This window comes from Vibrio sp. Vb1166 (assembly GCF_033338695.1).
GTDB classification, from domain to species: domain Bacteria; phylum Pseudomonadota; class Gammaproteobacteria; order Enterobacterales; family Vibrionaceae; genus Vibrio; species Vibrio alginolyticus.
In genome coordinates, this window is the sequence record NZ_JAWOTE010000016.1 from 1 (window position 1) to 57,671 (window position 57,671).

A 57,671-nucleotide genomic window follows, 5' to 3' on the forward strand; every position below is an offset into this window, starting at 1 on the left:
GTCGTGTCGGTAATAATAATGGTCGTGGTCATTACTACTAGGCTGTTAGATGGCATAAATAAATATTCAACGTTAATTGTGTTTGCTTAACTCTACGTTTACCGAGTTTCTGATACATAGTCAACAAAAAATTGTTTGTTTTTCCATCTTTCAGAGAATTCTGCTAAGCAATGTCATTGATATTTATAGTTAATTACACATTATTGATCATTTAAAAATCTACAGTTAGTTTTTGTAAAGGACTTAACCATCATCACCAGTTCGGTTTTTTATCTAATAACTAGTCTGATCTTTGCCATAAAACGTACGATCAAATAATTCGAGAGGGTTGTGACACATAACAACAACTTAACTGTGACTTATGTTCATAGGATCGAATTATTTAGAAAATAGGTGAGCTAGCTTTCATATTCTATGCTTTAATAGTGAGAAGCTTTGGGCGCATACTAATAAAAAAGTTGACACAAGGAGTGGTGAACATGAAAAGAGGGCTTTTTCTGTTGCTGTTTTTTGTGCCTGGTGTTTGTCTAGCAAACGAGCTTCCGCCGCTTCCAGGTAAAACATCCCCTTCTCCTCATAAACTATTCATTTCCAGCGACAGTTATCAGTCTGACAGTTTTGATGTTTGGAATATCGATACGGGTTACGCTTACGAACTTTTTGATTCGGTAGACGTTTATGTCGGTGCGCGAGTCAATAACTCTCCTACCAAAAATCAAAGTGGTTTTTTGAGTGGGATCAGCTATCACTTTAATGATCGTGTCACGCTGAAAAGTACAGTTCGCTCTTACAAGAACGAAACAGCGGAAGGTATTCGCCAAGACGACAGTAGCCTCGCGGCTGAAGTATCAAGTCGCGTAAAAATTACCGATAAACTGGATCTTCACGCGACTCTTGATTACCAAGATTGGCAACAAGGCTTTGAGGTTGGTTTAGGCTTTCGTTTTTAGAAGTCCAGCTTTTGCTTAGAAATCAACACACCGTTCCAGTCCGCGTAAACGTAGTGCTTAGGTTGAACGATTTGGTTTTGCATCGTTAAGGTTACGTTTACCTCTCCTATCCCGCGTTTCTCTGTTTTAAACGGGTTAGTTCCAAGAGCTTGAACGCCAATGTCCATTTGAGATATTTGTGCTACGTCGCGTATTGCACCATAGACAATGATACCTTCCCACCCATTTTCTATTCCGAGTATCGCTAATTGATCGCCGAGTAATGCTCTCTGACACGATCCATGTCCGTCAACAATCAATACTTTACCCGTTCCATCTTCGCCCAGTACTTCACGCACTTTCGAGTTATCGTGATAGCAGCGCACCGTAACGATTTCACCGTAAAAAGCGCTACGTTGACCAAAGTTCTGCAATGGTAAAGTAAGCAAGCTCACTTGGTCTTCAAATTGGTCACAAATATCGGGTGTAATGTCTCTCATATTTCCTCCGTGAATTTTCTCACCCAAGCGGTGCTTCAGTGAGCAGTATCCTTTTCTATACCTTCTATACGAGCCGAGGTTTAATGGAGCCTAACGTATGAAAAACTTTCGGCTGCGAGCACGCAATAAGATAAAGTTGGTCATTAATGACGTAATAAATCGCGTTTTGTTGAAAGTCACTCGCCAATTCAACGGCTACCTCTGGCGACAACTCGACGGCAAAGCTTTCCTCATACCATGTAAAAGCGCTATCACCTACCGTTACAGGCGCGTAATTAACGTGCTGTAGCTGTTTTTCTAACGCGTGATTGTTTATGCTGTTCTCTTCTTTGGACCTCAAGTTACTGTATGGGTTCCAAGCGGTTATCACAGCATAGTTTGAAACACGCCACTCGGCTTCGAATCTGAAAAAAGATTCTGAATAAGCATTCCATAACGATGCGTCTATGTTCTTATTACTTTTTTCTATCATAAGTCTTAAACGATTAATAACAGTTACATTTCATCAATTGATATAAATCAACAAACTGAATGGAATTAACATTTGAGCATTGTTAGCATGCTGTTAACAATATAAAATCCGCTCAATATCTTAGGGTGTTTACGTTTCAGGCCCCACTGAAAGCAGGAAATGAAAGGTAAACAAGCCCTTTAGAATAAACGTCGCCATTGGATACTGGTGAGTTGGCAAAATTCCATGGAGGGCGGATAACTGAAAGAAGTGTTTTTTTGATCAACTTGATTTATTATCAAAATCACATTACCTGTATGTTATATTTTTGCCTAGAATTTATTCTATTAGCACAATTTTGTCACAAATTTAGGTACCGCCAATGCAAACCCCGCAGATTCTTATCGTTGAAGATGAGCAAGTAACTCGTAACACTCTTAAGAGTATTTTTGAAGCAGAGGGATACGCTGTTTTTGAAGCCAGTGACGGTGAAGAGATGCACCAAGTGTTGTCTGATAACTCAGTCAACTTGGTTATTATGGACATTAATCTTCCAGGCAAGAATGGCCTTCTACTAGCGCGTGAATTACGCGAGCAAGCGAACATTGCTTTAATGTTCCTGACAGGCCGTGACAATGAAGTAGACAAGATCCTAGGTCTTGAGATTGGTGCAGATGACTACATCACTAAACCATTCAACCCACGTGAACTAACTATTCGTGCACGTAACCTACTTAGTCGCTCAATGAGCTCTAACGCGGTGCAAGAAGAGAAGCGCTCGGTAGAAAAGTATGAATTCAACGGTTGGGTACTAGACATCAACAGCCGCTCTCTAGTAAGCCCTGCTGGTGATAGCTACAAGCTACCTCGCTCTGAGTTCCGCGCATTACTGCACTTCTGTGAGAACCCGGGTAAGATTCAAACTCGTGCAGATCTTCTTAAGAAGATGACTGGTCGTGAACTTAAGCCACACGACCGTACTGTAGACGTAACGATTCGTCGTATCCGTAAGCACTTTGAGTCTGTTTCAGGTACGCCAGAAATCATCGCCACTATCCACGGCGAAGGTTACCGCTTCTGTGGCGATCTAGAAGACTAGATTTAACCGCTAATATGCAAAGGGCTTGCTCATTGAGCAAGCCCTTTTTGTTTTAGGTCTAACGACTAATGCAACATCATTGCGGTTAATAAACCTTGTTAATCTTCACGTACTTTTCGACTAACCAACGCTGTTTACCCGCATCGTCTAGAAGCACTGCGATATCAACCGATTTTTCTGTGTTCACATCAATGTGAGACGAGAACGCCACCTCCCATCGGCTTTCACTGTGCGTTCGAGTATCTAAAGACGCACTGTCCACCAACCACTCTTTTTGCCCCTGTTTAATAATAAGAGCTTCTGCCGTTAGATTTGCAGGAAGTAACTGATCTCCTTCGAGGTAAAGTGCACCTTGAATACTTTGCTCTTCCACGTCCCCAATATTCGGCATGAGGTTCACCCATAAATTACTTTTGAGCTCAACATTAACCTCATTAATCGTAATCTGACTGTTTTGTTGCCAATTCACATTTGGAACGGAACTACAGCCTGCCATCAATGCCATGGCTAATGCCAATGGTGCGATTCTTTTCATGTTATTTCCTTTGTTCCAACCAACTTTTGAGGACTTGAATATCGTTTTGGTATTCATTTTTGATCTCTTCAACCCAGTCTGAAATGTTTTCCCACCATGCTGGCATATCGGGCGATTGCGCTTTTTGCGCCACACTTTGGATACGTTTCAGGCCAATTGAACCTGCAGCACCTTTGATTTTATGCGCTTCAGAAACAATCCCATCTTGATCTTTCGCTGTCATGTTCGAATCTAAGACATCGATATAGTCTGGCATCATATCTTCAAACATTTTTATGCTGTCGTAGACAGGTTTTGCACCAACAATGTCGACGTAAGACTCTAACATATCCATATCGAGCAAATGTGTCTCAATCACAGGAGAAGGCACTGGCTCTTCCACTGTTTCGGGACCGCTCACCACTTCCTTAGGTTGTTCTAACTGGTGAGCGAAGAATTTATCAATCACTGACTGAATAGCATTCACTGCCAGCGGCTTACTGATCGCATCATCCATGCCGTTATCTAAGTATTCACGACGATCTTTCATTACATTAGCAGTTAAGGCGACCAATGGAGGAAGATTGTTATAATGCTTGCGGTAATAATTGGCGACATCAAAGCCCGTCATATCAGGCAGTTGGATATCCAACAACGCTAAGTCGTATTTTTCTGGCACAAAGTTCACTAACGCTTCTTGGCCCGTCATTGCCACGGTGACAGAGTGCCCTAGGCTCTCTAGTAACGATTTAGCCACAGTTACGTTAAGCTCGATGTCTTCGACCATAAATATGTTGAGGCGCACATTGTCGCGCTTCGCATCAATGACTGGCTCAGCTAGTTCAACAATCGGAACGTGGATCGATACAGTAAAAGTGCTACCAAAGCCTTCCTCACTGGTAACCGTAATGTCACCATCCATCATATTGATCAGTTGCTTAGATACCGCCAAACCAATACCTGTACCGACCGCATGCAGGTTGTCCTTGCCTGATTTCACTTGGTAGTACATCGCAAAGATCTTATCTAGCTCTTCGTCTGGGATACCAATACCTGTGTCTTCCACTTCCATAATAATGGTCGCAAAATCGTCTTCGACATCCGCGCTCACTGTCATCACAACGCCACCTTCCTTGGTGAACTTCATTGCGTTGCTGACCAAGTTCCAAATCACCTGACGTAGACGGGTTGCATCCACTTCAATTGCTTTTGGCAAGTCGCTTAAACGTTCTAAGTCAAAGCGTAACCCTTTTTGTTCCGCCATCAGAGCTGAGATACTCTCAATCTCTGCGACGAAGTCTTCGAAGTTAAGTGGCGCAGGTAATAGTTCTAACTTACGGCGATCAAATTTATCCATATCGATAATATCGTTGAAGATGTTACCTAGAGTAATCGCACTCACATTGATGGTCTGCATGTGTTTACGCTGCTCTTCTGTCAACGGACTATCTAGAAGCATACGACTTAAGCCTACAATGCCATTCAGCGGCGTTCGCAGCTCATGACTGATGGTTGAGATGAAGGTAGTTTTGTCGCGGCTTGCTTTCTCTAACGACTCTTCATGGCGCTTACGTTCAGTGATATCACGACCGAACCCAACGAGACCAAGGTGGCGGCCATCTTTGCTGTAAAATGGCACTTTACGCAGCTCAAAGTAATGCTTGCGACCATCTGGGTATTCGAGCCATTGCTCGTAAGTAATCGCTTGATTATCGGCAAAAACCTTTTGGTCAGTATCAACGATATGCTCGGCGATTTCTTTGCTATACACATCCCAAGGGCTTAATCCGACTAACTGGTGCTCTTTCTTGCCCGTTAGCTCTTCCATCGCGCGGTTACAGCCAGAGAAAACACCATCCGCATTGCGGTAGTAAATTAAGTCTGGTGAGGCATCAATAAATGAACGCAGTAATGCGGTACGTTCTGCCAACTCTAATTGAGTACGTTCGCGTTGGAACACCTCGTTTTCGAGGTCTTGCATCGCCTCTTCACGTGCTTCTTCCGCTTTAATACGCTCTTCAATTTCTTGGTTAAGCTTTTCAATGTTTTGTTGAAGTTGGTAATTCAACTCTTGATCTCGCGAACGCATGTCCTTCAGTTTGGACACCAGCTTAGTTAAACGCTGGCGAGACTCTTCTAGTTGATCGACAACCACAGAGAGGAAGTAAACCGCCCAAGGGGTGATCAATAGACCAAAAAACACCGAACGGACAATGTCGATATCATCTACTCGCCCTTTGAGAGCTAAAGTAATCCCTACCTGCACCACAACAGCTAATGCCACCAGCGCAAGGGCTAGCAAAATAGAGAAGCGAACAATCCCCAGTTTGACTAGCAAGTCGACATAATACTGGGCGAGATTTTTCATGGGTTTCATTAACTACTCCATGGTGGTGGCTAGATAGCGCCATTCGATGATGAAAAACAGGTAAATGCACTCGACCTAACGCAATTTAGGTCTGTTTGATTAGTGAAAAACACACGGTGCGATCTACGCTTGTGACACGAGATAGAAAGATAAACCAACGAGCGCACAGGCTTGTGTAAGTTTAACGTGTTTAATACGGTGATTTAAACAATCAGCTATCAACTTAGAGCAAGCGGTCACAAAGCGTTAGCAAGAACTGGGGTGAATACAGGTGCGATTACGTCCATCAGCTTTAGCTTGGTATAACGCACTGTCAGCCATAGCGATGCCCATTTCGGGTTCATCACCATGCTGAGGAATGTAAGAGACCAGACCGATACTGACGGTAAGGCGTTCAGATGCTTCTGAACTGTCGTGTTCCATATCAAGCTGTAGAATTTTCTCATGAATACGCTGCGCTACGTTGCGCGCACCTTCCGTGGTGGTATTCGGCAATATAAAACCAAACTCCTCGCCACCATAACGCGCAACACAATCCGAAGAACGATTGATGACTTGTGTAAACACGGTAGCGACACTGACTAACGCTTCATCACCTTGTTGGTGACCGTAACAGTCGTTGTAATCTTTGAAAAAGTCGATGTCACATAACATGATGGTGAGCGGCAGCTTTTCTCGAGCGTGGTGGTACCACAATACCTGCAGCTGTTCGTCGAAACGGCGTCGGTTCGATACTTGAGTTAAGCTATCCATAAAGCTCAATTTTTCTAACTCTAGGTTGGCTTTTTCCAACTTTTGTTCTGCAAGATAACGCTCAGAAATATCACGCGCCATAATCAGCACACCATTCGTTCCTGATGCTTTATCTTTAAAAGGCGATTTCACCACATCAAACCACGTACTTTTACCATCACTACTCACGACTTTATCTATGTATCGAACTGGCTCTAACTGGCGTAATGCTTCTAAGTCACTGTCTGCTAAGCGCGCGTACATCTCTTTAGGAATCACGTCTTGGAGGCGCTTACCTATCAAATCAGAAATTTTTGAAATGCCTAACGCCTTAACAAAAGGCTGATTACACGCTTGATAGACCATGTTCTCATTGAAAATACCAATAGAGTCCGGACTGGCATCCAGAATCGTTTGTAAGATAGTATCTCTTTGCGCTAGCGCCACCTCTGTATCTTTGCGACGCTCCATTTCATCTCGCAGATTCTGTTGCATCTTGTGCCATTCAGTCACGTCATGACTAATAGACAGCGTACCGATAAGCTCACCACTCGGCGAAACAAGAGAGTTTTGATTGACTTCCAATAAGCAACTTCGACCTTGTGGATCCGTTGTCCATTTACGTTCGCTTTTTCTGGTCATCTCACCCAAGGTCTTGGATGCGCAAGCTTCTTCCCTTCGCCCTTGCCAGAATTGATCAAATGCTCGATTGGTCGTTAACAGATTGCCTTGGCGGTCTTGGGTACAAATCAGCTCTGAAAGTGAGTCTAATGCCGAACGTGCGATGATTAATTGTGCAAGTTCTTGTTGCTGCTCTTGGTGAGTGGCTTGATATGGCTGAGCATAAAGAATCCAAACTCGATGATTGCGCAATAAACTCTTTCTGCCTGACAGCTCCACTTTAATAGATTCACTATCAGATAGTCGCCAGTCAAAAGCCTGCTGACGAAAATGACGACTAGAGAAGCGATCGAGAAACTGCTCAAGCTCATGAATATCGAATAAAGCAGGATACAAATACCCCGTTCCCAAAGAGCGAATGCCTAATAACTGCATCGCAGCCTGGTTAGATAGCAAGAGCTGAGCATGGCTAGTGTCCACCACTATGACTGGATAGGGAGAATCCGTTACTAGTTGCTTAAGTGACGTCTGAAAGTGCAAATAGATCAGTGCTAACGCGCACACGCCTGCGATTAACAACAAGACGACATAGCCATAACCGCCTTGACCACCCCAAAGCCAATTGAGTAACTGATCCATCGTTTAAACCTTCAAAGAACACTGGTTAAAATATATCAGTTATTTATTGAGCGATCTGCTATTAATTCCGGTTTAGTATAGATAAAGGTATTCCCCGTAAGACTCCCTTGAGCACCATGAGCACTGAGATCTCGACCAATTTCCGTCATCGCTAGCCAACGGTTTTCACACCACAGAGGCGATAATAACGTGGGCCTCCTAGCTGCTGATGAAACGCGATGATAAATCACATCTGGTGGTGTCATACGAATCATTTCACTGGCGATCGCAACATATTCTTCTAATTCAGGGGCTTCTAGCTTTCCAGCACGCCAAGCTTTCGCCATGGTGCTACCTTCGACAATATGCAAGCCATGTAACTTGATGCCATCCGTTCCCACGGTCAACACTTTTTGCAGCGTTTCAATATTTTCGGCGCGGGTTTCTTTGGGTAAACCCACAATTAAGTGAGTACAAACCTTGATTCCAAGTGTTCGCGCACGCTTAGTGATTTCGGCATAACACTCAAAGTCATGACCACGATTGATACGTTTTAGGGTGTCATTGTTGGCGGTTTGAAGACCTAGTTCTAGCCAAATTTCATAACCTTGCTGTACATAGCCCGACAGTAAATCCAATACCGCATCAGGGACGCAATCAGGACGCGTCCCCACACAAAGACCAACCATGTCTGCAGCCTTTAGTGCTTCCTCATACATGTTTTTGAGAACTTGTACTTCTGCATAGGTACTGGTGTAGGCCTGAAAATAAGCGAGATACTTCTTCGCTCTGTGAATTTCACCTGCGCGATCTTTTAACTGTTCGTGAATGCTTTTTATCTGGACTTCTTCATCTGCAAACGAAGCCACATTGCAAAATGTACATCCTCCCCGCCCAATCGTGCCATCGCGGTTAGGGCAACTAAATCCACCGTGCAATGTTAACTTATGAACCTTTTCACCGTATCGACGCTGAAGATCTTGGCCGATTGTATTGACCAACTCATGTAACTGCATAAATTCTCACCAACAATAAATCGTAATCAATCTCACTACGATCTGTGTAAATAAATTACATCCCTGCAAGAAAAAACACACAATATTAATCAATTCAAACACCCATCATGCGGGTCAAAATCAATAAACTTGCATAATTAAAGGCAAAAATCGTTCATGTTGCGTAAATGTTAAACTAAAAATGCATAATTAAACGAAAAAATTGGGTCACAACGCCGAGTTTTTCATTGCATTCTGAAGTGACAAAATTGTAGGATACTTACACAACCCCGTTATTTTTGTGACTTTTATTACAAAGCACACTGCGGGATTTGTCGGTGTTATCCCACTCCTACCTATATAAATCACTAGATAGTGATAATAAATAAAGGGATACCACCAAGGATTGTTTTTCTCGCAAAACTTTTCCTGCGAGATACGGAAAGGAATCAAGACCGGTCAACCTAGATCGGTGGCGATAATAAATATAAAGGACAAGACGTAATCAATAGTCTAGGTAGTATTTGCTGCCCGGTACTTTTGCGTCGACATTGAACTGGAAGGATGTATCTATGGTAGATAGAGAGCAAAATCCACAGGGTCTGTACACTCCGGAACTGGAGCATGACGCTTGTGGTATCGGTTTTGTTGCTCACCTTAAAAACCGTAAATCTCATGAAGTAGTGACTCAAGCATTGGATATGCTGGCTCGCATGGAACACCGTGGTGGTCAAGGTTGTGACCCATGCAGCGGTGACGGTGCGGGTATCTTGTTGCAAAAACCTCATGAATTCCTATTAGAAGAGGCCGTTAAACTAGGCATTAAACTGCCTTCGTTTGAAAAGTATGGCGTTGGTGTCGTTCTTTTCCCAAAAGACGAATACAAACGCGAACAATGCCGTGACATTTTAGAGCGTAATGCCAAACGCTTAGATCTCGAAGTCATCGGCTACCGCGTATTACCAACCGACAACTCCATGATTGGTGCCGATCCTCTAAGCACAGAGCCTCAATTTGAGCACGTGTTTATCTCCGGCGGCCCTGGCATCACGCCTGAAGAGCTAGAACGCAAACTTTACGTACTTCGTAATTACACCGTACGCGTTTGCCTAGAAAGCGTTTCGAACATTGGTGACGACTTCTACATTAACTCCATGTCTTACAAGACATTAGTGTACAAAGGTCAGTTAACGACTGAGCAAGTACCTCAGTACTTCCTCGATCTGCAAAACCCGACCATGGTGACTGCACTGGCACTGGTACACTCTCGTTTCTCTACCAACACCTTCCCGAAATGGCGTCTTGCACAGCCTTTCCGTTACATTGCCCACAACGGCGAAATCAATACAGTTCGCGGTAACTTGAACTGGATGAAAGCCCGTGAAGCAATCCTAGAATCAGACCTGTTCACTCAGGCTGAAATCGACATGCTTCTTCCAATCTGTCAGGAAGGCAGCTCGGATTCATCTAACTTTGACATGGCACTTGAGCTCCTAGTTCTGTCTGGTCGCAGCCTGCCACACGCATTGATGATGATGATTCCTGAAGCATGGCAAGAAAACAAAAACATGGATCCTAAACGTCGCGCGTTCTATCAGTACCATGCGAACATCATGGAACCATGGGATGGCCCGGCTTCCGTATGTTTTACTGATGGTGTTCAAGTTGGTGCGACACTAGACCGTAACGGTTTGCGCCCTTCTCGCTACACAGTGACCAAAGATAACTTCCTAGTGATGGCATCTGAATCTGGTGTTGTGGATATTGAACCAGAGAACGTAGAGTTCCGTGGTCGTCTACAACCGGGTCGTATCTTCGTTGCAGACCTAGAGCAAGGTCGCATCATCTCCGATGAAGAAGTGAAAGACACCATCGCAACGGCACAGCCTTACGAGAAATGGGTAGAAGAAAACCTACTGAGCTTGAAGAAGCTGCCAGATGCGAGCAACCAGTTCAGCCAACCTAAGCCAGAACACCTTCTACACCGCCAACAAGCGTTTGGCGTAAGCACTGAAGAAGTGAACGAAATCATCGTTCCAATGGCGAATGACGCGAAAGAGCCATTATCAGCAATGGGTGCCGACTGGCCTCTTGCGGTTCTATCTCATCAGTCTCAACATCTTTCTAACTACTTCAAGCAGCTGTTCGCACAGGTAACCAACCCACCGATCGACCCGATCCGTGAGCGTATGGTTATGTCGCTGAACACTTACTTGGGTAAAGACCAAAACCTTCTGACTGAAACACCACTTCACTGTCAGAAAGTCGAATTAGAATCGCCGGTTCTGGCGAACTCAGAGCTTGAAAAACTGCGTGCGATCGATAACGAGCACCTACAAGCGAAAACGTTGGATATCGTATTCCAAGCTAGTGAAGATCAAGGCAAACTTGAGCGTGCATTAAAACGTATCTGCCAATACGCAGAAGACGCGGTTATCGATGGTTACTCAATCATCCTACTCACTGACCGCGCAGTGAATTCAAACCACGCGGCGATCCCAGCAATGCTGGCAGTTGGCGCAGTGCACCACCACTTGATCCGTAAAGGTCTACGTGCGAAGTGTGACATCGTGGTTGAAACTGGTGACGCGCGTGAAACGCACCACTTTGCAACGCTACTTGGTTACGGTGCGAATGCGGTTAACCCTTACCTAGTGATTGAAACCATCATTGAACTTCAACGTACGAAGAAGTTGGATCCAGAAGCGAACCCTCGTGATCTGTTCAACAACTACCGTAAAGCGATCAATGGCGGTCTTCTGAAGATCTTCTCGAAGATGGGTATCTCAACGCTACAGTCGTACCATGGTGCGCAAATCTTCGAAGCCTTGGGCATCCATAAATCCGTGGTAGACAAATACTTCACAGGTACAGTTTCTCGTATCCAAGGTCTAACCCTTGATGATATCGCCAAAGAAGTGCTGATCCGTCACCGCATCGGTTACCCACAACGCGAAATCCCAATTCAAATGCTGGATGTTGGTGGTGTTTACCAATGGAAACAGCGTGGTGAGAAGCACCTATTCAACCCAGAAACCATTTCTCTACTGCAAGAGTCTACGCGCAACAAGAACTACGATCAGTTCAAGCAGTACGCGACAGCCGTAGATAAACAAGGTGACAACGCAGTAACTCTGCGTAGCCAGCTAGAATTCATTAAGAACCCAGCAGGTTCTATCTCTATCGACGAAGTCGAACCAATTGAAAGCATCGTGAAACGCTTCGCGACGGGCGCTATGTCATTCGGTTCTATTTCTTACGAAGCACACTCCACACTGGCAGTTGCGATGAACCGTCTTGGCGCGAAATCGAACTCTGGTGAAGGTGGTGAAGACCCAATGCGTTTCGAGCGCAAAGAGAACGGCGATTGGGAACGCTCTGCAATCAAGCAGGTGGCTTCAGGTCGTTTCGGCGTAACCTCTTACTACCTAACTAACGCTGAAGAGCTACAAATCAAAATGGCTCAAGGTGCGAAGCCAGGTGAAGGTGGTCAGCTACCAGGCGATAAAGTAGATGACTGGATCGGTGCAACGCGTCACTCGACTCCGGGCGTTGGCCTTATCTCTCCACCACCACACCACGATATCTACTCAATCGAAGATTTGGCTCAGCTTATCTACGACTTGAAGAACGCGAACCGCGCAGGCCGTGTAAACGTGAAGCTGGTATCAGAAGCAGGCGTAGGTACGATCGCTTCTGGTGTCGCGAAAGCGAAAGCGGACGTTGTACTAATCGCAGGTTTCGACGGCGGTACAGGTGCATCCCCAATGTCTTCAATCCGCCATACAGGTCTTCCTTGGGAACTTGGCTTGGCAGAAACGCACCAAACGCTACTGAAGAACGGTCTACGTAACCGTATCGTGGTTCAAGCGGATGGTCAGATGAAGACACCTCGCGACCTTGCAGTGGCAACACTACTTGGTGCAGAAGAATGGGGCGTAGCAACCGCAGCATTAGTGGTTGAAGGTTGTATCATGATGCGTAAGTGTCATAAGAACACTTGTCCTGTTGGTATCGCGACTCAGAACAAGACGCTTCGCGAGCGCTTTGATGGTCGCGTTGAAGACGTCGTAACCTTCTTCCAATACATGGCACAAGGTCTACGTGAAATCATGGCTGAACTTGGCTTCCGCACTATCGATGAAATGGTCGGTCAAGGTCAGAAGCTGAAGATTCGCCAAGACATTTCTCACTGGAAATACAAGAACCTAGATCTGTCTCCTGTTCTCCACGTTGAGCAACCACGTGAAGCTGATGGTGTATTCAACCAAGCTCAGCAGAATCACAACCTAGAAGAAGTGCTAGACCGTAAGCTGATTAAAGCGGCAATTCCTTCACTAGAGAAAGGCGAAGCGGTGAATGCCGAGTTCCCTATCGTTAACACGGACCGCTCTGCAGGTACCATGCTGTCGAACGAAATCTCGAAAGTGTACAAAGATGCAGGTCTACCTAAGCCAATGAACGTGAAGTTCAAAGGTTCTGCGGGTCAGTCATTCGGTGCATTCCTAGCTAAGGGCGTGAAGTTCGAAGTGGAAGGCGACGCGAACGACTACTGGGGTAAAGGCTTATCTGGCGGTACCTTAGTACTTTATCCAGATGCGAAATCAAGCATTGTCGCGGAAGACAACATCGTGGTTGGTAACGTGTGTTTCTACGGTGCAACTTCGGGTGAGTCTTTCATTCGCGGTATGGCTGGTGAACGTTTCTGTGTTCGTAACTCAGGTGCGAAAGTAGTAGTAGAAGGCGTCGGTGACCACGGTTGTGAATACATGACTGGCGGTGCAGCAATTATCCTTGGTTCAACAGGTCGTAACTTTGCCGCTGGTATGAGTGGCGGCGTGGCTTACGTATGGGATAAATCAGGTGACTTTGAGTCAAAACTGAACCCAGAGCTAGTAGACCTAGACCCAATCGAGCAAGAAGACAGAGATCTATTACTCGACATGCTAACTAAGCATGTTCAATTCACAGGAAGTGAAGTCGCTCAGTCTTTCCTAGACAACTTTGAAGCAAGCCTAGCCTCTATGGTTAAGGTAATGCCGCGTGACTACAAAGCGGTTCTTCAAAAGCGTAAAGCTGAAGCACAGTCTCAAGGAAACGAAACTCAAGTGGAGGCCGTATAATGGGTAAGCCTACTGGATTTTTAGAGCATGGTCGTGAACTACCACAGAAGATCGACCCAGCTGAACGCATCAAGAACAACAAAGAGTTCGTTCTGAACGAGGAGTTTGGTGACAAGATCAATACTCAGGCTTCTCGTTGTATGGATTGTGGTGTGCCGTTTTGTCATAACGGCTGCCCTATCGGTAACATCATCCCAGAGTTTAACGATGCGGTTTATCGTGATAGCTGGGAAGAAGCATGGAACATTCTAAGCTCAACCAATAACTTCCCAGAGTTTACTGGTCGTGTTTGCCCTGCTCCATGTGAAAGTGCTTGTGTTCTTGGTATCAACCAAGACCCAATCACTATCTGTAATATCGAAAAAACTATCGTAGAAACGGCGTATCGTGAAGGGTACGCCAAACCAAAAACGCCACGTTCTCGCACTGGTAAAACGGTGGCGATCATTGGCTCTGGACCTGCTGGTCTTGCGGCTGCTGAGCAGCTAAACAGCGCAGGCCATACCGTGACAGTATTCGAGCGAGACGAGAAAGTGGGCGGTCTGCTACGTTTTGGTATCCCAGACTTTAAACTGCGCATGGAAGTCATTGATCGCAAGATCAATCTAATGGCAGAAGCTGGCATTGAGTTTAAAGTAAACCAACACGTCGGTGTTGATGTAAATGCTCAACAATTGCGTCAAGAGTTCGATGTGGTTCTACTAACCGGTGGCTCAACGGTTCCACGTGATTTGCCCGTTCCGGGTCGTGAACTAAAAGGCGTTCACTTCGCGATGGAGTTCCTAGGTCAAAACAACCGTCGCGCCAATAACATGGACCTGAAAACGGAAGAAATTCACGCTGCGGGTAAACATGTTGTGGTTATCGGTGGTGGTGATACGGGTTCAGACTGTGTGGGAACATCAAACCGTCACGGCGCAGCAAGTGTAACTCAAGTGGAAATCATGCCGATTCCACCAGAAAAGCGTCCTGCTAATATGCCTTGGCCTCAATATCCAATGATCCTGCGTACTTCGACATCTCATGAGGAAGGTGTCGATCGTCACTGGAACATCCTCACCAAAGAGTTCATCGGCAATGACAAAGGTGAAGTTACTGGTCTTCGTTTGGCTGATATCGTTTGGCAAGATGCGAAACCAGGCGAGCGCCCAAGCTTCAAAGAAGTAGAAGGCAGCGAGCGTGTGATTCCATGTGATATGGCATTTCTAGCGATGGGCTTCCTACACCCTGAACCAACAGGCGTACTTGCTCAACTGGATATCGCACTAGACGATCGCGGTAACGTAGCAACTCAAGATTTTGCTACTAACCAAGAAGGCGTATTTGCTGCTGGTGATATGCGAACAGGCCAATCTTTGGTGGTTCGTTGTATCAATGAAGGCCGCGAATGTGCCCGTGCTATCGATGATTATCTAATGGGTGGCACAAACCTAGAAGCAAAAGCAGATTCACTGATGCTTTCTGCTTAACGAAGCAGTCATGCTTCTCTCTTTCAATTGCCTAATAGCCATCAGCAATATCGATGGCTATCGGTGAAGAAAGAAAACAATTCCTTCCAATCTTTCTATTTTGACCAGCATTTTATGCTGGTCTTTTTTATCTCCCACAGAATCAAATGTTACTTTTTTGTAACAATCAATTTTCTATCTATTTGAAATTATTAAACTATTTTAGCTTATTAAATGGTAAATCGTATATTCACGTGATGATCCACTAATAACTTGACCTTTTTTACAATAAGCTATAGCTTGTGAAGTTGATGAAAATAAAACACTCAAAAAATGTTAAATATTTCACAACTTTTACTGAATAATTATACATAAAGCTATAAAGATGACGCATAGTTAGTCATCGATATCAACGTAAGCAGTGTTGATATATCTGTCGGGATGACGGATAAGCAAAGGGAGAATTGCAATGGCTCTTTATGATCCAAGTCTTGAGAAAGACAACTGTGGATTTGGCTTGATCGCGCATATGGAAGGCGAACAAAGCCACAAGCTGGTACGTACAGCAATTTCTGCACTTGACCGCATGACTCACCGTGGTGGTATCGCCGCCGATGGTAAAACTGGTGATGGTTGTGGTCTTCTATTACAAAAGCCCGATTCCTATTTACGTCTTATTGCCGAAGAAAATGGTTTCAACCTTGGCAAGCAATACGCCGTAGGGATGATTTTCTTCAACCAAGATCCAGTCAAAGCTCAACTCGCTAAAGACATCGTCAACAAAGAACTGGCGCAAGAGACGCTAACTGTGGCTGGTTGGCGTGAAGTACCAACTAATTCAGAAGTACTCGGTCCAATTGCGGCCAACTCGCTTCCAAATATTCAGCAAGTCTTTGTCTCTGCACCGGCAGGTTGGCGCGAACGCGACATTGAACGTCGTCTCTACATCGCACGCCGTCGCATCGAGAAACAAATCACCGAAGATCCGGATTTCTACATCTGTAGCTTATCGACTCAAGTTTTGGTGTACAAAGGCCTATGCATGCCTGCGGACTTACCGCGCTTTTATCTTGATCTTGCCGATCTACGTATGGAATCTGCTATCTGTCTGTTCCACCAGCGTTTTTCTACCAACACTCAACCGCGTTGGCCATTAGCTCAACCGTTCCGCTACCTTGCTCATAATGGTGAGATCAATACCATTGAAGGTAACCGACAATGGGCACGCGCTCGTGCTTATAAGTTCTCGTCACCACTGCTGCCTGACCTACAAACTGCAGCACCGTTTGTGAACGAGACAGGCTCAGACTCGTCTAGCTTAGATAATATGCTAGATCTCTTTTTAGCTGGCGGCATGGATATCTTCCGTGCCATGCGTATGCTCGTACCGCCAGCATGGCAAAACCACCCGGATATGGATCCGGATTTGCGTGCGTTTTACGATTTCAACTCCAAACACATGGAACCATGGGATGGCCCAGCAGGTATCGTACTGTCCGATGGTCGTTATGCTGCTTGTAACCTAGACCGAAACGGTCTACGTCCTGCGCGTTATGTAATTACCAAAGACAAGCTGATCACTCTGGCATCTGAGGTAGGGATTTGGAATTACGCCCCAGATGAAGTTGCCAAAAAAGGTCGTGTAGGTCCGGGGGAATTGCTCGTCATCGACACTCGTAAAGGTAAGCTTTGGCAGTCTAGCGAGATCGATAATGACCTGAAATCTCGTCACCCTTATCGCGAATGGATGGAGAACAACGTTCGCAAACTAACACCGTTCTCTCAGCTGCCTGAAGATCAAGTAGGTGAGCGCAGCTTTGATGAAGACTTGCTTAAGACTTATCAAAAGCAGTTTGCCATGAGCAATGAAGAAGTCGATCAAGTATTGCGTGTCCTCGGTGATATGGGGCAAGAAGCCGTCGGTTCGATGGGTGATGACACCCCGATGGCGGTTCTTTCTTCGAAAGAGCGCTTGGTGACTGATTACTTCCGTCAGAAGTTCGCGCAGGTCACCAACCCACCAATCGATCCGCTGCGTGAGAAACACGTCATGTCGCTGGCGACTAGCATCGGCCAGGAGATGAACGTCTTCTGTGAAACCGATGGCCACGCGTATCGTGTAACCTTTGATTCTCCAGTACTGCTCTATTCAGACATGCAGCAACTACTAGAGCTGAGTGACGATCATTACCGTAATACCATTCTCGATATCAACTACGACCCACAACAAAAAGATCTTAAACAAGCCATTAATGCTCTGTGTGAGCAAGCAGAGCAAGTCGTTCGTGAAGGCACGGTTTTAGTGGTGCTTTCGGACAGAGCCTTGGTCAAAGGTAAGTTGCCAATTCCGGCAGCAATGGCAGTCGGCGCCGTTCAAACTCGTCTGATTGACGCGAACTTGCGTTGCGATGCCAACATTGTTGTCGAAACCGCAACAGCCCGTGATCCACACCAATTTGCCGTCTTGCTTGGTTTTGGTGCCACTGCGGTTTACCCATACCTTGCTTATGAAGCGTTGGGTAAACTGATTGATGATAAAGCGCTAGAGAAAGACTACCGCGATGTGATGCAAAACTACCAATACGGCATCAACAAAGGCCTGTACAAGATCATGTCGAAAATGGGGATCTCAACCATCGCCTCTTACCGCTGCTCACAACTATTTGAAGCAGTTGGCTTGAGCCAAGATGTGGTCGATCTGTGTTTTAAAGGCGTCACAACTCGAATTGAAGGCGCGAATTTTGACGACTTCCAGCAAGATCTTACAAACTTATCTCGTAAAGCATGGGCTAAACGCAAATCGATTGATCATGGCGGCTTGTTAAAGTACGTCCATGGCGGTGAGTATCATGCTTACAACCCGGATGTTGTCGGCACGCTGCAACAGGCCGTTAAATCTGGCGAAAGTAACGACTATCAGAGCTTTGCTAAGCAGGTAAACCAACGCCCTGTTGCCATGCTGCGTGACTTAATGTCGCTGAAAAAATCAGACTCACCGCTGCCACTTGAGCAAATAGAACCACGCACTGAACTGTTCAAACGCTTTGACTCAGCGGCAATGTCCATTGGCGCACTTAGCCCAGAAGCGCATGAAGCACTTGCAACGGCGATGAACCGTCTTGGTGGTTACTCTAACTCGGGTGAAGGCGGTGAAGATCCTCGCCGTTTCGGTACTGAGCGTAACTCACGTATCAAACAGATTGCTTCTGGCCGATTTGGTGTAACGCCGCATTACCTGACTAATGCGGATGTACTGCAAATCAAGGTGGCACAAGGTGCGAAACCGGGTGAAGGTGGACAGCTACCAGGACACAAAGTCACCGCAGAAATCGCAAAACTGCGTTATTCGGTACAAGGCGTGACTCTGATCTCCCCTCCTCCGCATCACGATATCTATTCGATTGAAGATTTGGCCCAGCTGATCTTCGACCTTAAACAAGTCAACCCGAATGCGCTGGTTTCGGTAAAACTCGTCTCCGAGCCAGGTGTCGGCACCATCGCAACGGGTGTAGCCAAGGCTTACGCTGATCTTATTACCATTTCGGGTTACGACGGTGGTACCGCAGCAAGCCCATTAACTTCGGTAAAATACGCTGGTAGCCCTTGGGAGTTGGGGTTGGCAGAGACACAACAAGCTCTGGTTGCTAATGGTCTGCGTCATAAGATCCGCCTACAGGTAGACGGTGGTCTAAAGACTGGTTTAGACGTAGTTAAAGCCGCAATTTTAGGTGCAGAAAGCTTCGGTTTTGGTACTGCGCCAATGGTCGCTATGGGTTGTAAGTTCCTACGAATTTGTCACCTCAACAACTGTGCAACTGGGGTTGCGACTCAAGACGAGACACTGCGTAAAGAATACTTCAAAGGTCTACCAGAAATGGTGATGAATTACTTCATCGGCCTGGCAGACGAAGTGCGCGGATTACTCGCCGAACTTGGCGTTGAAAAGCTGACGGACTTGATTGGTCGTACCGATTTACTTGAGGCAGTAGAGGGATTTACAGCGAAACAGACCAAGCTGGATCTATCCAATATTCTAGAAGCTCCAGTATCACCTGAGGGCCATCCGCTATTTTGGACAGAGCCAAACAAACCGTTTGATAAAGCTGAGCTCAACCAAAAGATCGTTGATGATGCCATGCATGCGGTCGAAAACAGTCAATCGGCAAGTTTCTTCTACAATGTCATCAACACTGATCGTTCTGTTGGTGCACGCTTATCTGGCGAAATAGCAAAACGCTATGGCAACCAAGGGTTGGCGGCTTCCCCTATCAAAATCTATCTTGACGGCACCGCAGGCCAGTCCTTTGGTGTTTGGAACGCAGGTGGTGTAGAGCTTTACCTCACGGGCGATGCGAACGACTACGTGGGCAAAGGCATGGCGGGTGGTAAAGTGGTTATCAAACCTCACCTTGGCACTGCATTTAAGTGTAATGAAGCAACCATCATTGGTAACACCTGTCTGTACGGCGCGACCGGCGGTAAACTATTTGCAGCCGGTAAAGCAGGTGAGCGTTTCGGCGTACGAAACTCAGGTACGATAGCCGTCATTGAAGGTGCTGGCGATAACGCTTGTGAGTACATGACTGGCGGTATTGTTGCCATTCTTGGTGCGACAGGTGTGAACTTTGGCGCGGGTATGACTGGAGGCTTTGCCTATGTTCTGGATGAGAACCAAAGCTTTGAAGGTCGAGTTAATACTGAGTCTGTCGAAGCCATCTCATTGTCCGATCTTTACATCCACCAAGAACATTTGCGTGGCCTAATTGCGGAACACCTTGAAGAAACAGGGTCGAGTCATGCAGAAAATATTTTGGCGAACTTTGATGAATGGATTCCAAAGTTCTATTTGGTGAAACCACAAGCGGCAGATCTTCGCACGCTACTTGGTCACCAGAGCCGCAGTGCCGCAGAGCTGCGTGTTCAAGCACAGTAATCATGGAGGATGTTTGAATCATGAGCCAGAACGTTTATCAATTTATCGATGTGCAGCGTGTAGATCCTGCGAAAAAGCCTATCAAAGTTCGTAAGATCGAGTTCGTTGAAATCTATGAACCGTTCACTAAACAACAGGCGACTGCACAAGCGGATCGCTGCTTAGATTGTGGCAACCCATATTGTGAATGGAAATGCCCAGTCCACAACTACATCCCTCAATGGTTAAAACTTGCCAATGAAGGTCGTATTCTTGAAGCGGTTGAACTATCGCATCAAACCAACAGCCTACCGGAAGTATGTGGGCGCGTTTGTCCTCAAGACCGCCTATGTGAAGGTTCATGCACGCTTAATGATGACTTTGGTGCCGTCACCATCGGTAACATAGAAAAGTACATTACCGACAAAGCGTTTGAAATGGGCTGGAAGCCAGATATGTCCAAGGTGGAGTGGACCGATAAAAAGGTCGCAATCATTGGAGCTGGCCCAGCTGGCTTGGCTGCCGCGGATATCCTAGTGCGCAATGGCGTTAAGCCAGTCGTGTTTGACCGCTACCCTGAAATTGGAGGCCTTCTGACCTTCGGCATTCCTTCATTCAAGCTTGAAAAAGGCGTGATGGAAAACCGCCGCCGTGTGTTCACTGAAATGGGCGTCGAGTTCCGCATGAACATGGAAGTAGGCAAAGATGTCCAAATGCAAGAGCTACTTGATGAATACGATGCTGTTTTCTTGGGCGTTGGCACCTATAAATACATGCGTGCAGGTCTAGATAATGAAGATGCGCCGGGTGTGTATGACGCGCTGCCATTTTTAGTTTCGAACACCTACAAAGTCATGGGTCTTGAGAGTAACCAACCCTTTATCGATATGGCAGGAAAGAAAGTCGTCGTACTGGGTGGTGGTGATACCGCAATGGACTGCGTTCGTACCTCAATTCGCCAAGGAGCCTCCAACGTAGTTTGTGCTTATCGTCGTGATGAGGCCAACATGCCAGGCTCTCGTCGCGAGGTAAAAAACGCAAAGGAAGAAGGCGTGAAGTTCATGTTCAACCTTCAGCCTTTGGGAGTGGAAGTGGATGCGTCAGGCAAAGTCTCGGGGGTCAAAGTGGTGAAAACCGCACTTGGTGAACCTGATGAAGCGGGTCGCCGACGTCCAGAGCCCGTTGAAGGCAGCGAGCACGTTCTACCAGCAGACGTTGTTATCATGGCGTTTGGTTTCCAGCCGCACAAAATGGACTGGTTAGCACCGTTTGATGTCGATTTGGATCAATGGGGTCGTATCAAAGCCCCTGCGAAGCAAGAGTTCCAGTTCCAGACCAGCAACGAAAAGATCTTCGCGGGTGGCGATGCGGTACGAGGTTCTGATCTTGTCGTAACCGCAATTGATGAAGGACGAAAAGCGGCAGAAGGCATTCTCGATTACCTCGAAGTTTAATCACTGTTAACGTCTCAAAAGGGATCCTACTATTGGATCCTTTTTTCTTTTATTACATATAATTAAATTCCTATGATAAGGGATAAAACCAATGAAAAAAGCCGCTCTCCTTTCCATTACTTTGCTCGGCTTAACCGCTTGTAGCCAAGGAGTCAAAACCATGACGGATCGTTCTCAATCACCTTGTGGTGACAAACCAAACTGCGTCTCCACCCAAGACACGCGAGAAAAATACAACCTAACGCCATTCATCTTAGTGGATTCAGCGAACATCGACGCTATTGAGCAAGTTGCGCTTGAACTGCCAGGCGCGAAAACCGCGGTGAAAGAAAGCAACTACCTTCGTATCGAGTGCACATCTAAAATCATGCGCTTCGTGGATGACCTCGAACTAAAAATAGCAGGAGACCAACTGATTGTGCGCTCGGAGTCTCGTGTGGGCTACTCTGACTTTGGCGTAAACAGAAAGCGCGCCGATCAATTACGAGAAAAGCTCACTCAAGCTAAGCTCATCAAATAGAAAACTGCCAACGGGGAGTGCTATACTCTCGGCCAACTAAAATATTTACCCAAAGAGAGTGTTATGAAAGTTGGTATCATCGGTGCGATGGAACAAGAAGTGACCATCCTGAAGCAAGCAATTACAAACTGCAAAACTGTAAATAAAGCAGGTTGTACGTTTTTCTCTGGTCAAATTAACGATGTTGAAGTCGTCGTACTACAATCGGGCATCGGTAAAGTTGCAGCGGCAGTGGGCACGACAATCCTTCTTGATGAATACCAACCAGACGTTGTGATTAACACAGGCTCTGCTGGCGGTTTCGATTCAAGCTTAAACCTTGGCGATGTAGTTATCTCTACAGAAGTTCGTCATCACGATGCAGACGTAACCGCTTTTGGTTATGAGATTGGCCAAATGGCCGGTCAACCAGCTGCATTCAAAGCGGATGACAAGCTAATGGACTTAGCCGAAAAAGCCCTAGCACAAATGGAAAACACTCATGCGGTTCGCGGCCTAATTTGTACTGGCGATGCGTTTGTTTGTACTGCTGAGCGTCAAGAGTTTATTCGTAAACACTTCCCGTCAGTTATCGCTGTAGAAATGGAAGCATCTGCTATCGCTCAAACTTGTCATCAATTCAACACACCGTTTGTTGTTGTGCGTGCAATCTCTGATGTCGCTGATAAAGAATCACCAATGAGCTTTGATGAGTTCCTACCTCTAGCAGCAAAAAGCTCTTCCGAAATGGTATTCAAAATGCTGGAACTCATTAAGTAAACGACTCATTCATGGAAGAAGTTTTTCAGTCATTTTATACCAACGGTGCGCTCCTCATTATGTGGGGTGCACTGATCTTGCACCTTTTAGTGCCAATCCCCCATTCAGCGCACCCCATCACTTTATGGCGAAAGCTAGCAGAGCAGCTAGCTAACAAAGTGAACAATAATCACAATTACTCACAGAGTGTAATCTCAGGCAGTCTTGCACTAGGCTTGATGCTGTTTCCTTGCTTGATATTACTGATTGCAGTAAAGCCATTTGTTTGGCAAATCCCTTTATATGAACTGGTTCTATTGATCATTGCGCTAGACTGGCGCAACAGCGAAACGTTAACGAAACAGCTCGTCACAAGTATCTCTTCGGAAGACAAAGCTCAGTGTCGAGCATTACTGAGACCATATCTTAATCGCGATACTGGTAGCCTCTCGATTGTTGGCATAGGTAAAGCTGGCTCAGAAACCCTGATTATGGGATACAGCCGCAACGTGATCGGCGTGCTATTTTGGTACGCACTAACAGGTGGTATTGGTGCGTTAATGTATCGACTCACAACAGAATTAGCGCGAGTGTGGTCCCCTAGCCGACGCCAATATTTGCCCTTTGGTAAACCTGTGATTCAACTGGTTGCTACTCTGGATATTATTCCACTTCGTCTCTTTGCCATACTTTTAGCTGCCGGAAAGAATACAAGTAATGTGCTCTCTGGAATACAACAGCAAGCGAAGTCTTGGCCCTTACCAGGACCTAGCTGGGTGTTATGTACTATCGGACACAAACTACAACTGTCTTTATGCGGCCCTGCTATCTATCAAGGTGTGCGTGCAGAGCGCGCAAAAATCGGTGGGCGCATTGCGCCATCGGCTATTCACCTTTCACAAATACATACGCTGCTCGTTTGGCGCGTCCTGGCTTGGATCGCAATCCAAAGTTTGCTTTTAGGAATAATTTATCAAGGATTATGATGAATAAATTATGCTTCGCATTAACGCTGTTTGTTTCGACAGCGACCTTCGCTCAACCCGCTCAACGCATTATAAGTTTAGCTCCACATGCCACCGAAATTGCCTTTGCAGCAGGGCTAGGAGAGCAGCTTGTTGCTGTCAGCGAAATGAGCGATTATCCAGAACAGGCAAAGCAGCTAGAAAGAGTCTCAAATTATCAAGGAATTAAATTAGAGCGCATTATTGCTCTTCAGCCGGACTTAGTGATTGCTTGGCCAGCCGGAAACCCCGCTAAAGAGTTGGAGAAAATTAAACAGTTCGGTATTCCTATCTATTACTCCACTACAGGTTCATTAGAAGATATCGCCAATAATATTGAGCAACTCAGCCAATACAGCGAAACTCCACAAGTAGGAAAAAAGGCCGCTGAAGATTTTAGAACGCAGCTGAGTACACTAAAAGAACAGTACAACACGAACGAGAAAGTTAGTTACTTTTATCAGTTGAGTGAAAAGCCTATCATCACTGTCGCTGGAAAGAACTGGCCAAGTGAAGTCTTTACTTTTTGCGGTGGTGAGAACATTTTCGCCGCATCCAGCGCGCCTTATCCTCAAGTTAGCATCGAGCAAGTCATTACTCGCCAGCCAGAGGTTATTTTTACTTCTCGTCACGCAATGAGTAACGATGGTATGTGGGCTGAGTGGAGTAATGAGCTTCTTGCTCTTAAAAACAAACACATCTGGTCCCTAAATTCTGATTGGATTAACCGTCCGACACCACGCACATTGAACGCGATCAAGGAAGTGTGTGAGCACTTTAAAAGCGTTCGTCAAAAACGCTAACGATTTCGTGGCAAATACCGTACAATTTCCGCCCATTTTTTCTCACACTATTTAAAGGTACTAAGTAACATGGACTCCATGCTGCTTTATATGATCGATTTGTTCGGTACCGCTGTTTTCGCTATCTCTGGCGTATTACTGGCGGGCCGTTTAAAAATGGATCCATTCGGCGTTATCGTGCTCGGCAGTGTGACTGCTATAGGTGGCGGAACAATCCGAGACATGGCGCTTGGTGCCACTCCCGTATTTTGGATAACAGATACGACTTACTTATGGGTGATATTTGTTACGTGTCTACTAACCATGCTTGTTATTCGAAGACCCAAGCGACTCTCATGGTGGGTATTACCCGTTTGTGATGCCATCGGTCTCGCTGTATTTGTGGGAATAGGAGTAGAAAAGGCACTCGCCTACAATGCATCTGGGATGGTCGCGGTGATAATGGGGGTTATTACTGGCTGTGGCGGTGGCATTATACGAGACGTGCTGGCTCGCGAAGTTCCTATGGTATTAAGAAGTGAAGTCTATGCTACGGCATGTATTATTGGCGGCATCTTCCATACGATGGCGGTAAACATGGGTTATGACCACTCAACGGCTTTACTCGCTGGTGTAATCTCAACGCTCATTATACGTCTCGGTGCGATTCGTTGGCATCTATCCCTGCCAACTTTCGCCATTAACCGTTAAACACCAACAACATCACTCATCATGGAGTCGACCAAGTGTCGGCTCCTCTCATTTATGCTCATTTGATTCGCCAATTCTTGGGCAATTCGCTAAATTATCTCAACCATTCCTAACTTTCATTAATCATTATGTTGCTTGAAGGTATTGAAACGTTACTTGTCCTCAGTAAAGAAAAAACCATGAGCCGCACGGGCAGTCAACTCTATATTAGTCAATCTGCCGTGAGTAAACGTATTTCAAATCTAGAGAAGAAGTTAGGAAAAAAATTAATAGAGCCAAATGGTCGGCACATAAAGCTGACCTCCGATGGCCTTGCGCTCATCAACACGATCGAGCCAACGTTCAATGAGTTAAGAGGTCAGATCTATGATCAACAACAAATAGAAGATACTTCTTTGATCAAGATAGACTGCTCTGAAACCTTAGTCGCTGGATACCTCAGCATGATCATGGCAGAACACTTTGCCCATGATCAGTACATACGAATATCGACCAATCATACGCCACGCATTATTGAGAATGTGAAATCAGGCAAAGCAACATTGGGATTTTGCGCTGGCTATCTACCACCTCATCATGGATTAATGAGCCTTCACCTCGCCGATGAACCTTTCTCAATTGTCAGTCGACATTCACTTTCACAACTACCTAAAGCTATTTTGACCAATGACCTAACTAACCCTGCCAACACATATCAACAAGCTATTTTATCCAAACACGGAATCGAACCTTTGATGGAAATGGATTCGTATACTGCGGCAGCACAACTGGCTTTGGGAGGTATGGCTCCCGCTTTAATCCCTAAATCTATCCTAACGACACTTAATATCACATCTAAGTTCTGCTATGACTTTGAAGAGCTAGATCAGTTAGTTCGACCAATACATATCTGCTTACGTCACAGCACATATCGTAGCGAACGAGTTAAAGCACTGACAGAATCCATTGCTGATGTTGTTGCCAAAGAAGTTTCGTTGCCATAAGCATCGACATCACTATAACTAGAGGACGAATCCATTTTTGTCCTTTACTTACCACGACCTTCGCTCCTAACTGAGCACCAAGAAAACCGCCAACAGCCATGGTTAAGCCAAGCTTCCACACGGGCAACCCAGCGAAGATAAAAAAGAGTAGTGCCGCAATGTTTGACGTGAAATTGAGAATTTTGGTTCTAGCAGTGGCTTCGACCAAAGAAAAGTGACCTAGTGCAACAAAACAAACAGTAAAAATAGATCCAGTCCCAGGGCCAAAAAAGCCATCATAGAAACCGATTCCGCCACCAATGCATAGCGCAAACATCGCTTCAGATAACTTTGGTTCTCCATCGATTTTTCGCGTACTTGGCGCGAGTAAAAAATAGAGGGAAATGGCTATCAAAAGAACAGGGATCAAACTGGTGAGTACGCTAGCATCAATAAACTGAACAGCCTCGGCACCGATCGCTGCACCAATAAAAGTACAGAGTATCGCGAAACGCATTTCCTTTAGGCTGACAATACCGTTACGCACGAAATACCAGCTAGCAGAGAAACTGCCAAACGAACTTTGTAACTTATTGGTTGCTAGAGCTTGAGTCGGACTTAACCCCGCAGCCAAAAGCGCAGGGAGTGTAATGAGCCCTCCCCCACCAGCCATCGCATCAATAAAGCCTGCGGCAGTCGCAACCAAAAATAAGGCCAACAAAATCTCAACCGTGATTTCCACTACACTTCCTTTTTGAAGAGGTATCAAAGAGGAAGAAACGGTAGCACTTATTCACAAAACTACCAATGGAAAGTCAAGACACCAATCTATTCCTAATTTTCATCAATCAATGAATCTAGAAAATGATACATTAAAAATATCAATTACATCAAAATATAGAGCCTCACCTCAAGAGTATTTCATTTTTTTGATGGCCAAGAAAAACACTGGCTTAATCTGATAAATTCAACCTTATCAAGAGTGAAAATAATGGATGCTTTAAGGACTCGCCCCTCAATAAAAGAGCAACAGCTACGCTCTCGTATAGAACAAACCGTAAATCTAAAACAGCTCTTCAAAGTCATAGACTCTAGACCTGAAACTTCGGGGGCAGGGGTTATTTATATAGCAGGTGATTCAACAGTAATCTCTCTTCGAAAGTTCAACTCCAGTTGTCGCGTCAACCCTATCAGCATTATTTTAAAAGAGCCGACATCTCCTATGTCCGCCGATAGCTACGCCAAAGAACTTAAGTCTTCGAATAGAGAGTCTAAGTTAGCTTCTGAACTTATTGGAGCAGGCTTAAGCTGTGCTTCAGCAGCTTTAGGTTGGATGGTTGTTATTGGTAGTGTTGGTGCGATTCCAATTTCGGGAGGCACGAGTGCTGCCGTTACTTATTTGGGATACAGTGCGGCGGCTGCCTCTACAGTCCAATGTATGGTCGGCATAGGCAGGAGTGGAGCTGAGGGTTTTGCTCCTGATAAGCTAGATGAACTGGACTCGCAAGCTTGGTATCAAAATACGTCTAAAGCCCTCGATTACATATCTCTGGTAGGTGTTGGGGCATCAGGCACAGCCACAATAAAAGCCATAAGTAATCTACAGAAGAGCTCAGGAAAAAGCTTAAGTGAAGTTTTGAAGGGCTTAAATCGACACGAAAGAGCAAGGCTCACTAAAGAAATTTCGAAACAAAACATCCCAAACTTATCTTCAAAAGCCTATAAACAACTAGTACGTTCAGGAAGCGTAAAACGAAGGTTCTCTTCACAAGACATCAGCAATGCCATCCAACTTCAACTAAAAGATGCCATTGGTGCAACTATCAGTTTCGTGGGTAGTGCAACCTCCGGCAACGTCGGTGCTATTGCAGTGGGTGTATACGAGGAGTTTTCCATTGAATGGTAGAGAAAAAGAAGTCTTCGTTCTGTCCGCTAAAAGCATCGCTACAGCTTTAAGTGCAATAATACTGCTAACAATGGGGGGAGGATTAAATATTTTCTTTCTGGATCAACTAACCGACATTTCAAACACTTACGGTCCATTCTACTTGTGGGTAGTAATGATGGGTATTGGTGCACTTTTGGTAACGATTCCATTTGGGATGATCATTATTCATGGTTTAAAGTTTCTAAATCCAATCAATATTTTCAATGCCACGATACAAATTTTCATTGCGATATGTTTTGGGGTTTCAGAAGCGAAATTAGGAGACCTATTCTGGTTGATAGCCCTTGCTCTCCCCATTATTGCTCTTTATTTGATGAATACTCCTTCCTACAAATGCTTCATAACCTTTTACTATGAACTAGCTCAGAGTCGTAGAGAGCATCGAAGGCGAATGAAACATATCAACAAGTAGAACAAGTTGCTTAATAAAACAAAAAAGCCCGCTCAAATGAGCGGGCAATGAGGTTGTCATGTAAGCCCTGATTAATGAGCTTACTGATTTTTATCTGTTACGCGTCTAGACTCGCTTTCACTTTAGCGTGTAACTCTTGAACCGAAGTTACTGACGCTTTTGCGTCTGCAGTATGAGACATACATGTTGCGAACGCTGCATTCAGTGTCGTTGTGTAGTTCACTTTTTCTGCCAGTGCACCACGTCGTAGAACTTTCGAATCTTCAATCGCTTGACGACCAGCAGCCGTGTTTACGATGTAGGTGTATTCGTTGTTCTTGATGCGGTCAAGAATGTGTGGACGACCTTCGTGTACTTTGTTTACCAAACGTGGGTTAATACCCGCTTCGCCCAGAATTACAGCAGTACCGTGTGTCGCATCCAACTGGTAACCCAGTTTCACTAACTTAGAAGCTAGGTCAACAACACGCTCTTTATCACCTTCACGTACAGACAGTAGCGCACGACCACCTTCAGGATAAACCGCACCACAACCTAGCTCTGCTTTCGCGTAAGCTTCTGCGAACGTTGCACCCACACCCATTACTTCACCTGTTGAGCGCATTTCAGGGCCCAATAGAGGGTCAACACCAGGGAATTTGTTGAACGGCAGAACCACTTCTTTCACTGAGTAGTAAGGAGGGATAATCTCTTTAGTAAAGCCTTGTGACTCTAGAGATTGACCCGCCATTACACGTGCAGCGATTTTCGCTAGAGGAGCGCCTGTCGCTTTCGATACGAATGGTACCGTACGAGCAGCACGAGGGTTCACTTCAATTAGATAAACGTCGTTGTCTTTCACAGCAAACTGCGTGTTCATCAAACCGCGTACACCGAGTTCGAATGCTAACTTCTCAACTTGCTCACGCATCTTGTCTTGAATTTCCTGACTTAGCGTGTATGCAGGCAGTGAACATGCAGAGTCACCAGAGTGAACACCCGCTTGTTCGATGTGCTCCATGATACCACCGATAACGACGCGTTCACCGTCACAGATAGCATCAATATCAACTTCGGTTGCATCATCCAAGAAACGGTCTAGCAGAACTGGAGACTCGTTCGATACGCTTACTGCTTCGTTGAAGTAGCGACGCAGGTCTTGCTCGTCGTATACGATTTCCATCGCACGACCACCGAGTACATAAGATGGACGAACAACTAATGGGAAGCCAATTTCTTTCGATTTCTCAACCGCTTGCTCCATCGTTGTTACTGTCGCGTTTTCTGGCTGAAGTAGACCTAAACGGTCAACAGCGGCTTGGAAGCGTTCGCGGTCTTCCGCACGGTCGATAGCATCTGGGCTAGTACCAATGATTGGCACACCAGCCGCTTCTAGAGCACGAGCCAGTTTAAGTGGCGTTTGACCACCGTACTGAACAATCACACCTTTTGGTTTTTCAACGCGAGCGATAGACAGTACATCTTCCAGAGTTACTGGCTCGAAGTACAGACGATCAGACGTATCGTAGTCAGTAGATACCGTTTCTGGGTTACAGTTAACCATAATGGTTTCGTAACCGTCTTCACGCAGCGCAAGTGATGCATGAACACAACAGTAATCGAATTCGATACCTTGGCCGATACGGTTTGGACCGCCACCAAGAACCATGATCTTATCTTTGTCTGTTGGGTTTGCTTCACATTCTTCATCGTAAGATGAGTACATGTAAGCCGTGTCAGAAGAAAACTCTGCTGCACATGTATCCACACGTTTGTAAACCGGATGAATATCAAACTGCTCACGAGCACGGCGAATTTCACTTTCAGCGACACCAAGCAATTTAGACAAGCGAGCATCAGAGAAGCCTTTGCGTTTCATCTGACGAAGCACTTCTTTGGTCAAACCTGCGTAGCCGCCCGCCTTGACTTGTTCTTCGAGTTTTACAATTTCTTCGATTTGAACCAGGAACCAGCGGTCGATTTGAGTCAAGTTGAACACACCGTCGACTGACATACCCGCTCGGAATGCATCGGCGATGTACCAGATACGCTCTGCACCTGCTTCTTTAAGTTCGTGACGAATCTTAGTCAGTGCATCTGGCGCTTCCAGATCGACCATCTCATCAAAACCAGTTGCGCCAACTTCTAGGCCACGCAGTGCTTTGTGAAGAGATTCTTGTTGGTTACGACCAATCGCCATTACCTCACCAACCGATTTCATCTGAGTTGTCAGACGATCGTTTGCACCAGCAAATTTCTCGAAGTTAAAGCGAGGGATCTTAGTTACGACGTAGTCGATAGTTGGTTCAAATGACGCAGGTGTTGCACCACCTGTGATGTCGTTTTGTAGTTCGTCTAGCGTAAAGCCAACAGCCAGTTTCGCGGCAATTTTCGCAATTGGGAAGCCTGTTGCTTTTGATGCTAGCGCAGAAGAGCGAGATACACGCGGGTTCATCTCGATGATGACCATACGACCATCTTTCGGGTTGATACCAAACTGTACGTTTGAACCACCTGTTTCAACACCGATTTCACGCAGAACAGCTAGCGATGCATTACGCATAAGCTGGTATTCTTTGTCAGTCAGTGTTTGTGCTGGAGCAACCGTGATTGAGTCACCCGTATGGATGCCCATTGGGTCAAAGTTCTCGATTGAACATACGATGATACAGTTGTCCGCTTTGTCACGAACGACTTCCATTTCGTACTCTTTCCAACCGATGAGTGACTCATCGATAAGAAGTTCGTTGGTCGGAGATAAGTCCAGACCACGACGACAGATTTCTTCGAACTCTTCTTTGTTGTACGCGATACCACCACCAGTGCCACCCATGGTGAACGATGGACGGATGATACAAGGGAAGCCAACCATATCTAAAACTTTGTAAGCTTCTTCCATGCTCTTCGCTGTATCTGCGCGAGGACACTCAAGGCCGATAGACTTCATCGCTTTATCAAAACGAGAACGGTCTTCCGCTTTGTCGATTGCATCAGCCGTTGCACCAATCATCTCTACGCCAAACTCTGCGAGAACGCCGTGCTTCTCTAAATCTAACGCACAGTTAAGTGCTGTCTGACCACCCATAGTTGGCAGAACTGCATCAGGACGTTCTTTCTCGATGATCTTGCGTACAACTTCCCACTGAATCGGCTCGATGTAAGTCGCATCTGCCATCTCTGGGTCAGTCATAATCGTTGCTGGATTAGAGTTAACTAGGATAACTCGGTAGCCTTCTTCGCGAAGAGCTTTACACGCTTGTGCGCCAGAGTAGTCAAACTCACATGCCTGACCGATAACAATCGGACCAGCACCAAGAATTAGAATACTTTGAATGTCAGTACGTTTTGGCATTATCTACTACTCCGAATTAAGCGCTGTGTTTTTTGATTAGTTCGATAAAGTGGTCAAATAGCGGTGCCGCGTCATGTGGACCAGGGCTCGCTTCTGGGTGACCTTGGAAGCTAAATGCTGGCTTGTCTGTGCGGTGGATACCTTGCAAAGAGCCATCAAATAGCGATACGTGAGTAGCACGTAAGTTTTCCGGTAATGTTGCTTCATCTGCCGCAAAGCCGTGGTTTTGCGAGGTAATCATCACAACGTTACGCTCTAAATCTTTTACTGGGTGGTTTGCACCGTGGTGACCAAACTTCATTTTCACCGTTTGCGCACCTGATGCTAGCGCCAGAATTTGGTGACCTAGACAAATACCAAAAATTGGCAGGCCTTTTTCTAGGAACACTTTGGTTGCTTCAATCGCGTAAGTACATGGTTCTGGGTCACCAGGGCCGTTTGATAAGAATACGCCATCTGGATTTAGTGCCAGAACTTCTTCCGCTGACGTTTCTGCAGGTACAACCGTTAAGCGGCAGCCACGGTCAACCAACATTCGTAAGATGTTGCGTTTTGCGCCGAAGTCGTAAGCGACAACGTGGTATGGCAGCTCGCTGTCATCTTTCGCCTCTGGAAGTCCACCTTCAAGCGTCCACGAACCTTGCTTCCATTGATACGCTTCTTTTGTTGTAACTTCTTTCGCAAGGTCCATTCCTTTTAAGCCTGGGAATTCTTTTGCTTTCGCTAGTGCCAAAGCTTCGTCGAGGTTGTTGCCCGCAACAATACAGCCGTTTTGAGCACCTTTTTCACGCAGGATACGAGTGAGCTTACGAGTATCGATATCAGCGATGCCAACGATATTTTGAGACTTAAGATAATCAGAGAGGGATTGTTCGTTACGGAAGTTAGAAGCGATTAGAGGAAGATCGCGAATCACAAGGCCTTGTGCATGAATGGAAGAGGATTCTTCATCTTCGGAAGTGGTTCCGGTATTGCCAATGTGAGGATAAGTGAGAGTGACGATTTGCTGAGAATAGGAAGGATCAGTGAGGATTTCTTGATACCCCGTCATCGAGGTATTAAAAACGACTTCACCAACGGAAAGACCATCTGCCCCTATGGACACTCCGCGGAACACTGTCCCATCTTCTAGGACCAACAGTGCTAATTTACCCAAGACAACCTCCAGAATAAAAATGCAAAAAAAATAAATCAAACTGCAAACATGCCTTCCTTTACCTATAAAATCTACATAAATAGGTATTTCAGACAAATTGGCGGTATTCTAAAGTTGGACTCGAAACCTGTCAACCTACAATCAAAAATAAATGATTAATTTCTAGCGAGTAAGGTCATTTTGAATCAGTAAGGCCCAAAAAGATAACTTTTACATGCTATTACATAGAGAGGCATAGAGGTTTAATGAATTTTACAAATTTGAACTTTTTAGAGATCACAAAAAAGTATGAATTTTTCACGCAAACGTTCACTCGACAAAAAAGACATTAGTTTTTAGATATCAAAACCCAAAACACCCACAAAACAACCAAAACAACGACAAAAGTAAGCACCAAAATACTTTCTGTTAGAATCATTTCATTTACAAATAATTCTATAGATATAAAAAAGCCGGCTACCGCCGGCGAATAATTATGTATTTAGAGTTCATTCAATCCCAAAACATCTGTCATGGTATAAAAGCCCGCTGGTTTGGCACTCAACCAAACAGCGGCCTTGACGGCGCCATTAGCAAACGTCATACGATCGGTCGCTTTGTGCGTTATCTCCACTCGTTCCCCGATATCAGCAAACATGGCTGTGTGCTCACCGACGATATCGCCAGCGCGAATTGTAGCAAAGCCGATCTCATCTTTAGTACGTTCACCTGTGATACCTTCTCGCGCATAGACAGCTACATCATTCAGCTTGTTGCCCATCGCACCAGCAATGGCTTCGCCCATCCCGATAGCGGTACCAGAAGGAGCATCAACTTTATGACGATGATGTGCTTCGACAATCTCAACATCACAGTAGTCGCCCATCACTTTGGCTGCTTTCTCAAGAAGCTTAAATACTAGGTTCACACCAACAGAGTAGTTAGGAGCCATGACAACAGGCACTTGCTTAGCGGCTTCGTCAATTAGTTCACGCTCTGCATCACTGAAACCAGTCGTCCCAATCACAATACTCTTTCCATGCTTCTTACACAGTTCAAGATTCGCCAACGTACTTACTGGGGCAGTAAAATCGATGATTACATCAAAATTATCGACGTCTTTAGCAAGATCATCCGTTAAGAACACATCGAATTTGCCTTCACCACAAAGTTCACCGATATCGACACCGACAAGTGAGGACTCAGGTCGTTCTGATCCCGCGCTCACTGTCGCCTCTGGGTTAAGGTGTGAAGCTTTAACCAAATTACGGCCCATTCGGCCTGCTGCTCCTGCGATTGCAATACGAACCATTGCGCTTTCTCTCCTTCTCTGGATAACGAGGTTTGCTCTCGTTCTCTCGTTTCGCTTAATCTGTTTAAACTAACAACATACCGTGGTTACCACAAGCAAGTTCATCAGGCTTAAGCGAACTCTTTTACGACACGCTCCAAGATAGGCACGTTCGCTTCAGGAAAGGCATAGTTACCCAATTCTCTTATCTCAACCCAGCGACCTTCTTGACCTTCTCGGCCGTAAGGCTCATTACTGAACTTAGATACCGTAATAAAATCAAACTTAAGTGATTTGTCTGGATAGTCATATTCCAAATGCTCGAAAAGGGCTTGCTCAGTAACTTCAATTCCTACTTCTTCTTCAAGTTCTCTTGCTAGAGCATGTTCAATACTTTCTCCTGACTCGACTTTCCCGCCGGGAAACTCCCAAAACCCGCCTTTATGCTTGTCGTCTGGACGCTTTGTAATAAAAATTTTTGATTTGTCTTGGTTAAAAATAATAGCCGCGACTATGTGAATTCTTTTCATAGGGGTTCCTAACTCTCAAGCCGTTACACTTCAACGGTCTTTGCATCTCTAAAACTATCCGATGCTATCAAAACTTATGAAATTCGACAGCCACAGAATTTGCTTAAAAAAAGAGCCGCCTAGGCGACTCTTTAAAAAATTATCTGACTAATACGTTAGTCGATCTTGCCGTGGCACTGTTTATACTTCTTACCACTACCACAAGGGCAAGGCTCATTGCGACCTACTTTACGTTCATCACGTACCATTGGCTGACTTGAACCTTCTTCAGATTCTTCACCTTCAGAAAGAGGGTTTTGTGCTGCTGCGTGTTGCGCTTGAGCACGACGAGCGGCCTCTTCAGCTTGCGCACGACGTTGCTCTTCCATACGTTCAACTTCTTCTTGTTGCTGAACTCGAACGCGAGATAGAACAGTAATCACATCAGTTTTCAGCGCTTCTAGTAGACCTTCAAACAGTTCAAACGATTCACGCTTGTATTCCTGTTTCGGGTTCTTCTGCGCATAGCCGCGTAAGTGAATACCCTGACGCAAGTGATCCATTGCTGCCAAGTGCTCTTTCCAAAGCGTATCCAACGTTTGAAGCATAACCGATTTCTCGAAGTTACGAAGCACTTGCGCACCCACCACTTCCTCTTTCTCTTTGTACACTTCAACGGCTAGATTGATGATCTTCTCGCGTAGCGCCTCTTCGTAAAGCTTATCGTCTTCTTCAAGCCATTGCTTCACTGGCGCATCAAGATCGAAGTCTGCTTTCAAGCGCTCTTGCAGACCTTCAACGTCCCACATATCTTCTAGTGATTGTGGCGGGATGTACTCATCAATAACCGCTGTTAGCACATCTTCACGGTTTTGCTCGATCATACCGCTGATGTCTTCAACGTTCATCAATTCGTCGCGCAGCTCGTAGACAACCTTACGCTGATCGTTCGCCACATCATCGTATTCTAGTAGCTGCTTACGGATATCAAAGTTACGACCTTCCACTTTACGCTGTGCTTTTTCAATTGAGCGAGAAAGCATTTTCGATTCAATTGCTTCACCTTCTTCCATACCACTTTGGATAAGGCTCGCCATACGATCAGAAGTGAAAATACGTAACAAAGAGTCTTCCATAGATAGGTAGAAGCGAGATGAACCTGCATCTCCTTGACGACCAGAACGACCACGTAGCTGGTTATCAATACGGCGAGATTCGTGGCGCTCAGTACCAATGATGTGTAGACCACCAGCATCTAGTACTTGATCATGTACCACTTTCCACTCTGCTTTAATCGCATCGATTTGTTCTTGAGTTGGGTTCTCCAAAGCTTCCACTTTTGATTGCCAACTACCGCCAAGCACAATATCCGTACCACGACCGGCCATGTTGGTCGCGATAGTTACCGCACCAGGCATACCCGCTTCAGCAACAATTTCCGCTTCCTTTTCATGGAATTTCGCATTCAATACGTTGTGTTTGATCTTCGCTTTCTTCAATGCGTTAGAAAGAAGTTCTGATTTTTCAATCGATACTGTACCAACCAATGTTGGCTGACCTTTCGCAACGCGCTCTTTGATATCTTCAATGATTGCAGCAAACTTCTCAGCTTCGGTACGGTACACCACATCCGGCATATCGTTACGAATCATTGGTTTGTTGGTTGGGATAACCACCGTTTCCAAGCCATAAATAGATTGGAACTCAAACGCTTCAGTATCCGCAGTACCTGTCATACCAGACAGTTTTTCGTATAAGCGGAAGTAGTTCTGGAAGGTAATCGAAGCCAAAGTTTGGTTTTCGTTTTGAATCTTAACGCCTTCTTTCGCTTCTACTGCTTGGTGAAGACCTTCAGACCAACGACGACCTGGCATTGTACGACCAGTATGTTCATCAACAATTACTACTTCACCTTCGTCAGTAACGATGTAATCAACGTTGCGCTCAAACAACACATGAGCACGCAAAGCGGCATTCACGTGATGTAACATGCTGATGTTAGTCGGAGAGTAAAGTGTGTCACCCTCTTCCATAAGACCATTTTTCACCAACAGTTCTTCAACGTACTCTTGGCCCGTTTCTGTGAGGTATACTTGCTTTGATTTCTCATCAACAGTGTAGTGACCATCACCACGATATTCTTCAGAGTCTTCTTTGTCTTGCTTTTTAAGATGCGGGATCAAAAGGTTGATTCGGGTGTATAGCTCAGAGCTATCTTCAGCAGGACCAGAAATGATTAAAGGGGTACGAGCTTCATCAATTAGGATTGAGTCCACCTCATCGACAACTGCAAAGAAGCGTTCACGTTGTACGCGATCTTCGCTACGGAAAGCCATATTGTCACGAAGGTAGTCAAAACCAAATTCATTGTTGGTTCCGTATAGAATGTCAGCTTGGTACGCTTCTTTTTTCTCTTGAGGAGGCATGTTTGGCACGTTTACGCCAACAGTCATACCTAAAAATTCAAATAGAGGGCGGTTTGTCTCTGCATCACGTTTAGCTAGATAATCGTTCACTGTTACAATATGAACGCCTTTACCAGCTAGGGCATTTAGGTAAGCAGGAAGCGTTGCCGTCAGCGTTTTACCTTCACCCGTACGCATTTCAGCGATTTGACCCGCATTTAGAACCATACCACCGATAAGCTGGACGTCGAAGTGGCGCATACCGTAGACACGCTTAGATGCTTCACGAACCGTAGCAAAAGCTTCTGGAAGTAGTTTATCAAGAGTTTCACCCTTCTCTAGGCGCTCACGGAATTCAACCGTCTTTGCTTTTAGCTCTTCGTCACTTAGAGCCTCGAATGTTGGCTCATAGTTATTAATTTCTTTTACAATTTTTCTAAGGCGGCGCAGTGTTCGGTCGTTGCGACTGCCAATCACTTTTGTCAGTAGCTTAGTTATCATTTTTCGTGAATCTCTCTTTATTCAGACCGTTCCCGATCTACTCATAATGCCTTCAGTCTCTGCCAGTTTGGAACTAAGAATACTGAGATAAATCATTTATCAAAGATATTGAGTTCAAACATCCATATTTCAAGGCTAAGTTTTGAAACAATGTGGCTTAGTGTAAGGATTTTTAATCGATACAACCATAAATAGACGTATTTGTTTGAAGCACTCTGAAGTTTTTACTTAAAGTGGTGACTGATTAGCCGATATTGCATACCGCAATATGTGTAATCCATCCAGAGCAAACTTTGCTTTTTACCTTGCTACATTGTAAAACTGAAGCTAAAGACGTTAATGTAAACTATACCTTGATAGAAAGCTGCTCTAGAATAGCTATATCTCAACAAAATTAGATTTTACCTATGCGTGATCACCGTCCAACCTCGACTGAAGATGTTATTGCTGAGTCACAGTTCAAGCAGATTCAAGAACATGCTGGAGAAATCTTACAGCTTAACCAAGCTTTGCAAGAGGTCTTACCCACGGGGACGGCCGATCATTGCCGAGTAGCGAATGTTCGTAACGGCCATCTATTGATCGATGTCTCTAGTGCCGCGATCAAAATGAAGATCGATTACGATCGCCTCATGATCCTAAATAAACTTCGTACTCAAGGCTTTGCCAAGCTGATGAGCGTTGAAGTGAGGATCAATCCTTCACTATATCGAAACCGCTTTCAACAAGACGACAGACCTAAGCGTCCACCACTAACCGAATCTGCAGCAAAGTCATTAATGACGATTGCCGACATGGCGCCACCGAAAATTCAAGAGCGTTTAAAACGATTAGCCGATATGGCAGAAAAGGAAGATCGTAAGTGAACGTTATTTCAATATGCTGAAAGCTTGAATGTTATTGATAAATCCAGGATTAAAGCCAAATAGCAAAAAACCAGGCATAAGCCTGGTTTTTTATTAATTCTAATGCCAAGTATTTACGCAAGCACCATATTTGGTTCTGCGAATGCTACTGGTGAGCCGACTTCTTCTTCGAATGTAGTCCACTCCCACGCTTCCTGATCTGCAAGAACAGCACGTAACAGTTGGTTATTTAAACCGTGGCCAGATTTAAAGGCACGGAATTCACCAATGATTGGGTGGCCACACATGTAAAGGTCACCAATCGCATCCAACACTTTGTGAGTCACAAACTCATTTTCAAAGCGTAGACCTTCTTCATTAAGAATACGGTAATCATCCAAAACGATAGCATTGTCAAAACTACCACCCAAAACTAGGTTTTGAGATTGTAGATATTCGATATCACGCATAAAGCCAAACGTACGTGCTCGAGAAATCTCACGAACAAAGCCTTTTGACGAGAAATCAAACAGCAAACGTTGCTCGTCTGATTCAATCGCTGGGTGATTAAACTCAATTTCGAAGTCCATACGGAAGCCGTTAAATGGTACAAATTCTGCCCATTTATCACCATCTTCAAAACGAACTGGCTTTTTGATGCGGATGAAGCGTTTTGGCGCATTTTGCGTTTCGATACCTGCTTGTTGTAGCAAGTATACAAATGGGCTTGCACTACCATCCATGATCGGAATTTCAGGTGCGTCTACTTCGACAACAATGTTATCGATGCCCATACCAGCAAGTGCCGCATTCAAGTGCTCAACAGTTGAAATACGCACACCTTCATCGTTTACCAATGCAGTACAAAGCATGGTGTCACGAACCGAAGCTGGATCAGCTGGAAAATCTACAGGTGGATTTACATCTGTACGACGGTAAATGATACCTGTATTTGCAGCAGCCGGGCGCAGAGTAAGTGTGACTTTACGACCAGAGTGGAGACCCACACCAGTTGTTTTCACTATTTCTTTCAGAGTACGTTGTCTGATCATCTGCTTGCCTCTCAAAAATTTGCTACAAAACACGGCCGTCTGTAACGTCGACCGTGAATGCTACCATAATTTTGAGCCATGTCAAATTTATGGGTTAAAGATTAATCAGCCTGACGACGCAAAAATGCCGGTATATCTAAATAACCACTTTCCTTTTCTTGCTTTGGAGCCGCAGAACTTTGGCTCGACGAAGCTGGAGAAGAAGGAGCAGTGTTTGTCGGCTGAGGAGTTACCTGTGGCTTCTCTTGCACTTGATTATTTTGCAAGGTCTGTGCCGGTTTTTCTTCAGCTTGCGTTGCCGCTGCTTGTTGCTGTGGTTGAGCTTGCGGCGTCGGTGCCACTTTAGCTTTACCACCCGCAACTAGCGTGATATCTGGCTTTTTCTCATTACCAATACCTGTCGCTACAACTGTTACGCGGATTTCGTCAGTCATATCAGGGTCTAGAGAAGTACCGATAACAACAGTCGCATTGTCAGAAGCGAATGCCTTCACTGTATTACCAACCGTCTCAAACTCGTCAAGACGCATATCCAGACCAGCAGTAATATTGACAAGAACACCACGAGCGCCCGCTAGATCGATGTCTTCCAGAAGTGGGCTAGAAATTGCCATTTCAGCCGCTTCTTCAGCACGGTCTTCACCTTTGGCGATGCCGCTACCCATCATTGCGTGACCCATTTCAGACATTACAGTTCTTACGTCCGCAAAGTCGACGTTGATCATGCCAGGGCGAGTAATTAGCTCAGCAATACCTTGAACGGCATTCTTAAGAACATCGTTAGCGCTTGCAAAAGCTTCTAGTAGTGTTACACCACGACCAAGTACTTTAAGTAGCTTTTCGTTTGGAATCGTGATCAAAGAGTCAACATGCTTAGAGAGCTCATCGATACCTTGCTCAGCAAATGCCAAACGCTTTTTACCTTCAAAACTAAACGGTTTAGTTACTACCGCTACTGTTAGAATGCCAAGCTCTTTAGCCACTTCAGCAATAACAGGCGCTGCACCAGTACCGGTACCGCCACCCATACCAGCTGCGATAAACACCATATCGGCGCCAGTCAGGGAATCTTTAATTCGATCTCTGTCTTCGAGAGCTGCGTCACGGCCAACCTGTGGATTAGCACCTGCACCCAGACCTTTAGTGATATCACCACCGATCTGAATTACATTGCCAACGCTTGTCTTACGAAGTGCTTGCGCATCAGTGTTGACGCTGATGAATTCCACACCTTCGATGGATTCACGCACCATGTGTTCAACGGCGTTACCACCGCCGCCACCAACCCCAACGACCTTGATTACTGCATCGTCAGACATTTCCATCATCGGTTCAAACATGTGTTGTCTCCGTTTATCCTGCAACTCAGGTTAAAACTCTTTTTGTATCCAGTTACGCAATTTATCGAAAAAGCCAGTTACAGATGAGCGTTTAGGTTCATTATAATCGCTATCGTCGCTAGACTGCATGTCTCTTGCGTAATGAAGTAATCCAACTGCCGTAGAATGGTACGGCTCTTTTACATAGTCAGTTAATCCGCTGACTTCGAGCGGTTTGCCGACCCTTACTTGATTGCGGAATACGCGTTCCGCACATTCTACCACTCCGTCCATTTGCGCAGCACCGCCGGTGAGTACAACTCCCGCAGCCAGATGGTGCTTGATACCCTCTTCGCGCAATTTTGCTTGTACAGAGTCGATAGTTTGGTTAACCAGTCCCATAAGCTCAGAGTAGCGTGGCTCAATCACTTCTGACAACGTTTGACGTTGCAGGCTACGTGATGGTCGTCCACCTACGCTTGGTACATTAACCGTGTCATCCTTACTGACCAGTTCACTCAAAGCACAGCCATATTTGACTTTTATTTCTTCAGCATCGCTCACTGGCGTGCCAAAAGCAAAAGCAATATCACTGGTTACAGCATTTCCTGCGTACGAAAATACTTCTGTGTGACGTAACGCACCGCCAGTCCAGATGGCCACATCCATCGTGCCGGCGCCAATATCAACCACACAAACTCCAAGCTCTCTTTCATCCTCGGTGATTACTGCATTACTAGCAGCAAGCCCAGAAAATACGAGTTGTTCTACTTTAAGGCCGCAGCGTTCTACCGCCTTAATAATGTTGCGTGCCATGTCATTATGGCATGAGATAAGGTGGACACTCACTTCCATTCTTACCCCAGATAAACCAAGCGGATTTTTGATTCCTTCTTGGTAATCAATGGTGAACTCTTGCGGGATCACATGAAGAATTCGCTGTTCATCACCGATTTTAATCGATTTTGCGGTATGGATAGCGCGATCCATGTCTTCTTGAGACACCTCTTCATCAGAAATCGTGCCCATACCTTTTTCAATTCGGCTTGCGATATGCTTACCAGACAACGAAATGAAGACTCGGCTGATCTGGCACTCTGCCATTAATTCAGCTTGATCAATTGCACGTTGTACTGATTTTACAACCGACTCCAAATCATTCACGCCACCTTTATCCATGCCGCGTGAGGGGCTACTACCTGCGCCAATAATATTAATTTGACCGTCTGGTAAAACCTCACCCACTAGAGCCGATACGGTTGCAGTGCCTATATCAAGACCAACAATAATGTTGTCATCAGCGGCCTTAGTCATCTGTACTCTCTTCTAACTCTTGTTCAGGAAACCAACCAACTGCGGCTCCTGTATCGTACCTAAGATCGATATAACTGATTCTTTGCGTGTCACTGCCAAGCTTGTTATAGAGCTTAAAAAAGCGCTCTATACGCTCAAGAAGAGACTCTTTTCCGAGCTCTAATCGAATACCGTTATCAAGGATGATTTGCCAAGCTCGTCGCTCGTTTAATACCAGAGACGATATCGCTAAACCCAATTGCTGAAACTTAGGACTCAAATCACGGTAAGTCTGTAAGACTTCCGGTCCGCTATCTTTGGGTCCGTACAGCTTCACTTTTTCTTCTTGCAACAGAGCAACATCTCCATCAAAAACGAACCCGTTTTTATCTAACAGTTCGTTGCCATTCCAAATGGCTTCTGGTTGATGCTCCGTCAAAAAAACTTTTACTGTATCCGGCCACTGCTTTCGGATTGCGGCATGCGCTACCCATGGCAGAGCTTCGACACTTTGCTGTAATACATCAATATCCTGAGACATAAATGTACCGATGTGATCAATTCGACTAAATGCAGCCTGCACATCGTCAGCTTGGACATACTCCAGTTTCCCCTGAAGTACTATTTTGGAGAGAGGTAACCTTTGGTCATCCCACATCCAACTGATCGCCGCGTACAAAACAGAACTAATTAAAGTCACAACCACAACGAAAAATAACGCACCCAAGATTTTTTCTTGGCGACCACGGTTGTTACCCGTGTTTGGTCGCTCGTCATTCAGTGCAATATTCAACAACGTCTTCGTTTCCTGACTTTTGTCGTGTACTTTTTACCCATATAATTACGCAGAGGTAAAAGTCTTGACTTTAACCTTGGGATTATACTGAGCTCTTGTAAACTATCAAACACTGATAGCAATAAATCACAATGATATTGACGCAAAATCGAGATCTGAGTCTTTATCTGTCCTTCGCATCAACAATATGTGTCAGCCAAGCATCTTGTTTATATTCAATTTAAGACCTGCCAGCTGTTTCGCCACTTTACCAATATCACCCGCACCTTGCGTTAAGATTAGGTCGCCGTCTTGTATAACGTTAGCTAAAACTGAAGGTAATTGCTCGATTTCTGGAACAAAAATCGGATCTACCTTGCCTCGGCTGCGAATTGTGCGACATAAAGCGCGCCCATCAGCACCTGCAATCTGCTTTTCACCCGCTGCGTAAACATCCAGCATGATCAATACATCCACCTGTTCAAGCACATTCGCGAAATCATCGTATAAATCACGAGTACGGCTATAACGATGCGGTTGGAAAATCATCACCAAACGCTTGTCTTGCCAACCACTGCGTGCTGCATTAATGGTTACATCCACTTCTGTTGGATGATGGCCGTAATCATCAACAAGCATTGCATGGCCGTTGCCAGTATCAAACTCGCCAAGGTGATCAAAACGTCTTCCCGTACCTTGCGTACCAGCCATTGCCTTTAGGATCGCATCGTCTTCAATGTCATCTTCAGTAGCAACCGCAATCGCAGCAGACGCATTCAATGCATTGTGACGACCTGGAATATTCAGCGTGATATCTAAGTTAGCTCGCCCTTTACGTACTACCGTAAATTTGCCTTGCTGCCCCTCTTGACGATAATCTTCAATACGTACGTCGGCATCTTCAGAAAAACCGTAAGTTATCACTTGACGACTAATACGTGGGATTAACTCTCGAACCACAGGATCATCAATGCAAACAATTGCTTGGCCGTAAAACGGTAGATTATGAAGGAAATCGATGAAGGTTTGCTTTAAGGTTTCAAAGTCACCACCATAGGTATCCATATGATCGGCTTCGATATTGGTAACAATGCTCACCATTGGTTGCAAGTGCAGGAATGACGCGTCACTTTCATCTGCCTCTGCAATTAGAATACGACTCGAGCCTAGACGCGCATTTGTACCTGCGCTTTTCACCAAACCGCCATTCACAAACGTTGGATCAAGACCGGCTTCAGAATAGATTTGAGTGACAAGAGCGGTCGTCGTGGTTTTACCGTGTGTACCCGCAACGGCAATACCGTGACGGAATCGCATCAATTCAGCCAACATCTCTGCGCGGCGTACAATAGGGATGCGTAATTCACGTGCCGCCATCACTTCTGGGTTTTCTTCGTTGATCGCCGTTGACACAACAACCACACTTGCTTTTTCTACATTACTGGCTTGATGACCAATAAATACCGTCGCACCTTTTGATACCAAACGCTCTGTCACAGCGTTCTCTGATAGATCAGAACCTGTGATTTGGTAGCCTTCGTTCAACAGCACTTCTGCAATGCCGCTCATGCCCGCACCACCAATACCGATGAAGTGGATGGATTTCACGCGGCGCATCTCTGGCACCATTGCGCGAATCTGAGCTAAGTCTTGTGTATGTTGGATTGTCATCAATTCTATTCTCAATAATTCGGTTAACGCTTTTCGGTCAAAGCGACAATGGCTTGTGCGACAACTCGGTCAGCATTCAATTTTGCAGCGCCACGCGCTTGCTCAGCCATTGTAAGTAAAGCTTGGCGATCCAATTGTTGGATCTGCTGAGTCAGAGACTCAACGGTTAAATCTGGTTGTTCAATCATTTTCGCCGCGCCGCAATCCACCAAGTGGTCTGCATTAAGTGCTTGCTGGCGGTCTTTGTGCATGAATGGAACAAAAATAGCGCCTACACCTGCCGCCGAGACTTCAGATACGGTTAACGCTCCAGAGCGACAAACTAAAAGGTCAGCCCATGCGTAAGCTTCTGCAACGTCATCAATGAATTCCATTACTTCTGCATTTACCACACCATTAGCTTGGTATGCTGCATTCACTTCTTCGGCGGCACCTTTACCCGCTTGATGACGAATACAGTAATCTTCGCCCAATTTCGACATCACTTCTGGCAGAGTTTGGTTAAGAATACGTGCGCCTTGGCTGCCACCCATCACCAAAATGCGAATTGGACCTTGGCGCTCTTGCATGCGCTCAGTTGGCGCTGCTAATTGAGTCACGTCTTCACGAACTGGGTTCCCAACCACTTCGGCATTTGGAAAAGCGCCTGGGAAAGCCTGAAAAACCTTCTTAGCGATTTTCGATAACCATTGGTTCGTTAAACCTGCTACTGCATTTTGTTCATGCAGAACAACAGGAATACCACTCATCCAAGCGGCAATACCACCCGGGCCGCTAACATAACCGCCCATACCAAGCACTGCGTCTGGCTGCCAGCGTTTCATGTGAGCACGAGCCTGCATGATGGCATTGATAATTTGAAATGGTGCTGCAAGAAGACGTTTAACGCCTTGACCTCGTAACCCTTTCACTTTGATAAAGTCGATTTCAATGCCATGTTTTGGCACCAAATCCGCTTCCATTCGATCCGCCGTACCTAACCAACGGATCTCCCAACCTTGCTCTTGAAGCTGTTTTGCTACCGCCAAACCTGGGAATACGTGACCGCCAGTACCACCAGCCATCACCATCAAACGTTTATTTTGTTTCATTAGCTTGTTGTTCTGATTGTTGTTGCTCGCGTTTCAAGCGGCATTCGTAATCGATACGCAGTAATATGGACACTGCGACGGACATAATTATTAGACTAGAACCACCATAACTGATGAGTGGAAGTGTTAAACCTTTTGTTGGAACAATACCGGCGGCAGCTCCAACATTAACCAAGGTTTGAAACGCAAACCAAATACCAATTCCGAAAGCCAGATAACCTCCGAACATTTCGCCTTCTTCAAATGCACGCTTGCCGATGTAAACCGCTTTTAGCACCAAGCTAAAAATCAGCATTAAGACCAGCACTACGCCTACGAAACCAAGCTCTTCAGCAAGTACGGCAAACACAAAGTCGGTATGCGCTTCCGGTAGATATTCCAGTTTTTGAATTGAATTACCGAGACCTTGTCCGAACCATTCACCACGACCAAACGCCATCAAAGACTGAGTCAACTGATAGCCACTACCAAACGGGTCTTCCCACGGGTCAAGGAAGGAGGTTACACGTCGCATACGGTATGGCTCGACGAGAATCAAACCAACGACAGCACCGATACCTGCCACCATCAAGGCGAGAAACTGGGTTAGCTTTGCACCTGCGATAAAAAGCATGCCAAACAGCGTGACCAGCATCACGACGACCGTCCCCAAGTCTGGCTGACCAAGTAGTAATACTGCGAAGAAGGCAAACACCATGATTGGCTTCATAAAGCCACCAAAGAAGGTTTGTCGTACTTCGTCTTGCTTTCGAACTAAGTAACCAGACATGAAGATAAACAGCGATAGCTTCGCGACTTCCGCTGGCTGAAGGTTAAACAGCCCAAGGGGAATCCAACGAGACGCACCATTAACCGACTTACCCGCCAAGAGCACGATGATCAACAGTGCGAAAGAAGCCCAAAGTAAGTAATGGCTCTTCTTAAACCACTCTTGCAAAGGCACTTGCAAAATAACAGCGGAGGTCCCTAAAGCCAGCACGAGAAACGTCGCATGACGAAACATAAAGTGGAACGGCTGTTCCGTTAATCGAGAGCTGATTGGAAATGATGCAGAGGTTACCATGACCAAACCAGTCAACATCAAACCCAGTGCAATCCACACTAACTGACGATCAAACATCGCCTCTGGGGCTGGATGCTTGAGCCAATTGCCAATACTGCGTTTAACGTTACCTAAACCCACGAAGTGTGTAACCTTTAATTATGCATATTTCTGAGCAAGAGCAGCGAAAGCATCACCTCTTGCCATAAAGTTGTCGAATTGATCAAAGCTAGCACATGCAGGAGACAGCATCACCATATCACCTGGTTTTAACTGCGAAGATACTTGTTGAATCACATCTTCCATAGTGTCGAAACGTATTGCAGATTCATGCAGTGGCATAAATTCATCGCCATCAGCGCCAAAGCAACACAGTTGCAAGTTAAGCGTCGCGAAGATCGGTTTTAATGGCGAGAAGTCAGCACCTTTGCCAACACCACCAACGAGTAAGTAGAGCTTGCCTGTCGATTCCAAACCAGATAGCGCAGCCATAGTGCTAGCAATATTAGTTGCTTTAGAGTCATTCACCCATTTGACGCCTTGATTATCCGCAACCACCTGGCATCGGTGTGTCAGTCCCGTGTAATTTTTAAGTGCATTCAATGCTTTGTGATAGTTTACGTCCGCAGCTTTTAATAGCGCTAAAGCAACCAGAGCGTTAGATAAGTTGTGCTTACCAACCAACTTAAGCTCATCACTTGCGACAACTCGTTGACCGTGATCGAGCAACCAAGTACGGTTGCCATCCACCTCGAGACCAAAGTCCTGATTGTCGCTGCCAAATGTCACCAATGGCATCTCTGCGTCTGGGAAGGTTTCTTGATCATCACGGTTCACGACTGCAAGAGCAGCATGGTTAAAAATACGCAACTTAGCTTGTCGATAGTCAGACATGCCTTGATAACGATCCATATGATCTTCAGAAAGATTCAGAAACGCAGCGGCTTTGAGCTTTAAGCTTGACGTCGTTTCTAACTGGAAGCTCGAGAGTTCGAGTACATATAGGTCTGCGTCTTGTTCTAACAAATCCAGAGCAGGCACACCGATGTTACCACCAACGCCAACATCCAAACCTGCAGCGTTAGCCATCACACCTGTGAGGTCGGTTACTGTGCTCTTACCGTTTGAGCCCGTAATCGCAATCACCGGTTTCTGCACCGCCCAAGCGAATAACTCGATATCACCTACTACTGCCGTACCTTTTGCTAATACGGCTTGGATCTCTGGTGTCGCTAGCGCAATACCAGGGTTGGTCACGATAAGATCCGCGTCAGAAAGCCAGTCCGTATTCCAACCACCACTATGCAGTTGAACACTTTCCGGCAAGCGCTCTGCACCTGGAGGGTTTACACGAGTATCAATGACTTTGACCACAAGTTGTGGCTGATTTTTTCTTAGGTGTTTAACGACAGAGAGCCCGGTAATACCGAGCCCTACGACGACAACACTATGTATGTTTTGCCAACGTTCCATATTTGATCACACTGTAAATCTTATTCTTGGAAAGTGCGATTAACGCACTTTCAATGTCGCAAGACCAATCAGAACAAGAACCATAGAAATAATCCAGAAGCGCACGATTACGCGAGGTTCTGGCCAACCTTTCAATTCGTAGTGGTGGTGAATTGGTGCCATACGGAAAATGCGCTGACCACGTAATTTGTAAGAACCTACCTGTAGGATGACTGATAGCGTTTCCATCACAAATACGCCACCCATGATCACCAACACCAACTCTTGACGAACTAGAACAGCAATGGTGCCCAATGCCCCGCCAAGCGCTAGTGAACCTACATCGCCCATGAACACTTGTGCTGGGTAAGTGTTAAACCACAAGAAACCAAGGCCTGCACCTACGATTGCTGTACATACGACAACTAACTCAGAAGCATGTGGTAAGTATGGTATATGAAGGTATTCAGAGAAGTTAACGTTACCGGTCGCCCATGCAATAACCGCGAAGCCTGCTGCAACAAGAACCGTTGGCATGATTGCCAAACCGTCTAGACCATCAGTCAGGTTAACCGCGTTACTTGTACCTACAATGACAAAGTAAGTCAGAATGATATACATCAAACCAAGCTGCGGCATGATGTCTTTAAAGAATGGCACCACTAGCTGAGTTGCTGCTGTGTCTTTACCGTAAGCATACAATGCGAAAGCGACGACAAACGCGATCAACGACTGCCAGAAGTACTTCCAACGCGCAATCAAGCCATCGGTATTTTTGCGTACCACTTTACGATAATCATCAACAAATCCGACCGCACCGTAGCCAAGTAAGACTGTCAGTACCGCCCATACATAAGGGTTGGATAAGTCTGTCCATAGCAAAATCGTGATTGAGATGGCCGCTAAGATCATGATACCGCCCATTGTTGGGGTACCACGCTTACTAAAGTGAGATTCAGGACCTTCGTTACGCACTACCTGACCAATTTGCAGCATTTGCAAACGCTTGATCATGATTGGTCCCATCCATAATGACAGACCTAGAGCGGTTAATACGCTTAGGATTGCTCGAAAAGACAAGTATTCAAACAATCGGAAAAAAGACAGGTATGGCTGTAGCAGCTCGGCAAGCCAAATAATCATTAATAATACTCCTTCAAAGCAGCAGCGACTTCAAACATACGTGCACCGTTCGCTCCTTTCACCAACATCGTATGGTTTTCAGGAACGGCTTGGTCTAGATGCTGCTTGATGTATTCAATCATCTCTTGGTGCGTCTCAAAATGAATGCCTTGGCAAAGATCACTGATCACCTTGGCGTCTGCACCATATGTGAGAACATGTTCAAATTTTTGTGGGGCAGCATGTTCCCCGACTTGACGATGAAGTGCAAGACTTTCCTCGCCCAATTCCGCCATATTACCTAAAATCAGCCAGCGTTGACCTGGGAAAGCGGCCAATAAATCAACTGCCGCTTTCATGGCTGGCACGCTCGCGTTGTAGCTGTCGTCAATCAATTTTATCTTTTCGCTCAGCGCTTCAACCTCGACGCGACCTTTCACTTTGTTCAAATGTTTAAGGCCAGCACGAACCTCTTCTAATGTGGCGCCCATTTGTAACGCAATAATAGAAGCAGCGATCGCATTCGCAACGTTGTGTTGACCTATAATACCCAGAGACAGTTCAATTTCTTGTGAGCTTGCTGCGATATGTAAGTCAAAGCTTGCTTCACCTGCGGCGTTCAATACGATGTTAGAAGCGAAGAAGTCTGCATCAGTATTACTTTGTGAAAAAGTAATGACTTTCTTATCTGCTAACACTTCATCCCACTTGGCTTCACCATTGCTGTCTAGGTTAACAATCGCAATACCACCAGCTGAAAGGCCTTGGTAGATTTCACCTTTGGCTTGTTTCACGCCACCGATAGAACCAAAGCCTTCAAGGTGAGCGGCTGCTACATTGTTCACTAACGCGATATCTGGTTTTACTAACTGAGTCGTGTAAGCAATTTCACCGATATGGTTAGCACCAAGCTCAATCACGGCATAATCATCATCCTGCTGTGAGCGCAATAATGTCAACGGAACACCAATATCATTATTGAAGTTACCCGCCGTGAATAACACTTTGCCTTTCAATTGCAGGATACTCGCAACCATTTCTTTTACGGTCGTTTTACCGCAACTTCCGGTGATGGCAACGGTAGGTGTTTTGCATGCTTGATGCACCCAAGAAGCAAACTCACCCAATGCAAGTTTGGTATCCGACACCACAATTTGCGGCACATTCACATCTAAGCGTTTTTCTACGAGTAAAGCACCGGCACCTGCATCTACCGCTTGTTGGCAAAAGTTGTGCGCATCAAAGCGCTCCCCTACTAACGCCAGAAATAGAGCCCCATGCTCAATCGCTCGTGTATCAGTAGAAACCGCGTCGATAAGTAGATCGTCGCCGAATCGCTCGCCACGAGTGATGTCTGCAATTTGAGATAACGTTACTTTGATCATGAGGTCAATCCTAAAAGTTGCATTGCGGACTCGCGGTCGGAGTAATGAATCGTTTCGCCATTACGAATCTGATAATCTTCATGGCCCTTCCCTGCTAACAAGATAATGTCGTTTGGCGAAGCATTTTCAATGGCATAAGACAGTGCTGTGAAGCGGTCATGCTGAACAACCGCTTCTGCAGGTTTTGACAGCCCAGCTAACATGTCTTTCACAATCTGAACCGGGTCTTCGCTGCGTGGGTTATCGTCAGTCAACACCACTCTGTCGCCTAGACGCTCTGCAATTTCCGCCATCATTGGGCGCTTACCTGCATCGCGATCGCCACCGCAGCCAAAAATAGCCCACAGCTGGCCTTCACAATGAACTCGTAAAGCTTGCAGCGCTTTTTCTAAAGCATCAGGAGTATGGGCATAATCAACCACGACTTTGGCACGATCCTCAGTTTGGAATAACTCCATTCGGCCGAGTACAGGTTGCAGTTGACCTGCGGTTTCGAGTAACGCTTGTTTCTCTTTACCTAAGCTTAATAAGGTCGCAAAAGCGAGCATTAAGTTGGTTGCATTAAACTCACCAATCAATGGCGCGTGCAATTCACCTGAGCCAAATTTACCATCGAACTTAATAGTAATCCCTGACTCCGCGTAACTGACTTCCGTCGCCCAAATTGCGCTTTCAAATTCAGTGTTCGGTTTGAGCGAAACAGCGACCGCATTACTTAACTGCGACGCCCATTGATGACCTACTTCATCATCAACATTGATAATGGCACGTTCACATTGGTGTTGCGTGAACAACCCAAGCTTTGCATTGGCATACTCTTCCATCGTGCCATGGTAATCAAGATGGTCACGACTTAAGTTAGTAAACACGCCCGCCGCAAATGATAATGCTTTGACACGACCTTGCGTCAGGCCATGGGAAGATACTTCTAGCGCGGTGTATGTGGCTTGTTGATTTGCGAGAGAGGAGAGCGTTTTCTGAATTTCAACGGCATTCCCCGTTGTATTCGCAGCTTGTTGCAAGTTATTGAGGAAGCCATTTCCTGTTGTTCCCATTACCGCCGCTTTATGGTCAAGCAGTTCTAGCCATTGCGCTATTAACTGGGTAATGGTGGTTTTGCCGTTGGTGCCGGTGACACCAATCAAATCCATATCAGGGTAAGCATAAAGCTTTCCAGCAATTGCGGATAAACGTTGGTCCAACCTATCAATGTAAATGACGGGAACATCATCAATGATTTCCACCGTACCATGTGTTTTGACATCGCAGGCTTGCGCCAGGGCTGCATTTGCACCTTGCTCAATTGCAGAGGCAATGAATTTACGCCCATCCACAACATGGCCAATCACTGCTACAAACGTGGTTCCAGGTTGAACTCTTCGGCTGTCGAGCTCCAATTCAGAAACAAGAACGGACGATAAGCTAGGGCAATCCACCCAAGGGGAAAGCAGCACGTCCATACTGATGGCTTTAGTCATATTTGTTCTCCGAGCTTTGGCTCAGGTTTTCTTAATTTTGTTTGCTCAGTAAACCACAGGGCTTACTGTTGGAATTTGTTTTCGTCAGGTGCAACATTGAGTATTTGTAGCGCGCCTTTCATGATTTCAGAGAAGACAGGAGACGCTACCGAACCACCATAGTAGTCATCGCCTTGAGGCTCGTTTACGATCACTACTAAAGCAATTCGCGGATCGCTAACCGGAGCAAGCCCAGCCGTGTAGGTGATGTACTCGTCGCTGTACCCACCGGCAGAAGCTTTACGTGATGTACCCGTTTTCGCTCCTACTCGATAACCAGGAACTGCCGCTCTGCGAGCCGAGCCCCCTTTTTGAGTTACGGTTTCCAACATGTCTAATACTTGACGCGCATACTTCGCACTCACCACTTGGCGTGACATGTCATGATCATTGCTTTCGATAATATGAATAGGCTCGTATTTGCCAAGGTTTCCAAGCGTCGCATAAGCATGGGCTAGCTGGATTGGTGTAATTGATAGACCATAACCAAACGCAATCGTGGCGCGCTCAATTGGCGACCAACGAGTTCGTGTAGGAAAAATACCCGTCACTTCCCCAACTAGGTTTAGGCCAGAAAGCTCACCAAAACCCACTGAACTGTACAGCCCAAGAAGCGCCTCTACCGGCATTTGCATTGCTAGCTTCGTCACACCGATATTACTCGACTTTTTAAGGATCGTGGTCAAGCTCGCTTTACCTACGCGAGAGACATCTCTGACTCGACTACCACCTAAACGTAGAACACCATTACCGGTATCTACGATGGTATCTTTATCCGCTATCCCATTTTCTAAGGCGGCTAAAATAACGAAAGGCTTAATGGTCGAACCGGGCTCCATTGAGTCCGTGATCACTCGGTTACGCATTTGATAGCTTTGCCAATCGCTACGATTGTTAGGGTTGTAAGAAGGAGCATTAACCATGGCCAATACGGCGCCCGTTTTTACATCCAACATGACAACAGAACCTGAAGTGGCGCGGTGGTCCGCAACGGCTTGCTTAATCGCACGATACGCAATCGCCTGTAGGCGCTGATCGATGGTTAACTGAAGTGATTTACCTTCTTGCTTGTCTTGCCAAGCAATGTTTTCCACAACACGACCATAACGGTCTTTACGAATAGTTTTCTTACCCGCCGCGCCAGTGAGCCACTCATCGTAGCTACGCTCCACACCTTCTAGGCCATGCCCGTCAATGCCTGTCACACCGACTAAGTGAGCACTAACCTCACCTGCAGGATAATAACGACGAGATTCCGACTTAAGGCCAACACCTGGCAGCTTTAGCTCACGAATATAGTTCGCCATGGCCGGACTGACCTGGCGCTGCAAGTAGATAAAGCGGCGTTTTTCATTGCGCTTGATTTTGTCTATTAACCCTTGTCGGTCAATACCAAGAACATCCGCTAATGCATGCCAACTTTTGGTCTGGCTTAACGCGTTTTCTTTAAAAATCGTGGCAGGATCTGCCCAAACAGCCTCAACCGGTACACTGACAGCAAGCGGCTCACCATTTCGATCCGAAATAATACCGCGAGCAGAAGGAATGGATTTAACACGAACCGAACGTAGGTCACCTTGTTTAATCAGGTTATCTGGCTCAATGATTTGGATGTAGGCTACGCGTGCCACCAAAAGGGCAAATGCACAAAAAACAAAAAACAGTAATAGATGGAAGCGCCAACGAATCAAGAAAGATTCTTCGACCGCCACTTTCACTGCTTTGTTATCGTTTTTCTTATCCCCCGTAGCCGCTTTCTCTTTTGCTACAGGTTTACGCTTATTGGCTTGTTTCGTGTTGGATTTTTTTCTAATCATTTGAGCGTGACAACCACTTCTTTATCGCCATCAGGTCGTTTCATTTCAAGTTCTTTTTTGGCAAGGTCTTGAACACGACTGTGTTCCGCGAGGGCAGTTTCTTCCAACATTAAGTTACGCCATTCGCTATCTAATCGTTCTCGTTCAACCAACGTATGGTCTTTTTCGGTGATCGCTTGACGCGCATGGTGGGTAGCAAATACCACTCCCATTGCCGATGCCACGATCAATAGCAACAACAGTAATGGCCAGCGACCAACAGTGAGGAGATCTGTTGCAATCAACTTAGCAAGATTAGGAGTGGATTTCGTCATAATAATTAAAGCTTTTCCGCAATTCTTAACACAGAGCTGCGCGAGCGAGGGTTCATTTCAATTTCTTGTTTGCTTGGCTTAATCGCTTTGCTCACCGCTTTCATATTCGCACTACCAAGAGCACGAATTTGCTCTTCCGTCATTGGAATACCGTGTGGCACTTCAGGCCCTTTGCTCTCTTTACGGATAAAACGTTTGACCATACGGTCTTCCAGAGAGTGGAAGCTAATCACAGATAAACGGCCTTCAGGAGCCAGAATGCTCGCCGCGCCTTTAAGTGCCGTATCAATTTCTTCTAACTCACTGTTGATGTAAATACGAAAAGCCTGGAAAGCACGAGTCGCAGGGTGTTTTTTCTCTTTAAAACTTTTCGGTGCGGCATCTGAAATCAATTTTGCCAGCTGACCAGTGCGAACCATTGGCTCATTTTCTTCGTCTTCACGGTAGGCAACAATCGCTTTTGCAATACGGCGCGCATGTTTATCTTCCCCAAACTCGCGAATGACCCAAGTGATATCATCGAGGTCTGCTTCCATCAACCATTGAGATACTGGAACACCTGATGTCGGGTCCATACGCATATCTAGCGGACCGTCTTTCATAAAGCTAAAGCCACGCTCTGCGTCGTCTAACTGAGGAGAAGAAACGCCTAAATCCAGCAGAACACCATCCACTTTTCCAACTAGTCCATACTCTTCAGCATACTCAGCAATACCAGAAAATGGACCATGAATAATGGTGAAGCGAGGGTCATTGATTTTGCCTGCCTCAGCGATCGCTTGAGGGTCACGGTCGATACTGTACAGTCGGCCATTTTCACCGAGTTTAGATAGAATTGTCCGGCTGTGACCGCCACGGCCAAATGTTCCATCAATATAGACGCCGTCTGGTTTGATAGCTAAGCCATCAATGGATTCATTTAATAACACGGAAATATGTTGGAAGGTTTCGGTCATAGCTTTCTCGTTGAATGATCTTGAAGCGATTCTTTAGTGTACTGATTTCCTACATCATCGCCACCACAAGTCTAAAGTTAGACGTGATTTACGCCAAGTTTATTGGTAATGACATAGTTTGCGTCAATTAAATGCAAAAAACCCATCACTACCGAAGTAGAGATGGGTCTCGAATAGGTGGAGCCGACACATAAGCCGGGTTCTGTTCCGCTTGCGCGGCGGTAGCCATTCGTCTAGGCCAGCAATCACTCACTGGCTCGAGCAACCTACCCGCCTCCTTACGCGAGCAACGCAATGTGGAGGCCTATTTGGTCTTGCTTCAGGTGGAGTTTACCCTGCTACGAACTATTGCTAGTCGTCCGGTGCGCTCTTACCGCACCCTTTCACCCTTACCTGTACCCTTACGGGCCATCGGCGGTCTTCTCTCTGCTGCACTTGTCGTAGGCTTGCGCCTCCCAGGCGTTACCTGGCACCTTGCTCTATGAAGCCCGGACTTTCCTCCCCTTTGTCAGTCTCCCGAAGGACGTCAACGTCAGTCTCCCAAAGGGACTTCGACGTCAGTCTCCCGAAGGACATCAACAAAGCAGCGACTACCCAGTCAGCTCCGAGGGCGGATTGTATAGAGTTCTCACTTCAGAGTCTAGTTAGATCACAGATATGATGAAATGAATGCACTAAGTGATGACTTTTTAGTCAACGTGCCAAAAATAGATAATAAAAAGGCCGATGCCTAAACATCAGCCCTCATTGACCATTTATCTCGCTAGCGGCACTTAGTCTAAGTTTTCTAAGCCCCATTTATATAGCGCATTCTTCTTCAAGTTATGTATTTCTGCCACCAAAGCAGCTGCTTTTTTCAAAGGCAGCTCTTTGGTCAAAATCCCTAACGTGCGTAAAGCATCTTCAGGTAGTGAGTCGTCTGTTGTTTCACGATAGCCATGTACCAACAATACCATTTCACCACGCTGTTGGTTATCGTCACTTTTCACCCATTCAATCAGCTCACCTAACGGCATGCCTTGAATGGTTTCAAAGGTTTTTGTTAGCTCTCTTGCCAACACAACTTCTCTATCTGGGCCAAGAACGTCTAACATGTCTTGTAGAGAGTCTAAAATACGGTGCGGTGACTCGTAAAAAATACACGTACGCTCTACCGAAGCAATCTCTAGGAATTTATCCTTACGACCTTTGCTTTTCGGTGGTAAAAAACCTTCGAAGCTAAAGCGATCCGATGGCAAGCCAGAGGCACTTAACGCCGTAATGACCGCACAAGCACCTGGAAGAGGCACAACTCTAACGCCCGCTTGACGACATTTTGTCACCAAATGGTATCCTGGGTCGCTGATAAGTGGCGTACCAGCGTCAGAAACTAATGCGATAGACTGACCGGAAAGCAGCTTTTCTACCAAAACTTGTGCTTTTTGCTGCTCATTGTGGTCGTGTAGAGCAAAAGTTTTGGTTTGAATATTGAAGTGAGACAGTAATTTGCCCGTATGTCGAGTATCCTCAGCGGCAATGATGTCCACAGTCGACAGAATTTCGATAGCACGTTGGGTGATATCCGCTAAATTTCCGATTGGAGTCGGTACGATATAGAGAGTTGGCCCCTCATTCGGCAACTTATTTTTATCTGTCATTTGTTTACCATCACTTCAACGATTAATATAGAGAAAATTTTGTACAAAATTATAGAGAACTCACGGCAATGATTAACCATAAGAGACTCAGTGTACCACGCATACTTACTCCTGTTGCACTAGCAATTACGCTCGCCGCCTGTTCTTCAGGTCCAAGACAGCCTGATGGCGTTGATGTAACACTTGAGCCTACTCAGTCTGTTCAGAACTATATGATCCAAGCTGATAGCACGGAAGGCAGTTTACAAAATGACTGGTTGATCATGGCAGCCAAAGCCGCGATTCAAGCAAACCAGTTTGATCAAGCAGAAATGTTGATCAAGCGCCTGGCTCGTCAACAGTTAACCGAAGTTCAGCAAGCAGAGTGGCA

43 protein-coding genes and 1 other RNA gene (1 of these 44 running past the window's edge) are annotated in these 57,671 nt (G+C 45.7%); 16 read left to right on the forward strand and 28 right to left on the reverse strand.

Annotation, left to right across the window (positions count from 1 at the left end):
• Positions 1 to 479: 479 nt before the first annotated feature.
• Complete coding sequence (locus tag R7E51_RS15870) at positions 480 to 950, forward strand: hypothetical protein (RefSeq protein ID WP_005381821.1); 471 nt, start codon at positions 480 to 482, stop codon at positions 948 to 950.
• Here the strand turns inward: R7E51_RS15870 and R7E51_RS15875 are convergent.
• Together R7E51_RS15875 and R7E51_RS15880 are read right to left on the reverse strand one after the other, a co-directional pair.
• Positions 947 to 1,429, reverse strand: a complete 483-nt coding sequence (locus tag R7E51_RS15875) for a putative 4-hydroxy-4-methyl-2-oxoglutarate aldolase (protein ID WP_005381822.1) — start codon at positions 1,427 to 1,429, stop codon at positions 947 to 949. The two genes, R7E51_RS15870 and R7E51_RS15875, sit on opposite strands and share 4 nt — an antisense overlap.
• Before the next feature lie 64 nt (positions 1,430 to 1,493).
• Positions 1,494 to 1,901 (reverse strand): DUF3293 domain-containing protein, encoded by a 408-nt coding sequence (locus R7E51_RS15880; RefSeq protein WP_005381823.1) that lies wholly within the window; start codon positions 1,899 to 1,901, stop codon positions 1,494 to 1,496.
• Positions 1,902 to 2,262: 361 nt separating this feature from the next.
• Here R7E51_RS15880 and arcA point away from each other — a divergent pair, with 361 nt between their 5' ends.
• Positions 2,263 to 2,979, forward strand: coding sequence for a two-component system response regulator ArcA (arcA, locus tag R7E51_RS15885; protein ID WP_005381824.1), 717 nt, complete (start codon positions 2,263 to 2,265; stop codon positions 2,977 to 2,979).
• Positions 2,980 to 3,064: 85 nt separating this feature from the next.
• Here arcA and R7E51_RS15890 read toward each other — a convergent pair whose 3' ends face one another.
• The 4 genes from R7E51_RS15890 to R7E51_RS15905 all read right to left on the reverse strand — a co-directional run bounded on the left by R7E51_RS15890 (position 3,065) and on the right by R7E51_RS15905 (position 8,848).
• Complete coding sequence (locus tag R7E51_RS15890; RefSeq protein WP_005381825.1) at positions 3,065 to 3,514, reverse strand: hypothetical protein; 450 nt, start codon at positions 3,512 to 3,514, stop codon at positions 3,065 to 3,067.
• A gap of 1 nt (position 3,515) precedes the next feature.
• The gene (gene arcB / locus R7E51_RS15895) at positions 3,516 to 5,870 is read right to left on the reverse strand and encodes an aerobic respiration two-component sensor histidine kinase ArcB (protein ID WP_005381826.1); all 2,355 of its coding nucleotides are present in this window, start codon (positions 5,868 to 5,870) and stop codon (positions 3,516 to 3,518) included.
• 237 nt (positions 5,871 to 6,107) lie between these two features.
• Positions 6,108 to 7,853: a sensor domain-containing diguanylate cyclase gene (locus R7E51_RS15900; RefSeq protein WP_033906101.1), complete on the reverse strand. Its 1,746-nt coding sequence runs from the start codon at positions 7,851 to 7,853 to the stop codon at positions 6,108 to 6,110.
• Between the two features lie 35 nt (positions 7,854 to 7,888).
• Positions 7,889 to 8,848 carry a TIGR01212 family radical SAM protein gene (locus tag R7E51_RS15905; protein ID WP_017821472.1) on the reverse strand — a complete coding sequence of 320 codons (960 nt, stop codon included), beginning with the start codon at positions 8,846 to 8,848 and terminating at the stop codon, positions 7,889 to 7,891.
• Between the two features lie 551 nt (positions 8,849 to 9,399).
• Between R7E51_RS15905 and gltB (R7E51_RS15910) the strand changes: the two genes are divergently transcribed.
• The 10 genes from gltB (R7E51_RS15910) to R7E51_RS15955 all read left to right on the forward strand — a co-directional run bounded on the left by gltB (R7E51_RS15910) (position 9,400) and on the right by R7E51_RS15955 (position 26,502).
• Positions 9,400 to 13,950: a glutamate synthase large subunit gene (gene gltB, locus R7E51_RS15910; RefSeq protein ID WP_206949596.1), complete on the forward strand. Its 4,551-nt coding sequence runs from the start codon at positions 9,400 to 9,402 to the stop codon at positions 13,948 to 13,950.
• Positions 13,950 to 15,419: a glutamate synthase subunit beta gene (locus tag R7E51_RS15915; protein WP_206958050.1), complete on the forward strand. Its 1,470-nt coding sequence runs from the start codon at positions 13,950 to 13,952 to the stop codon at positions 15,417 to 15,419. The genes gltB (R7E51_RS15910) and R7E51_RS15915 overlap by 1 nt, the downstream gene beginning before the upstream one ends.
• Positions 15,420 to 15,867: 448 nt before the next feature.
• Positions 15,868 to 20,331 (forward strand): glutamate synthase large subunit, encoded by a 4,464-nt coding sequence (gltB, locus tag R7E51_RS15920; RefSeq protein WP_170890658.1) that lies wholly within the window; start codon positions 15,868 to 15,870, stop codon positions 20,329 to 20,331.
• 20 nt (positions 20,332 to 20,351) lie between these two features.
• A complete protein-coding gene (locus R7E51_RS15925; RefSeq protein WP_053304346.1) occupies positions 20,352 to 21,764 on the forward strand; it encodes an FAD-dependent oxidoreductase in 1,413 nt (470 codons plus the stop codon).
• A gap of 91 nt (positions 21,765 to 21,855) precedes the next feature.
• Entirely contained in the window at positions 21,856 to 22,284 is a 429-nt protein-coding gene (locus tag R7E51_RS15930) for a DUF1499 domain-containing protein (protein WP_017633627.1), read from the forward strand.
• 63 nt (positions 22,285 to 22,347) lie between these two features.
• The gene (gene mtnN, locus R7E51_RS15935) at positions 22,348 to 23,043 is read left to right on the forward strand and encodes a 5'-methylthioadenosine/S-adenosylhomocysteine nucleosidase (protein WP_005381837.1); all 696 of its coding nucleotides are present in this window, start codon (positions 22,348 to 22,350) and stop codon (positions 23,041 to 23,043) included.
• Between the two features lie 11 nt (positions 23,044 to 23,054).
• A complete protein-coding gene (locus R7E51_RS15940) occupies positions 23,055 to 24,008 on the forward strand; it encodes a cobalamin biosynthesis family protein (protein WP_206958048.1) in 954 nt (317 codons plus the stop codon).
• The gene (gene btuF, locus R7E51_RS15945; RefSeq protein ID WP_017633625.1) at positions 24,008 to 24,829 is read left to right on the forward strand and encodes a vitamin B12 ABC transporter substrate-binding protein BtuF; all 822 of its coding nucleotides are present in this window, start codon (positions 24,008 to 24,010) and stop codon (positions 24,827 to 24,829) included. The genes R7E51_RS15940 and btuF overlap by 1 nt, the downstream gene beginning before the upstream one ends.
• 69 nt (positions 24,830 to 24,898) lie before the next feature.
• Positions 24,899 to 25,519, forward strand: a complete 621-nt coding sequence (locus tag R7E51_RS15950) for a TRIC cation channel family protein (RefSeq protein ID WP_005387377.1) — start codon at positions 24,899 to 24,901, stop codon at positions 25,517 to 25,519.
• A gap of 128 nt (positions 25,520 to 25,647) precedes the next feature.
• Positions 25,648 to 26,502 (forward strand): LysR family transcriptional regulator, encoded by an 855-nt coding sequence (locus R7E51_RS15955; protein WP_017821479.1) that lies wholly within the window; start codon positions 25,648 to 25,650, stop codon positions 26,500 to 26,502.
• On the opposite strand, the gene R7E51_RS15960 is transcribed toward R7E51_RS15955, so the two are convergent.
• Entirely contained in the window at positions 26,444 to 27,223 is a 780-nt protein-coding gene (locus R7E51_RS15960) for a TSUP family transporter (protein ID WP_005381847.1), read from the reverse strand. The two genes, R7E51_RS15955 and R7E51_RS15960, sit on opposite strands and share 59 nt — an antisense overlap.
• A 249-nt stretch (positions 27,224 to 27,472) precedes the next feature.
• Between R7E51_RS15960 and R7E51_RS15965 the strand changes: the two genes are divergently transcribed.
• Together R7E51_RS15965 and R7E51_RS15970 are read left to right on the forward strand one after the other, a co-directional pair.
• Positions 27,473 to 28,387: a hypothetical protein gene (locus R7E51_RS15965; RefSeq protein ID WP_206958046.1), complete on the forward strand. Its 915-nt coding sequence runs from the start codon at positions 27,473 to 27,475 to the stop codon at positions 28,385 to 28,387.
• Positions 28,377 to 28,841, forward strand: coding sequence for a hypothetical protein (locus R7E51_RS15970; protein ID WP_047102012.1), 465 nt, complete (start codon positions 28,377 to 28,379; stop codon positions 28,839 to 28,841). Before R7E51_RS15965 ends, R7E51_RS15970 begins: the two co-directional genes overlap by 11 nt.
• 97 nt (positions 28,842 to 28,938) lie before the next feature.
• On the opposite strand, the gene carB is transcribed toward R7E51_RS15970, so the two are convergent.
• From carB to secA, 5 genes are all read right to left on the reverse strand, one after another.
• Positions 28,939 to 32,172, reverse strand: coding sequence for a carbamoyl-phosphate synthase large subunit (gene carB, locus R7E51_RS15975; protein WP_005381854.1), 3,234 nt, complete (start codon positions 32,170 to 32,172; stop codon positions 28,939 to 28,941).
• 16 nt (positions 32,173 to 32,188) lie between these two features.
• On the reverse strand, positions 32,189 to 33,328 hold the full coding sequence (carA, locus tag R7E51_RS15980) for a glutamine-hydrolyzing carbamoyl-phosphate synthase small subunit (RefSeq protein ID WP_017821483.1): 1,140 nt from the start codon (positions 33,326 to 33,328) through the stop codon (positions 32,189 to 32,191).
• Between the two features lie 481 nt (positions 33,329 to 33,809).
• On the reverse strand, positions 33,810 to 34,619 hold the full coding sequence (dapB, locus tag R7E51_RS15985) for a 4-hydroxy-tetrahydrodipicolinate reductase (protein ID WP_005381860.1): 810 nt from the start codon (positions 34,617 to 34,619) through the stop codon (positions 33,810 to 33,812).
• Between the two features lie 110 nt (positions 34,620 to 34,729).
• Complete coding sequence (gene mutT, locus R7E51_RS15990) at positions 34,730 to 35,128, reverse strand: 8-oxo-dGTP diphosphatase MutT (RefSeq protein ID WP_005387387.1); 399 nt, start codon at positions 35,126 to 35,128, stop codon at positions 34,730 to 34,732.
• A 155-nt stretch (positions 35,129 to 35,283) separates the two neighbouring features.
• Entirely contained in the window at positions 35,284 to 38,013 is a 2,730-nt protein-coding gene (secA, locus tag R7E51_RS15995) for a preprotein translocase subunit SecA (protein WP_005387389.1), read from the reverse strand.
• Positions 38,014 to 38,420: 407 nt separating this feature from the next.
• Here secA and R7E51_RS16000 point away from each other — a divergent pair, with 407 nt between their 5' ends.
• Positions 38,421 to 38,879: a DUF721 domain-containing protein gene (locus R7E51_RS16000; protein WP_033906094.1), complete on the forward strand. Its 459-nt coding sequence runs from the start codon at positions 38,421 to 38,423 to the stop codon at positions 38,877 to 38,879.
• A gap of 113 nt (positions 38,880 to 38,992) precedes the next feature.
• Here R7E51_RS16000 and lpxC read toward each other — a convergent pair whose 3' ends face one another.
• The 16 genes from lpxC to rsmI all read right to left on the reverse strand — a co-directional run bounded on the left by lpxC (position 38,993) and on the right by rsmI (position 57,301).
• Positions 38,993 to 39,910: a UDP-3-O-acyl-N-acetylglucosamine deacetylase gene (gene lpxC / locus R7E51_RS16005; RefSeq protein WP_005381871.1), complete on the reverse strand. Its 918-nt coding sequence runs from the start codon at positions 39,908 to 39,910 to the stop codon at positions 38,993 to 38,995.
• Between the two features lie 101 nt (positions 39,911 to 40,011).
• Positions 40,012 to 41,250 (reverse strand): cell division protein FtsZ, encoded by a 1,239-nt coding sequence (gene ftsZ / locus R7E51_RS16010; protein ID WP_017633617.1) that lies wholly within the window; start codon positions 41,248 to 41,250, stop codon positions 40,012 to 40,014.
• A gap of 30 nt (positions 41,251 to 41,280) precedes the next feature.
• Positions 41,281 to 42,543 (reverse strand): cell division protein FtsA, encoded by a 1,263-nt coding sequence (gene ftsA / locus R7E51_RS16015; protein WP_005372946.1) that lies wholly within the window; start codon positions 42,541 to 42,543, stop codon positions 41,281 to 41,283.
• Positions 42,536 to 43,318 (reverse strand): cell division protein FtsQ/DivIB, encoded by a 783-nt coding sequence (locus R7E51_RS16020; RefSeq protein WP_005387393.1) that lies wholly within the window; start codon positions 43,316 to 43,318, stop codon positions 42,536 to 42,538. The genes ftsA and R7E51_RS16020 overlap by 8 nt, the downstream gene beginning before the upstream one ends.
• Before the next feature lie 192 nt (positions 43,319 to 43,510).
• Positions 43,511 to 44,968 (reverse strand): UDP-N-acetylmuramate--L-alanine ligase, encoded by a 1,458-nt coding sequence (murC, locus tag R7E51_RS16025; protein WP_064353623.1) that lies wholly within the window; start codon positions 44,966 to 44,968, stop codon positions 43,511 to 43,513.
• 23 nt (positions 44,969 to 44,991) lie between these two features.
• Positions 44,992 to 46,059 carry an undecaprenyldiphospho-muramoylpentapeptide beta-N-acetylglucosaminyltransferase gene (murG, locus tag R7E51_RS16030; RefSeq protein ID WP_158159555.1) on the reverse strand — a complete coding sequence of 356 codons (1,068 nt, stop codon included), beginning with the start codon at positions 46,057 to 46,059 and terminating at the stop codon, positions 44,992 to 44,994.
• The gene (gene ftsW, locus R7E51_RS16035; RefSeq protein WP_005372933.1) at positions 46,046 to 47,242 is read right to left on the reverse strand and encodes a cell division protein FtsW; all 1,197 of its coding nucleotides are present in this window, start codon (positions 47,240 to 47,242) and stop codon (positions 46,046 to 46,048) included. Before ftsW ends, murG begins: the two co-directional genes overlap by 14 nt.
• A gap of 18 nt (positions 47,243 to 47,260) precedes the next feature.
• Positions 47,261 to 48,574 carry a UDP-N-acetylmuramoyl-L-alanine--D-glutamate ligase gene (gene murD / locus R7E51_RS16040; RefSeq protein ID WP_206958044.1) on the reverse strand — a complete coding sequence of 438 codons (1,314 nt, stop codon included), beginning with the start codon at positions 48,572 to 48,574 and terminating at the stop codon, positions 47,261 to 47,263.
• 39 nt (positions 48,575 to 48,613) lie between these two features.
• Complete coding sequence (gene mraY / locus R7E51_RS16045; protein WP_005372931.1) at positions 48,614 to 49,696, reverse strand: phospho-N-acetylmuramoyl-pentapeptide-transferase; 1,083 nt, start codon at positions 49,694 to 49,696, stop codon at positions 48,614 to 48,616.
• Positions 49,696 to 51,060: a UDP-N-acetylmuramoyl-tripeptide--D-alanyl-D-alanine ligase gene (locus tag R7E51_RS16050; protein WP_138938964.1), complete on the reverse strand. Its 1,365-nt coding sequence runs from the start codon at positions 51,058 to 51,060 to the stop codon at positions 49,696 to 49,698. The genes mraY and R7E51_RS16050 overlap by 1 nt, the downstream gene beginning before the upstream one ends.
• The gene (murE, locus tag R7E51_RS16055) at positions 51,057 to 52,538 is read right to left on the reverse strand and encodes a UDP-N-acetylmuramoyl-L-alanyl-D-glutamate--2,6-diaminopimelate ligase (protein ID WP_138938965.1); all 1,482 of its coding nucleotides are present in this window, start codon (positions 52,536 to 52,538) and stop codon (positions 51,057 to 51,059) included. The genes R7E51_RS16050 and murE overlap by 4 nt, the downstream gene beginning before the upstream one ends.
• A 62-nt stretch (positions 52,539 to 52,600) precedes the next feature.
• A complete protein-coding gene (locus R7E51_RS16060; protein WP_005372922.1) occupies positions 52,601 to 54,394 on the reverse strand; it encodes a penicillin-binding transpeptidase domain-containing protein in 1,794 nt (597 codons plus the stop codon).
• Positions 54,391 to 54,708, reverse strand: coding sequence for a cell division protein FtsL (gene ftsL, locus R7E51_RS16065; protein ID WP_005372920.1), 318 nt, complete (start codon positions 54,706 to 54,708; stop codon positions 54,391 to 54,393). Before ftsL ends, R7E51_RS16060 begins: the two co-directional genes overlap by 4 nt.
• 5 nt (positions 54,709 to 54,713) lie before the next feature.
• Positions 54,714 to 55,664: a 16S rRNA (cytosine(1402)-N(4))-methyltransferase RsmH gene (gene rsmH, locus R7E51_RS16070; protein ID WP_005372918.1), complete on the reverse strand. Its 951-nt coding sequence runs from the start codon at positions 55,662 to 55,664 to the stop codon at positions 54,714 to 54,716.
• Between the two features lie 175 nt (positions 55,665 to 55,839).
• Positions 55,840 to 56,270: RNase P RNA component class A (gene rnpB / locus R7E51_RS16075), an RNA gene on the reverse strand.
• Positions 56,271 to 56,437: 167 nt separating this feature from the next.
• Entirely contained in the window at positions 56,438 to 57,301 is an 864-nt protein-coding gene (rsmI, locus tag R7E51_RS16080; protein ID WP_206958042.1) for a 16S rRNA (cytidine(1402)-2'-O)-methyltransferase, read from the reverse strand.
• A 68-nt stretch (positions 57,302 to 57,369) separates the two neighbouring features.
• Here rsmI and R7E51_RS16085 point away from each other — a divergent pair, with 68 nt between their 5' ends.
• Positions 57,370 to 57,671, forward strand: the beginning of a protein-coding gene (locus tag R7E51_RS16085; protein WP_206958040.1) for a penicillin-binding protein activator. The gene runs 1,510 nt beyond the window's last position; only the first 302 of its 1,812 coding nucleotides appear in the window; its start codon is at positions 57,370 to 57,372; its stop codon lies off the right edge, out of view.

Bases quoted from the DNA above. Each gene is read 5' to 3' on its own strand.
- R7E51_RS15870 (WP_005381821.1), top strand. From the start codon at position 480: ATGAAAAGAGGGCTTTTTCTGTTGCTGTTTTTTGTGCCTGGTGTTTGT.
- R7E51_RS15875 (WP_005381822.1), bottom strand. From the start codon at position 1,429: ATGAGAGACATTACACCCGATATTTGTGACCAATTTGAAGACCAAGTG.
- R7E51_RS15880 (WP_005381823.1), bottom strand. From the start codon at position 1,901: ATGATAGAAAAAAGTAATAAGAACATAGACGCATCGTTATGGAATGCT.
- arcA (WP_005381824.1), top strand. From the start codon at position 2,263: ATGCAAACCCCGCAGATTCTTATCGTTGAAGATGAGCAAGTAACTCGT.
- R7E51_RS15890 (WP_005381825.1), bottom strand. From the start codon at position 3,514: ATGAAAAGAATCGCACCATTGGCATTAGCCATGGCATTGATGGCAGGC.
- arcB (WP_005381826.1), bottom strand. From the start codon at position 5,870: ATGAAACCCATGAAAAATCTCGCCCAGTATTATGTCGACTTGCTAGTC.
- R7E51_RS15900 (WP_033906101.1), bottom strand. From the start codon at position 7,853: ATGGATCAGTTACTCAATTGGCTTTGGGGTGGTCAAGGCGGTTATGGC.
- R7E51_RS15905 (WP_017821472.1), bottom strand. From the start codon at position 8,848: ATGCAGTTACATGAGTTGGTCAATACAATCGGCCAAGATCTTCAGCGT.
- gltB (WP_206949596.1), top strand. From the start codon at position 9,400: ATGGTAGATAGAGAGCAAAATCCACAGGGTCTGTACACTCCGGAACTG.
- R7E51_RS15915 (WP_206958050.1), top strand. From the start codon at position 13,950: ATGGGTAAGCCTACTGGATTTTTAGAGCATGGTCGTGAACTACCACAG.
- gltB (WP_170890658.1), top strand. From the start codon at position 15,868: ATGGCTCTTTATGATCCAAGTCTTGAGAAAGACAACTGTGGATTTGGC.
- R7E51_RS15925 (WP_053304346.1), top strand. From the start codon at position 20,352: ATGAGCCAGAACGTTTATCAATTTATCGATGTGCAGCGTGTAGATCCT.
- R7E51_RS15930 (WP_017633627.1), top strand. From the start codon at position 21,856: ATGAAAAAAGCCGCTCTCCTTTCCATTACTTTGCTCGGCTTAACCGCT.
- mtnN (WP_005381837.1), top strand. From the start codon at position 22,348: ATGAAAGTTGGTATCATCGGTGCGATGGAACAAGAAGTGACCATCCTG.
- R7E51_RS15940 (WP_206958048.1), top strand. From the start codon at position 23,055: ATGGAAGAAGTTTTTCAGTCATTTTATACCAACGGTGCGCTCCTCATT.
- btuF (WP_017633625.1), top strand. From the start codon at position 24,008: ATGAATAAATTATGCTTCGCATTAACGCTGTTTGTTTCGACAGCGACC.
- R7E51_RS15950 (WP_005387377.1), top strand. From the start codon at position 24,899: ATGGACTCCATGCTGCTTTATATGATCGATTTGTTCGGTACCGCTGTT.
- R7E51_RS15955 (WP_017821479.1), top strand. From the start codon at position 25,648: ATGTTGCTTGAAGGTATTGAAACGTTACTTGTCCTCAGTAAAGAAAAA.
- R7E51_RS15965 (WP_206958046.1), top strand. From the start codon at position 27,473: ATGGATGCTTTAAGGACTCGCCCCTCAATAAAAGAGCAACAGCTACGC.
- carB (WP_005381854.1), bottom strand. From the start codon at position 32,172: ATGCCAAAACGTACTGACATTCAAAGTATTCTAATTCTTGGTGCTGGT.
- dapB (WP_005381860.1), bottom strand. From the start codon at position 34,619: ATGGTTCGTATTGCAATCGCAGGAGCAGCAGGCCGAATGGGCCGTAAT.
- mutT (WP_005387387.1), bottom strand. From the start codon at position 35,128: ATGAAAAGAATTCACATAGTCGCGGCTATTATTTTTAACCAAGACAAA.
- secA (WP_005387389.1), bottom strand. From the start codon at position 38,013: ATGATAACTAAGCTACTGACAAAAGTGATTGGCAGTCGCAACGACCGA.
- R7E51_RS16000 (WP_033906094.1), top strand. From the start codon at position 38,421: ATGCGTGATCACCGTCCAACCTCGACTGAAGATGTTATTGCTGAGTCA.
- lpxC (WP_005381871.1), bottom strand. From the start codon at position 39,910: ATGATCAGACAACGTACTCTGAAAGAAATAGTGAAAACAACTGGTGTG.
- ftsZ (WP_017633617.1), bottom strand. From the start codon at position 41,250: ATGTTTGAACCGATGATGGAAATGTCTGACGATGCAGTAATCAAGGTC.
- ftsA (WP_005372946.1), bottom strand. From the start codon at position 42,543: ATGACTAAGGCCGCTGATGACAACATTATTGTTGGTCTTGATATAGGC.
- murC (WP_064353623.1), bottom strand. From the start codon at position 44,968: ATGACAATCCAACATACACAAGACTTAGCTCAGATTCGCGCAATGGTG.
- murG (WP_158159555.1), bottom strand. From the start codon at position 46,059: ATGAAACAAAATAAACGTTTGATGGTGATGGCTGGTGGTACTGGCGGT.
- murD (WP_206958044.1), bottom strand. From the start codon at position 48,574: ATGGAACGTTGGCAAAACATACATAGTGTTGTCGTCGTAGGGCTCGGT.
- mraY (WP_005372931.1), bottom strand. From the start codon at position 49,696: ATGATTATTTGGCTTGCCGAGCTGCTACAGCCATACCTGTCTTTTTTC.
- R7E51_RS16050 (WP_138938964.1), bottom strand. From the start codon at position 51,060: ATGATCAAAGTAACGTTATCTCAAATTGCAGACATCACTCGTGGCGAG.
- murE (WP_138938965.1), bottom strand. From the start codon at position 52,538: ATGACTAAAGCCATCAGTATGGACGTGCTGCTTTCCCCTTGGGTGGAT.
- R7E51_RS16060 (WP_005372922.1), bottom strand. From the start codon at position 54,394: ATGATTAGAAAAAAATCCAACACGAAACAAGCCAATAAGCGTAAACCT.
- ftsL (WP_005372920.1), bottom strand. From the start codon at position 54,708: ATGACGAAATCCACTCCTAATCTTGCTAAGTTGATTGCAACAGATCTC.
- rsmH (WP_005372918.1), bottom strand. From the start codon at position 55,664: ATGACCGAAACCTTCCAACATATTTCCGTGTTATTAAATGAATCCATT.
- rsmI (WP_206958042.1), bottom strand. From the start codon at position 57,301: ATGACAGATAAAAATAAGTTGCCGAATGAGGGGCCAACTCTCTATATC.